This window comes from Aquaspirillum soli, assembly GCF_054781915.1.
This window is the reverse complement of record NZ_BAAGTM010000007.1, coordinates 56,289-113,959: the sequence shown is the minus strand read 5'-3', so window position 1 is coordinate 113,959 and position 57,671 is coordinate 56,289. Positions and strand designations below refer to the sequence as shown.

The 57,671-nt window shown below is 50.5% G+C and carries 44 protein-coding genes, 1 tRNA gene and 1 riboswitch (2 of these 46 cut by a window edge); of the genes, 24 read left to right on the top strand and 21 right to left on the bottom strand.

The features are described 5' to 3' along the window. Positions 1 to 793 carry the start of a TonB-dependent receptor domain-containing protein gene (locus ACYVJG_RS08425; RefSeq protein ID WP_460430667.1) on the bottom strand. Its footprint begins 1,097 nt before the window's first position, so 793 of the gene's 1,890 nt are visible here — the first part of the coding sequence; its start codon is at positions 791 to 793; the stop codon falls past the left edge of the window. 118 nt (positions 794 to 911) lie between these two features. Continuing rightward, positions 912 to 1,117: riboswitch (cobalamin riboswitch) on the bottom strand. A 65-nt stretch (positions 1,118 to 1,182) separates the two neighbouring features. Between ACYVJG_RS08425 and ACYVJG_RS08420 the strand changes: the two genes are divergently transcribed. From ACYVJG_RS08420 to ACYVJG_RS08370, 11 genes are all read left to right on the top strand, one after another. Beyond that, the gene (locus tag ACYVJG_RS08420; protein WP_460430666.1) at positions 1,183 to 1,632 is read left to right on the top strand and encodes an OsmC family protein; all 450 of its coding nucleotides are present in this window, start codon (positions 1,183 to 1,185) and stop codon (positions 1,630 to 1,632) included. Next, positions 1,629 to 3,476, top strand: coding sequence for a sensor histidine kinase (locus tag ACYVJG_RS08415; RefSeq protein ID WP_460430665.1), 1,848 nt, complete (start codon positions 1,629 to 1,631; stop codon positions 3,474 to 3,476). The genes ACYVJG_RS08420 and ACYVJG_RS08415 overlap by 4 nt, the downstream gene beginning before the upstream one ends. A 102-nt stretch (positions 3,477 to 3,578) precedes the next feature. Then, entirely contained in the window at positions 3,579 to 4,487 is a 909-nt protein-coding gene (cysD, locus tag ACYVJG_RS08410; protein WP_460430664.1) for a sulfate adenylyltransferase subunit CysD, read from the top strand. Further along, positions 4,487 to 5,902, top strand: a complete 1,416-nt coding sequence (gene cysN / locus ACYVJG_RS08405; protein WP_460430663.1) for a sulfate adenylyltransferase subunit CysN — start codon at positions 4,487 to 4,489, stop codon at positions 5,900 to 5,902. Before cysD ends, cysN begins: the two co-directional genes overlap by 1 nt. A 267-nt stretch (positions 5,903 to 6,169) precedes the next feature. Beyond that, on the top strand, positions 6,170 to 9,466 hold the full coding sequence (locus ACYVJG_RS08400; RefSeq protein WP_460430662.1) for a hypothetical protein: 3,297 nt from the start codon (positions 6,170 to 6,172) through the stop codon (positions 9,464 to 9,466). A 128-nt stretch (positions 9,467 to 9,594) separates the two neighbouring features. After that, positions 9,595 to 10,179 (top strand): aminodeoxychorismate/anthranilate synthase component II, encoded by a 585-nt coding sequence (locus ACYVJG_RS08395; RefSeq protein ID WP_460430661.1) that lies wholly within the window; start codon positions 9,595 to 9,597, stop codon positions 10,177 to 10,179. Further along, positions 10,176 to 11,213, top strand: coding sequence for an anthranilate phosphoribosyltransferase (gene trpD, locus ACYVJG_RS08390; RefSeq protein ID WP_460430660.1), 1,038 nt, complete (start codon positions 10,176 to 10,178; stop codon positions 11,211 to 11,213). The genes ACYVJG_RS08395 and trpD overlap by 4 nt, the downstream gene beginning before the upstream one ends. A gap of 12 nt (positions 11,214 to 11,225) precedes the next feature. Continuing rightward, complete coding sequence (locus ACYVJG_RS08385) at positions 11,226 to 12,599, top strand: phosphomannomutase/phosphoglucomutase (RefSeq protein WP_460430659.1); 1,374 nt, start codon at positions 11,226 to 11,228, stop codon at positions 12,597 to 12,599. Between the two features lie 21 nt (positions 12,600 to 12,620). Beyond that, positions 12,621 to 13,532, top strand: a complete 912-nt coding sequence (gene prmB, locus ACYVJG_RS08380; protein WP_460430658.1) for a 50S ribosomal protein L3 N(5)-glutamine methyltransferase — start codon at positions 12,621 to 12,623, stop codon at positions 13,530 to 13,532. 279 nt (positions 13,533 to 13,811) lie between these two features. Next, positions 13,812 to 16,931: an SNF2-related protein gene (locus tag ACYVJG_RS08375; RefSeq protein ID WP_460430657.1), complete on the top strand. Its 3,120-nt coding sequence runs from the start codon at positions 13,812 to 13,814 to the stop codon at positions 16,929 to 16,931. A 16-nt stretch (positions 16,932 to 16,947) separates the two neighbouring features. Beyond that, on the top strand, positions 16,948 to 18,675 hold the full coding sequence (locus ACYVJG_RS08370) for a hypothetical protein (protein WP_460430656.1): 1,728 nt from the start codon (positions 16,948 to 16,950) through the stop codon (positions 18,673 to 18,675). 357 nt (positions 18,676 to 19,032) lie between these two features. Here the strand turns inward: ACYVJG_RS08370 and ACYVJG_RS08365 are convergent. The 6 genes from ACYVJG_RS08365 to ACYVJG_RS08340 all read right to left on the bottom strand — a co-directional run bounded on the left by ACYVJG_RS08365 (position 19,033) and on the right by ACYVJG_RS08340 (position 24,988). Continuing rightward, positions 19,033 to 19,111 (bottom strand) — tRNA-Ile (locus ACYVJG_RS08365). 46 nt (positions 19,112 to 19,157) lie between these two features. Beyond that, the gene (gene rpoD / locus ACYVJG_RS08360; RefSeq protein WP_460430655.1) at positions 19,158 to 21,101 is read right to left on the bottom strand and encodes an RNA polymerase sigma factor RpoD; all 1,944 of its coding nucleotides are present in this window, start codon (positions 21,099 to 21,101) and stop codon (positions 19,158 to 19,160) included. 60 nt (positions 21,102 to 21,161) lie between these two features. Continuing rightward, positions 21,162 to 22,922, bottom strand: coding sequence for a DNA primase (gene dnaG / locus ACYVJG_RS08355; RefSeq protein ID WP_460430654.1), 1,761 nt, complete (start codon positions 22,920 to 22,922; stop codon positions 21,162 to 21,164). A 27-nt stretch (positions 22,923 to 22,949) separates the two neighbouring features. After that, a complete protein-coding gene (locus ACYVJG_RS08350; protein ID WP_460430653.1) occupies positions 22,950 to 23,396 on the bottom strand; it encodes a GatB/YqeY domain-containing protein in 447 nt (148 codons plus the stop codon). A gap of 102 nt (positions 23,397 to 23,498) precedes the next feature. Further along, the gene (gene rpsU, locus ACYVJG_RS08345) at positions 23,499 to 23,711 is read right to left on the bottom strand and encodes a 30S ribosomal protein S21 (protein ID WP_022654334.1); all 213 of its coding nucleotides are present in this window, start codon (positions 23,709 to 23,711) and stop codon (positions 23,499 to 23,501) included. 116 nt (positions 23,712 to 23,827) lie between these two features. Continuing rightward, positions 23,828 to 24,988 carry a methyl-accepting chemotaxis protein gene (locus ACYVJG_RS08340; protein WP_460430652.1) on the bottom strand — a complete coding sequence of 387 codons (1,161 nt, stop codon included), beginning with the start codon at positions 24,986 to 24,988 and terminating at the stop codon, positions 23,828 to 23,830. 33 nt (positions 24,989 to 25,021) lie between these two features. Here ACYVJG_RS08340 and ACYVJG_RS08335 point away from each other — a divergent pair, with 33 nt between their 5' ends. After that, entirely contained in the window at positions 25,022 to 25,870 is an 849-nt protein-coding gene (locus ACYVJG_RS08335) for a transporter (RefSeq protein ID WP_460430651.1), read from the top strand. Positions 25,871 to 25,930: 60 nt separating this feature from the next. Here ACYVJG_RS08335 and metH read toward each other — a convergent pair whose 3' ends face one another. Beyond that, on the bottom strand, positions 25,931 to 29,659 hold the full coding sequence (gene metH, locus ACYVJG_RS08330; RefSeq protein WP_460430650.1) for a methionine synthase: 3,729 nt from the start codon (positions 29,657 to 29,659) through the stop codon (positions 25,931 to 25,933). A gap of 158 nt (positions 29,660 to 29,817) precedes the next feature. Between metH and aroG the strand changes: the two genes are divergently transcribed. From aroG to ACYVJG_RS08300, 6 genes are all read left to right on the top strand, one after another. Continuing rightward, on the top strand, positions 29,818 to 30,897 hold the full coding sequence (gene aroG, locus ACYVJG_RS08325) for a 3-deoxy-7-phosphoheptulonate synthase AroG (protein ID WP_460430649.1): 1,080 nt from the start codon (positions 29,818 to 29,820) through the stop codon (positions 30,895 to 30,897). Between the two features lie 158 nt (positions 30,898 to 31,055). After that, complete coding sequence (gene gmk, locus ACYVJG_RS08320) at positions 31,056 to 31,679, top strand: guanylate kinase (protein WP_460430648.1); 624 nt, start codon at positions 31,056 to 31,058, stop codon at positions 31,677 to 31,679. A 47-nt stretch (positions 31,680 to 31,726) separates the two neighbouring features. Continuing rightward, entirely contained in the window at positions 31,727 to 31,930 is a 204-nt protein-coding gene (rpoZ, locus tag ACYVJG_RS08315) for a DNA-directed RNA polymerase subunit omega (protein WP_022654181.1), read from the top strand. Between the two features lie 82 nt (positions 31,931 to 32,012). Beyond that, a complete protein-coding gene (locus tag ACYVJG_RS08310; protein ID WP_460430680.1) occupies positions 32,013 to 34,130 on the top strand; it encodes a RelA/SpoT family protein in 2,118 nt (705 codons plus the stop codon). Positions 34,131 to 34,149: 19 nt separating this feature from the next. Further along, positions 34,150 to 34,353 (top strand): sulfur carrier protein ThiS, encoded by a 204-nt coding sequence (gene thiS / locus ACYVJG_RS08305; RefSeq protein ID WP_460430647.1) that lies wholly within the window; start codon positions 34,150 to 34,152, stop codon positions 34,351 to 34,353. Positions 34,354 to 34,421: 68 nt separating this feature from the next. Beyond that, positions 34,422 to 35,210 (top strand): thiazole synthase, encoded by a 789-nt coding sequence (locus tag ACYVJG_RS08300; protein ID WP_460430646.1) that lies wholly within the window; start codon positions 34,422 to 34,424, stop codon positions 35,208 to 35,210. 77 nt (positions 35,211 to 35,287) lie between these two features. Here the strand turns inward: ACYVJG_RS08300 and ACYVJG_RS08295 are convergent, their stop codons facing one another. The 3 genes from ACYVJG_RS08295 to ACYVJG_RS08285 form a co-directional block, all read right to left on the bottom strand. Next, positions 35,288 to 38,971 carry a SwmB domain-containing protein gene (locus tag ACYVJG_RS08295; RefSeq protein ID WP_460430645.1) on the bottom strand — a complete coding sequence of 1,228 codons (3,684 nt, stop codon included), beginning with the start codon at positions 38,969 to 38,971 and terminating at the stop codon, positions 35,288 to 35,290. 113 nt (positions 38,972 to 39,084) lie between these two features. Beyond that, positions 39,085 to 39,633, bottom strand: coding sequence for a response regulator transcription factor (locus ACYVJG_RS08290; protein WP_460430644.1), 549 nt, complete (start codon positions 39,631 to 39,633; stop codon positions 39,085 to 39,087). Further along, positions 39,626 to 40,873, bottom strand: coding sequence for an ATP-binding protein (locus ACYVJG_RS08285; RefSeq protein WP_460430643.1), 1,248 nt, complete (start codon positions 40,871 to 40,873; stop codon positions 39,626 to 39,628). Before ACYVJG_RS08285 ends, ACYVJG_RS08290 begins: the two co-directional genes overlap by 8 nt. 191 nt (positions 40,874 to 41,064) lie before the next feature. Here ACYVJG_RS08285 and ACYVJG_RS08280 point away from each other — a divergent pair, with 191 nt between their 5' ends. After that, on the top strand, positions 41,065 to 41,850 hold the full coding sequence (locus ACYVJG_RS08280; protein WP_460430642.1) for a TIGR00266 family protein: 786 nt from the start codon (positions 41,065 to 41,067) through the stop codon (positions 41,848 to 41,850). A gap of 8 nt (positions 41,851 to 41,858) precedes the next feature. Here ACYVJG_RS08280 and ACYVJG_RS08275 read toward each other — a convergent pair whose 3' ends face one another. Genes ACYVJG_RS08275 through cobT form a run of 3 tightly spaced genes read right to left on the bottom strand, consistent with a single transcriptional unit; the run spans position 41,859 to position 44,292 of the window. Further along, complete coding sequence (locus tag ACYVJG_RS08275) at positions 41,859 to 42,629, bottom strand: adenosylcobinamide-GDP ribazoletransferase (protein ID WP_460430641.1); 771 nt, start codon at positions 42,627 to 42,629, stop codon at positions 41,859 to 41,861. Next, positions 42,617 to 43,225, bottom strand: coding sequence for a histidine phosphatase family protein (locus ACYVJG_RS08270; RefSeq protein WP_460430640.1), 609 nt, complete (start codon positions 43,223 to 43,225; stop codon positions 42,617 to 42,619). Before ACYVJG_RS08270 ends, ACYVJG_RS08275 begins: the two co-directional genes overlap by 13 nt. Further along, the gene (gene cobT / locus ACYVJG_RS08265) at positions 43,222 to 44,292 is read right to left on the bottom strand and encodes a nicotinate-nucleotide--dimethylbenzimidazole phosphoribosyltransferase (protein WP_460430639.1); all 1,071 of its coding nucleotides are present in this window, start codon (positions 44,290 to 44,292) and stop codon (positions 43,222 to 43,224) included. The genes ACYVJG_RS08270 and cobT overlap by 4 nt, the downstream gene beginning before the upstream one ends. A gap of 226 nt (positions 44,293 to 44,518) precedes the next feature. On the opposite strand from cobT, the gene ACYVJG_RS08260 reads away from it, so the two are divergent. Further along, positions 44,519 to 44,683, top strand: a complete 165-nt coding sequence (locus ACYVJG_RS08260; protein WP_022654759.1) for a rubredoxin — start codon at positions 44,519 to 44,521, stop codon at positions 44,681 to 44,683. A 179-nt stretch (positions 44,684 to 44,862) separates the two neighbouring features. Further along, a complete protein-coding gene (locus ACYVJG_RS08255) occupies positions 44,863 to 45,426 on the top strand; it encodes a hypothetical protein (protein WP_460430638.1) in 564 nt (187 codons plus the stop codon). An 8-nt stretch (positions 45,427 to 45,434) separates the two neighbouring features. Here ACYVJG_RS08255 and ACYVJG_RS08250 read toward each other — a convergent pair whose 3' ends face one another. Further along, positions 45,435 to 46,148 carry a 16S rRNA (uracil(1498)-N(3))-methyltransferase gene (locus ACYVJG_RS08250; RefSeq protein ID WP_460430637.1) on the bottom strand — a complete coding sequence of 238 codons (714 nt, stop codon included), beginning with the start codon at positions 46,146 to 46,148 and terminating at the stop codon, positions 45,435 to 45,437. A gap of 115 nt (positions 46,149 to 46,263) precedes the next feature. On the opposite strand from ACYVJG_RS08250, the gene ACYVJG_RS08245 reads away from it, so the two are divergent. Together ACYVJG_RS08245 and ACYVJG_RS08240 are read left to right on the top strand one after the other, a co-directional pair. Next, positions 46,264 to 47,058 carry an inositol monophosphatase family protein gene (locus ACYVJG_RS08245; RefSeq protein ID WP_460430636.1) on the top strand — a complete coding sequence of 265 codons (795 nt, stop codon included), beginning with the start codon at positions 46,264 to 46,266 and terminating at the stop codon, positions 47,056 to 47,058. Between the two features lie 9 nt (positions 47,059 to 47,067). Continuing rightward, positions 47,068 to 49,215 (top strand): sensor domain-containing diguanylate cyclase, encoded by a 2,148-nt coding sequence (locus tag ACYVJG_RS08240; protein ID WP_460430635.1) that lies wholly within the window; start codon positions 47,068 to 47,070, stop codon positions 49,213 to 49,215. Here the strand turns inward: ACYVJG_RS08240 and ACYVJG_RS08235 are convergent. Further along, positions 49,178 to 50,068 (bottom strand): pseudouridine synthase, encoded by an 891-nt coding sequence (locus tag ACYVJG_RS08235; protein ID WP_460430634.1) that lies wholly within the window; start codon positions 50,066 to 50,068, stop codon positions 49,178 to 49,180. The genes ACYVJG_RS08240 and ACYVJG_RS08235 overlap by 38 nt on opposite strands. Continuing rightward, on the bottom strand, positions 50,050 to 50,247 hold the full coding sequence (locus ACYVJG_RS08230; protein ID WP_460430633.1) for a Lar family restriction alleviation protein: 198 nt from the start codon (positions 50,245 to 50,247) through the stop codon (positions 50,050 to 50,052). Before ACYVJG_RS08230 ends, ACYVJG_RS08235 begins: the two co-directional genes overlap by 19 nt. A 117-nt stretch (positions 50,248 to 50,364) precedes the next feature. Between ACYVJG_RS08230 and ACYVJG_RS08225 the strand changes: the two genes are divergently transcribed. Beyond that, entirely contained in the window at positions 50,365 to 51,813 is a 1,449-nt protein-coding gene (locus ACYVJG_RS08225) for a M48 family metalloprotease (RefSeq protein ID WP_460430632.1), read from the top strand. Between the two features lie 245 nt (positions 51,814 to 52,058). Here ACYVJG_RS08225 and ACYVJG_RS08220 read toward each other — a convergent pair whose 3' ends face one another. From ACYVJG_RS08220 to ACYVJG_RS08205, 4 genes are all read right to left on the bottom strand, one after another. Further along, positions 52,059 to 53,432 carry an HlyD family type I secretion periplasmic adaptor subunit gene (locus ACYVJG_RS08220; RefSeq protein WP_460430631.1) on the bottom strand — a complete coding sequence of 458 codons (1,374 nt, stop codon included), beginning with the start codon at positions 53,430 to 53,432 and terminating at the stop codon, positions 52,059 to 52,061. Positions 53,433 to 53,481: 49 nt separating this feature from the next. Next, positions 53,482 to 55,671, bottom strand: a complete 2,190-nt coding sequence (locus ACYVJG_RS08215) for a peptidase domain-containing ABC transporter (RefSeq protein ID WP_460430630.1) — start codon at positions 55,669 to 55,671, stop codon at positions 53,482 to 53,484. Next, positions 55,668 to 57,446 (bottom strand): peptidase domain-containing ABC transporter, encoded by a 1,779-nt coding sequence (locus ACYVJG_RS08210; RefSeq protein ID WP_460430629.1) that lies wholly within the window; start codon positions 57,444 to 57,446, stop codon positions 55,668 to 55,670. Before ACYVJG_RS08210 ends, ACYVJG_RS08215 begins: the two co-directional genes overlap by 4 nt. A 110-nt stretch (positions 57,447 to 57,556) precedes the next feature. Continuing rightward, on the bottom strand, positions 57,557 to 57,671 hold the 3' end of the coding sequence (locus ACYVJG_RS08205; RefSeq protein WP_460430628.1) for a glycosyltransferase family 2 protein. The gene runs 818 nt beyond the window's last position; only the last 115 of its 933 coding nucleotides appear in the window; its start codon lies off the right edge, out of view; it ends in the stop codon at positions 57,557 to 57,559.

Genomic DNA, 57,671 nt, shown 5'->3' with positions numbered 1-57,671 from the left:
CAAATTGGTTGCCGGTGGCGGCGTCGTATTGGGTGTTGCTATGAATTTGCAGCGCCCGCAGGCCAATTTCATGACCACCATCGAATTGATGTTGCAGTGCCAACGATAGGCTTTGGCTGCGGCTACCGTCTTTATCGGGGTGATGGCTATAGCTGTTGCTGCGCGTCGTGGCCGAGAAACCCTCTGTTTCGCGTTGTGCGAGTGTTAAGGCATAACGGGTACGTTCACCGATTGTGCCTGCTGCGGATAAACGGTAAACCTGTTGACCATCCGAGCCAAAACCAGCGCTGGCGCTTAAACCTTTGCCATGCTGTTTGGTGAAAATCTGAATCACACCGCCAATGGCATCTGCCCCATAAATCCCTGACACTGGGCCGCGCACAATCTCAATGCGTTCAATTTGTTCTGGCGGCAATAAGTGCAACGGTGAGCCACCTGTCACAGCAGAAGCAACGCGTACACCATCGACTAACACCACGGTTTGGTTGGTATTTGTCCCACGCAAAAACAGACTGGTTGGTTGACCCGCACCGCCATTGCTGGTTAATACCACACCCGTTTGCCGCGCCAAAATCTCGGGCAAGGTTTGACCTGCCGCTTGGCGCAAGGCGGTTTCATCAATCACCGTGACATCATTGACCACCTGATGCAGCGGGCTGGCGCTACGAGTCGGGGTAATCACGACCACCTCTAACGCTGGCGTATTGTCTTCTGCCGATGGGGTTTGGGCATAAGCATGAGAAACCGCCAAGACTGAGGCGGTGAGCGTAAAACAGGAAACAGCTTTGAACATGAAAAAACACTCTTTGGTGAAATCACAACGTAAGAGTGCGAAGACGATCAGCAAGATACATTGCCTAAGGCAGTGGCTCGCGTTTCGCGCCCCGCGAAACTCTGTGGCAAACCGTGTCACACCGACACGGGCTCAGGCCGGTCTCCGGGCTTGGTTATCTCGTCGCTTCCCTTCCCATTTCGGTTTGAAACAGTGGTATGAAGCGGCGGTGTCATTATTGACTCACCTTACCGTTGCGGGGGCAGCGTCGGTTTTGCACCGACTTCCCGTTTCACCTACTGATGTCGTTTTGACATAGCAGACACCTGAACGACAGCGATTATAGCGGTCAAAAGCGTGGCTTGCCTGTGTTAGCATCGACAGCGCTGGTCTTTTTAAGGAGAAATAGCATGTCAGGTGATAGCATTGTTCGTGTTCAATTACAACAGAATGAAGGTTTTGAATTTCAAATTCATTTTGCTGAGCATTTACCCGCTTTAATTGCAGATGAACCCCCGCCCTTAGGCAAAGGCAATGGCCCAACGCCTGCTCAATTATTGATTGCTGGTGTAGCTAATTGTCTGTCTGACAGTCTGACTTTTGCGCTTGGTAAATACAAACAGCAGGCCGGCCCTCTGCGTACCGAAGCCGAAGCCACCATTGGCCGTAACGAGGACAATCGCCTGCGGATTTTGGCGATTCGTGTGCAACTACATCTGGCCGTGGCAGCCAGTGAAGTGGAACACCTCGACCGTATCCTGAGTCAGTTTGAAGGGTTTTGCACCGTGTCAGAAAGTGTGCGGCAGGGGATTCCCGTGGATATCAGCGTCTTTGACAATACCGGAACTCAGCTAAAGTGAAACTCCCGTTGTTGCGCCACGTTATCTTGCCTACCTTAATCATTTTGCTGATGTTCGGGTTTGGCTATGGCGGCTATCGCATTAGTGAGCGCAGCGGGATTCAGGCGTTGACCGAGAATGGTGAACGCCAACTTGAATTACATGCCCGAGCAGTCGAAAGCGAGATCAATCGCTATACCTACCTACCCAGTTTGCTCGAATTGGAGTCGGGCGTCAGTGATTTATTGCTGCGACCGTCCACCGAACGCCAACGCCAAGTCAATCATTATTTGCAAGGGTTGAATGCGCGTAGCGGCAGCCGAGTGACCTATGTGTTAGACCTGACTGGGCGTGTGTTGGCCACCAGTAATTGGAAAGATGCCGACAGCTATCAAGGGGAAGATTTATCGTTTCGCGCCTATTACCAAGATGCGGTTGTCGGTAAACAAGGCCGCTTTTATGGTATCGGTAGCACCATCGGCGAACCGGGTTACTACCTTGCTCATGGTCTGCGCCATCAAGGTCGGATTATCGGTGTGGGTGTGGTCAAAATCCGTTTAGAGGCACTAGAGGCACGTTGGCAAAAAGCACGGCTGGAAGCCTTCGTTACTGATGAAAATGGCATTATTATTTTATCCAGTGACCCCAAACGCCGTCTCAAAGCGGTGTATCCACTTTCTGATGAAAAACGGGAAGCCTTGGTGCGCAGCTTGCAATATCACTGGTGGACATTCACTGAACTCAACCCTGTTGAGCGGCTTCCTCTCGGGCCTGGGGTTGAACGTATTACCTTGCAGCGCAGTGCTGATGCAGAACAAGGTGAGACCAATACTGTAAGCTATTTGGCACAAACCCGCCGTCTCAGCGATACGCCGTGGGACTTGACCGTGTTGTCGCCGTTAGATGAAGTGCAACGCAATGCGGTCAGCCACGGCATGTTAGCTGCTGTATTGTTTGCTTTTATTGCCTTTTTTATGATCGCGTGGAATGAGCGGCGTAAAGTGTTGGCCACGCGCTTAGCGGCACGCGAAGCCCTACAAGCGGCAAACAATGAACTCGAACGCAAAATTGCTGAACGCACTGCCGATTTAGTCGCTAGCAATGCCCGTTTACGTGAAGAAATTCATGAACGGCGCCAAACTGAACATAATTTACGGCGTACCCAAGATGAGCTGGTGCAAGCGGGTAAGTTGGCTGTGATTGGCCAAATGTCGACCAGCATTGCCCATGAACTGAATCAACCTCTTGCTGCTTTGCGGACGTTATCGGGTAATACGATTCGCTTTTTAGAACGCGGTGCCCTTGATACTGCCACTACCAATTTACATACAATTAACGAGCTGGTTGATCGGATGGGGCGCATCACTGCCAGCTTGCGCGCTTTTGCTCGTCGATCAGGGGATGAAGGTGAAGCCGAAGTGGAACAGGCGATTGATGCGGCATTGTTTTTGTTGCATCCGCGCTTCGCAAGGACGCCTGTTAATTTACAACGCGCTTGTCCCAATGCGCGGCTGGCGATTGATCAAACTCGTCTTGAGCAAATTTTGGTGAATTTAATGGTCAATGCGCTTGATGCAATGGCAGAGCAGCATGAACGTCAACTGTGGTTGGCGGGGGAGGGGGAGCGCGACCGTTATCGCCTGATCGTGCAAGACAACGGCCCCGGTATTGCACCAGAGTTGCGCCATCATTTGTTTGAACCCTTCTTTACGACCAAGCCCGGTGAACATGGTCTCGGTTTGGGTCTAACGCTATCAGCCAGTCTAGCCGCCGCCGCTAAAGGCAGCCTCACCGTTGAACATCCTGCCGAAGGTGGGACTCGATTTGTCTTATCGTTACCGGTGTTAGCGGATGAACACACTTAATGCTTTTTCGTCATAACATATAGCTAAAAATACCAAAACAGTTCTTTATAGCGGTGTATGCTGGCAGGACTTTTGATTTCCGTTTGCGGAGAAATCGCTTTCATGTCCTCACACCGTCGTACCCACCTCAAACAACTCGAAGCCGAATCCATTCACATCATCCGTGAAGTCGCTGCCGAGTTCTCCAATCCAGTCATGCTCTACTCCATCGGCAAAGACTCCTCAGTCATGCTACACCTAGCACGCAAAGCCTTTGCCCCTGCCAAACCACCGTTTCCATTACTCCATGTAGACACCACATGGAAATTCCGCGACATGATTACCTTCCGGAATCAAATGGCAAAACAAGCCGGCATGGAGCTCATTGTCCATACCAATCAAGAAGGGTTAGCCGCCAATATCAACCCCTTCGATCATGGCAGTGCCAAATACACTGACATCATGAAAACCGACGCCCTCAAACAAGCACTAGATCAATATGGTTTTGATGCTGCCTTTGGTGGTGCGCGACGTGACGAAGAAAAATCACGCGCAAAAGAACGTGTCTACTCCTTCCGAGATCGCTTTCACCGTTGGGATCCCAAAAACCAACGCCCCGAGCTATGGAACCTATATAACGGTCGCGTCAACCGTGGAGAATCCATTCGCGTCTTCCCACTTTCAAACTGGACCGAACTCGACATCTGGCAATACATCTGGTTAGAAAACATCCCGATTGTCCCACTCTACCTCTCAGCCCCTCGCCCCGTCGTAGAACGGGATGGCATGCTGATCATGGTCGATGACGAACGCCTTCCCCTACGCGAAGGCGAAACCCCACAAATGAAATCAGTGCGTTTCCGCACCTTAGGCTGCTACCCCCTGACAGGCGCTGTCGAATCCCAAGCCACCACCCTGCCAGACATCATCCAAGAAATGTTATTGACCACCACTTCCGAACGCTCTGGCCGCGCTATCGATCACGATCAAGCCGGCTCAATGGAAAAGAAAAAACGCGAGGGCTATTTCTGATGTCTCACACCACCAACACCAGCACCAACCTATTGCAATCCGACATCATTGCCTATCTACGCCGTCACGAAGAAAAAGACCTGCTGCGTTTTATCACCTGTGGCAGTGTCGATGACGGTAAATCAACCCTAATTGGCCGACTCCTATACGACACCAAAGGCATTTTTGAAGACCAATTAGCCGCCGTAACCCGCGATAGCCGTGTTCACGGCACCACCGGCGACACACCCGACCTAGCTCTATTAGTCGATGGCCTACAATCAGAACGCGAACAAGGCATCACCATTGATGTCGCCTACCGCTACTTCTCCACCGACCGCCGTAAATTTATCATTGCCGACACCCCCGGCCACGAACAATACACACGCAACATGGCAACCGGCGCCTCAACTGCCAGCCTCGCCATCATCCTGATTGATGCCCGCTATGGCGTACAAGTACAAACCCGCCGCCACAGCTTTATCTGTGCCCTATTAGGCATCCGCCATTTTGTGATCGCAGTCAACAAAATGGACCTAGTCCAATTCTCACAAGAACGCTTCGACCACATCACCCAAGACTACCTACATTTCGCAGACAAACTCGGCGTCCGTGACATCCGCTTTGTCCCCCTCTCCGCACTCACCGGCGATAACGTCGCCCGTCCCAGCGAACACACACCTTGGTACCAAGGCCTACCACTCCTAGAAATCTTAGAAACTCTCGAAATCGACCGTGACGACAACCTCACCGACCTACGTTTCCCCGTCCAATATGTCAACCGTCCACACCTCGATTTTCGCGGATACTGTGGCACCTTAGCCGCCGGCACCATTCGCCCCGGCCAAAAAATCAAAGTCCTACCCTCTGGCAAACTCGCCACTGTCAAATCCATCCTTACATGGGAAGGTGAACTCAACCTCGCAACCGCCGGTGACGCCATCACCCTCACCTTGCAAGAAGAAATCGACATCTCCCGTGGCGATATTCTCGTCGCTGCCGAACAACACACCCATCTCGGACGCGCTTTTGCCGCCGATCTCGTCTGGATGCACGACCAACCACTCGACATCGGTAAACGCTACGACTTCAAACTAGGTACCAGCTTTAGCGGTGGCCGTATCCGCGCCATCGACTACCAAATCGATGTCAACTCCCTAGAACAACACCCAGCCCAACAACTCCCATTAAACGGCATCGCTCGCGTCGAAATCGAACTCGATAACCCCCTCGCCTTCGACGAATACCAACTCTGCCAAGCCACTGGCAGTTTCGTCGTCATCGATCGCCTCTCCAACGTCACCATCGGCGCAGGCATGATTCGTCAACCCCTACTCGACTCCTCTCTCCCACTCCAACACACACACACCAACACCCCTTTCGAACAAGATTTGAAAGCTCTAATCCAAAAACACTTTCCCCATTGGTGGCCTTGATTGACTGGGGGGGAGGCGAAAAATAAGAATAAAACCTAGAAAGCGAGATTATTTGATCTCGCTTTCTTTTTTTTATGAAAAAAATCAGCAAGCTACCACTTTCTTAGTAAATGAAAAAATCCCACAAAAATGCTTATGTTGTGATGAAAATCAAAGCTATACTGTGCAATTAAATAATAAATTTAATTGAATTGGCCGATTTAAAAAAACCAATTCCGCCTAGCACACATCACAGTACATGCAGCAGTTTTAGAGGGAGCGCACCACATGGCAGAGCAAAACGACAATGCGTCACATGACCACCAACTCAACGAAGAGCTAACTACGCTTGCTCGTGATGTGGGCGTTACCAATTTGGCCGAAGACGATTCAACACAAAACTTGGATACCTCGGCCCGTGACGAAGGGTTAGACCAGATTTTGATGAGTAAGCGCCAGTTAGAATCCAGCATTGAAATGGCGCAACTGGCGACCGGCTACACACCATCAGATAACAAGGTCCTGTCAGAAACTGCTTCCGCTGAAGCTGGTGTAACCACAGGTATTCGTGCTCAGGCTTCAACCCGTGGCACGACTTCGGCTTCGACCACAAATACCGAAACAGCCACAGCAGAACACACTGAGAGTGCGCAAGCTGTCGAGGCCAACAATCCAATACAGAATGAAGGGTTAGCAGGTGAGGTTGGTGAGGGGAATTTAGCAGCGCCTGCAGCAGCGCCTGCAGCTGCGGCTGCGTTTTCTGCGGCGACGACCACGACACCAGAGGCACCAGCACCTGTCGAGAATGTTGAGGTAACGACAGATACGCCAGCAACAACGGAAGAAGCGGTAACAGAAGAAACAACGGAGAATAGTGAAACTCCAACGCCTTCCACGCCTGTAACAGAACCTACCCCTGCCCCGACACCTCAGCCAGTGCCAACGCCTGAGCCAGCACCAACACCTGAGCCAGCACCAACACCTGAGCCAGCACCAACACCTGAGCCAGCACCAACACCTGAGCCAGCACCAACACCTGAGCCAGCGCCAACGCCTGAGCCAGCGCCAACGCCTGAGCCAGCACCGACACCTGAGCCAGCACCGACACCTGAGCCAGCACCAACACCTGAGCCAGCACCAACACCTGAGCCAGCACCAACACCTGAGCCAGCACCGACACCTGAGCCAGCACCAACACCTGAGCCAGCGCCAACGCCTGAGCCAGCACCAACGCCTGAGCCAGCACCAACGCCTGAGCCAGCACCAACGCCTGAGCCAGCACCAACACCTGAGCCAGCGCCAACGCCTGAGCCAGCACCAACGCCTGAGCCAGCACCAACGCCTGAGCCAGCACCAACGCCTGAGCCAGCACCAACACCTGAGCCAGCACCGACACCTGATAAAGGCGGTCCGCAAGGTAATAACGGTCACGGCAACGGCGACCAGAATGCACCGGGCAATTCCGGTGGGAACAACAACGCTGAGAACAGTGGTAACTCCGGCCAAGGCAACAGCGGTGGCGGCAACGGTAACCAAGGCGGCAACGGTAACCAAGGCGGCAACGGCAACCAAGGCGGCAACGGCAACCAAGGTGACAACGGCAACCAAGGCGGCAATGGCAACCAAGGTGACAACGGCAACCAAGGCGGCAACGGCAACCAAGGCGGCAACGGTAACCAAGGTGACAATGGCAACCAAGGCGGCAACGGCAACCAAGGCGGCAACGGCAACCAAGGCGGCAACGGCAACCAAGGCGGCAACAGCAACCAAGGCGGCAACAGCAACCAAGGCGGCAACAGCAACCAAGGTGGCAATGGCAACCAAGGTGGCAACGGCGGCCCGCAAGGCAATAACGGTCACGGCAACGGCGACCAGAATGCACCGGGCAATTCCGGTGGGAACAACAACGCCGAGAACAGTAGTAACTCCGGCCAAGGCAACAGCGGTGGCGGCAACGGCAACCAAGGCAGCAACGGCGGCCCACAAGGTAACAACGGTTTTGGCAATGGTGACCAAACCGCCCCTGGTGGTTCTGGCCCCAATAACAATGCTGAGAACAGTACCGGCAGTAATACCGGTGGTGGTCAAGGTGGCAATGGCAACCAAGGCGGCAACGGCGGTCCGCAAGGTAATAACGGTCACGGCAACGGCGATCAGGATGCCCCTGGCAACTCACTCGATAACAACAACACCGAGAACAGCGAAAACTCTGGCGCTGGCAACAGCGGCGGCGGCAACGGTAACCAAGGCGGCAACAGCAACCAAGGTGGCAATGGCAACCAAGGCGGCAATGGCAACCAAGGCGGCAACGGCAACCAAGGTGGCAACGGCAACCAAGGTGGCAACGGCAACCCGCAAGGCAATAACGGCTTTGGCAATGGTGACCAAACCGCCCCTGGTGGTTCTGGCCCCAATAACAATGCTGAGAACAGCACCGGCAGTAATACCGGTGGTGGTCAAGGTGGCAACAGCAACCAAGGTGGCAACGGCGGTCCGCAAGGCAACAATGGTCACGGCAACGGCGATCAGGATGCCCCTGGCAACTCACTCGATAACAACAACGCTGAGAACAGCGAAAACTCTGGCGCTGGCAACAGCGGCGGCGGTGTAAGCACCGGCGGTTCCGGTGGCAACGGCGGCCCGCAAGGCAACAATGGTCACGGCAACGGCGATCAGGATGCCCCTGGCAACTCACTCGATAACAACAACGCCGAGAACAGCGAAAACTCTGGCGCTGGCAACAGCGGTGGCGGTGTAAGCACTGGCGGTTCCGGTGGTAACGGCGGCCCGCAAGGCAACAACGGTCATGGCAACGGCGATCAGGATGCCCCTGGCAACTCACTCGATAACAACAACGCCGAGAACAGCGAAAACTCTGGCGCTGGCAACAGCGGCGGCGGTGTAAGCACTGGCGGTTCCGGTGGTAACGGCGGCCCGCAAGGCAACAACGGTCATGGCAACGGCGATCAGGATGCCCCTGGCAACTCACTCGATAACAACAACGCCGAGAACAGCGAAAACTCTGGCGCTGGCAACAGCGGTGGCGGTGTAAGCACCGGCGGTTCCGGTGGTAACGGCGGCCCGCAAGGCAATAACGGTCACGGCAACGGCGATCAGGATGCCCCTGGCAACTCACTCGATAACAACAACGCCGAGAACAGCGAAAACTCTGGCGCTGGCAACAGCGGCGGCGGTGTAAGCACCGGCGGTTCCGGTGGTAACGGCGGCCCGCAAGGCAACAACGGTCATGGCAACGGCGATCAGGATGCCCCTGGCAACTCACTCGATAACAACAACGCCGAGAACAGCGAAAACTCTGGCGATGGCAACAGCGGTGGCAGTGGCCAATCTGATGGCAAGACCTTTGAAGAGCTCGTACAACAGGCAGGTGATGAAGCAGAGCATGCAGCCGATGTCACAGGTTTTAACCAAGCTGCCACCGGCTCAGCTACCACACAAGGCGGCAGCGGTGACGATCCTCCATCAAGTGGCGATCTTGGGTTGAGCGATCCTGTCTTTGGGGATGCCTCTGGATTCTCTCCCCAACAAGACGATACCCAGCAACCAGACATGCTCGTACTGTAAAACCATCAAGCCTGTTCCCTAAACCACGCGCCCCCTCCTCGGGGCGCGTTTTTTTGTTTATCCCCCGCCTAAACTACGCCAAAATAGCACCTGCTTCCCGATATCCTCTCTATACAGGAATCCACCTTATGCTGTTAATGATTGATAACTATGACTCTTTTACCTACAACATCGTGCAATACTTTGGCGAGTTGGGACAAGAAGTTCAGGTCTATCGCAACGATGAAATTACCCTCGACCAAATCGCTGCCCTCAAGCCGCAATACTTAGTCTTATCCCCCGGCCCTTGCACACCGAATGAAGCAGGCATTTCATTAGCTGCTATTGAACGGTTTGCTGGGGAGATTCCTATTCTCGGTGTGTGTTTAGGTCACCAATCCATTGGCCAAGCCTTTGGTGGAAAAATCATCCACGCCAAACAACTGATGCACGGCAAAACCTCTCCCGTACACCACCTTAACCAAGGTGTGTTTGAAGGATTGCCCAATCCGGTCACTTGCACGCGCTATCACTCTTTAGTCATTGAACGCGAGAGCCTACCCGATTGCCTTACCATTACCGCTTGGACCGATGATGGTGAAATCATGGGCGTTCGCCACAAAACGCTACCGATTGAGGGGGTACAGTTTCACCCTGAATCCATCCTGACCGAGCATGGCCACGCCATGTTGAATCACTTTTTGCGTGAATTTGCCGGAGTTGTTGCAGCATGATTACCCCCCACGCCGCCCTGAATCGTCTCATTGATGGTAACGAACTGTTTTATGATGAAATGCTGTCGCTGATGCGGCAGATTATGAGTGGCCAAGTGGCTGCGACCCAAATTGCCGCTATTTTGATCGGTTTGCGGGTTAAAGTAGAAAGCGTGTCGGAAATTGCCGCTGCAGCGACGGTGATGCGCGAATTTGCCACCCAAGTCCCGGTTGCCACCACCGAAGGATTAGTTGATACCTGCGGTACCGGTGGCGATGGTGCCCATACCTTTAATATCTCTACCACCGCTGCTTTTGTGGCGGCAGCAGCCGGCGCCAAAGTTGCAAAACATGGTGGGCGTTCGGTGTCGTCCAGCTCGGGGAGTGCCGATGTGCTCGAGGCGTTGGGGGTGGCGCTTAACCTCACCCCTGCGGCTGTAGGTCAGTGTATTGATCAATTAGGGGTAGGTTTTATGTTTGCCCCAAACCACCACACCGCGATGAAATATGTCGCCCCTGTGCGACGAGAACTGGGTGTGCGAACTCTGTTTAACATCCTCGGCCCGCTGACCAATCCTGCACACGCCCCCAATCAGGTGATGGGCGTATTCCATCCTGATTTAGTGGGGATTCAATGTCGGGTGCTAAAACAATTGGGCAGCCGCCATGTGTTGATTGTGCATGGCCGTGATGGTTTGGATGAAATCAGCTTGTGTGCTCCAACGCTGATTGCCGAGCTGAAAAACGGTGAGATTGAGCAATATGAATTTCACCCACAAAGCCTCGGGTTTGAATTGTGCTCGGCCCATGATTTACGCGCCGATAGTGCAGAACAATCGAAGGCAATGTTGTTGGCTGTGCTCGACAATCAAGCCGGCCCAGCGCGTGATATTGTGCTGCTCAATGCAGCGGCAGCCTTATATGTGTCTGGGGTTGCTACTTCCTTGGCTGACGGCGTAGCGCGTGCCCGAGACGTGTTAGCCTCTGGCGCCGCTAAACAACGGCTGCAAGCCTTGGTTGATCTATCCCAATCCCTCGCCCCTCGCCCAGCATAAGGAGTTAACCCAATGGCAGTTGTTGATCCCTCGATTTTCAAGGCCTACGATATTCGTGGCATTGTCGGTAGCACTGTCGATCAGACGGTAGCCAAACTGATCGGCCTCGCCATTGGCAGCGAAGCCCAAGCACGCGGTGTCAAAGCGGTGTGCATTGGCCGCGATGGTCGTCTTTCTGGACCCGATCTCGCCGAGGCCCTTGCAGCAGGGTTGCGCGCCACAGGGACGGATGTGATTGATTTGGGGCGTGTGGCGACCCCGATGTTGTATTTTGCTGCGCATGAGTTGGGGACACTCTCTGGTGTGATGGTGACCGGCAGTCATAATCCCCCCGATTACAACGGCTTTAAGATGATGTTGGCAGGGGACACGCTATCCGGTGAGCGCATTCAAGCCCTGTTAAAACGGATTCAAGCGGATGATTTTTGCCAAGGGAAAGGCCAATATCGTACGCACTCCATCAACGAAGCCTATCTCAACCGCATCACCCAAGACATCACCTTGGCCCGTCCCATGAATATCGTGGTCGATTGTGGCAACGGTGTAGCGGGGGCTTTTGCACCGGTGTTATACCGACGGATGGATTGCCGCGTACGCAGTTTGTTCTGCGATGTCGATGGCACGTTCCCGAATCATCACCCCGATCCCTCGCAGCCCAAAAACTTACAAGATCTGATCCACGCGCTGAAAACAACCGACGCTGAGTTAGGGTTAGCATTTGATGGTGATGGCGACCGACTCGGTGTCGTGACCAAAGAAGGACACATTATTTACCCAGACCGGCAACTGATGTTGTTCGCGGGTGATGTCCTGTCGCGCAACCCGGGTGCCAAAGTGATTTTTGACGTTAAATCAACCCGCAATCTGACACCGTGGATTCGTGAGTTGGGCGGTGAGCCGATCATGGCACGCACAGGTCATAGCTTTATCAAAGCCAAAATGAAAGAAACCGGTGCGCTGTTGGCCGGTGAGATGTCAGGGCATGTGTTCTTTAAAGAACGTTGGTACGGTTTTGATGATGGGATGTATGCCGGTGCCCGTTTACTAGAGATTTTGTCGCAGGTCGATGACCCCAGTGCCGTGTTAAACAATCTGCCGAATGCGGTCTCGACACCTGAATTAAACCTCAAAATGGCCGAGGGTGAACATCATGCTTTGATTGCGCGCTTACAGGCTAGCGCACAATTTCCGAGCGAATGTGAAGTGATTACCTTAGATGGCTTACGAGTGGAATACCCCTATGGCTTTGGTTTAATGCGCGCCTCAAATACCACACCCGTGGTTGTCTTGCGGTTTGAAGCAGAAACAGAAGCAGCGTTGCAGCGGATTCAGGCCGATTTTCGTCAAGTGCTTGCTGCTGAGACAGATGCAGCCTTGCCCTTTTAATTTTTGTATTTAGGACTTTTCATGTTCGATCAAGCTGCTAACGTCTTGCAAACCCCGCGTGATTTGCTGCGTTTTGCCATTAGCCGTTTTCAACAAGCGGCTTTGTTTTACGGCCACGGCACAGATAACGCATGGGATGAAGCCGCCTATCTGATCGCCCACACCTTGCATCTGCCCTTGGCACAGTTCGATGCTTTGCTCGATGCCCGTCTATTACATAGCGAAGTGGCTGATGTGTTGGACGTGTTAGAACGGCGTGTGCAACAGCGGGTGCCGGCGGCGTATTTAACCCATGAGGCGTGGTTAGGGCAATTTGATTTCTATGTGGATGAGCGAGTGATTGTGCCACGCTCGTTTATTGCCGAATTGCTGGCGAACGATGCCTTCGCTCCTTGGATCGAGTTTCCGGAACTGGTGCATCGGGCTGCTGATCTCTGCACAGGGTCGGGATGTTTGGCAATCTTGTTAGCCAATTACTACCCCGATGCCGAAATCGATGCGGTGGATTTATCCAGCGAGGCCTTAGAAGTCGCCGAGATCAATCGCAGTCGTTATGGGTTAGAAGAACAGCTACAACTGTGGCAAGGCGATTTATTCGCCCCCTTGGCCGGTCAGCGTTACGACTTGATCGTGTCAAATCCACCGTATGTCGATGCAGAATCGGTCGCTGCACTGCCACCAGAATATCTACATGAGCCTGAGTTGGCATTAGGCTCTGGTGATGATGGCCTCGACCTCACTCGCCGGTTATTGGCCCAAGCCGCCGATTATCTCAACCCGTTAGGGATTTTGGTGGTGGAAATCGGCCACAACCGCGACGCACTGGAAGAAGCCTTCCCAACGCTGCCGTTTATGTGGTTAGAAACGTCGGCGGGTGATGGGTTTGTCTTCCTGTTGACGAAGGAAGACTTAGAGCAAGGGTTAATGGTCTAATACCAAACACATCAATAGGGTATTTTTGGAAAAAAGCTACCACTAGAAATGGGAGAAAAAACTCACCTAGTACATCAAGAATAGTCTAAGGATTGACGAGTGAGGGGATCGAACCGAGTGGAATGTTGGTGACTTCCGAAGGTTCCGGTTCGACTGCATTCAATGCCTCGGAGATTAAAGCAACGATCCAGCGGTTGTTTTGAGTTTGACCAGGATTGGCTCATTGGATGGGCTTATGGGCGGATAAATTTGTAGCACTGCTGCTAAGGGGGATTTCGGATGGTGTGGGAGAAAGGTACGGAAGTTCGTCGCATCGACAACCCAGGAAAAACAGGGGTGACAACTGGCCAGGTACGCCAGCGAGGTGCAATCGCCTATCTGGGCGTACGGTGGCAGGACGGAACTCAGGATTACGTGGCAGAAGATCAGCTCGAAGAGTTGAATGTCATTGTTTCCAAAGATCGTTTTGAGCTTATCGAGCTCGGTAAATACGGTCGTTCTGCCGATTTGCGCCGTAGTTTGACTCACGTCCACCTCTCGGGACGTTTGGCAAACCTCGTTTACTCGATGGGTGTGACGAATACCGATTTCTATGCTCACCAATACAAGCCACTCCTGACTATGTTGGAGTCTCCAGCTGACGGCTTGTTGATTGCCGACGAAGTCGGTTTGGGCAAGACGATTGAAGCAGGGATCATCTGGACCGAACTACGGGCACGTGAGGACATGCGTCGCTTGCTGATCGTTTGCCCTGCGGTGTTGCGTGAGAAATGGCGTGATGAACTGAAGCTTCGCTTTGGTATTGATGCCTTCATCGTCGAAGCAAGCACGCTGGTAGATGAACTGGAGCATTCATCCAGCATGGGCGCTCCGAAAGCCTGGATAGCAAGCTACCAGACACTGCGGCCACCAAAGAGCTGGAGGCCAAGCGATACACCTCCGCCGAAGAAGGCTTCTGGCCGGGTGCGACTGGCCCATTTGCTCGATGAGCATGCCGAAGAAGAGCCACTGGTGGATCTCGTTGTTTTCGACGAAGCGCATTACATGCGCAACCCAGAGAGTTCGGTGCATCGTTTGGGTGAAATGCTGCAGAAGGTTTCGCAGCAGCGGGTACTTCTATCGGCGACCCCGATCAATCTACATAACGACGATCTGTTCCATCTACTGCAGTTGTGCGACCCGGAACACTTCCAGTACCCCTCGAGCTTCCAGGAGCTTCTAACGGCGAATCAGCCATTGGTTTCAGCCCGAGATGCAGCTCTCAATCCTTCCTCGAGCGCAGACGAGATTCTGACTTATGTGAAGGGGGCTGCTGAAACCAATTTGCTACGTAACTCTCGTCAATTGGCGGCGTTACTTGAGGCTCCTCCGACGGATAAGGATCTAGCCAGACCGGCGTTTCGAGCTGAGTTGGCGGCGAGTTTGGAACGGATAAATTTGCTGGGTCACGTCATTACCCGAACTCGAAAACGTGACGTTCAAATGGAGCGTCCTCGGCGAGAGGTGCACCCCGAAAAGGTGCCAATGACTAATGCGGAACGTGCTTTCTATGAGTACGTGACCGAAGTTACGCGTGACTATGCCTGGCGGCGAGGAATTTCCGATGGCTTTCTGCTGGCGACGCCTCAGCGGCAGGTGTGTAGCTGCCCAGCTGCGTTTGCTCGCGCCTGGTTGGGCGATGACGATTCGCTTGTCGAGGACATGGCAGAGCAGGTTGCCGAGGAGTATGAAGAGAATGACGATGAAGGCGAGTTCGACGATATCAGCGAGTCCCTCAAAGAGTTTTTGTTAGCGCATCGCCCTCGGAACCTGAATGCGGCCGAACTGGAGCAATCTGATTCGAAGTTGCTGCGTCTGGTGACCGTTCTCAAGGATTATTTCGCAGACAATCCGGACGAAAAAGTGATTTTGTTCACCTCGTTCCGCGTCACTGCAAAATATTTGAGTGAGCGCTTAAAGTTTCTCGGTATGCCGAGTCTTTTGTTGTGGGGAGGCATGTCTGAGTCCAAGCAGGACTTGATCAATGAATTTCGTGAGCGCTCGGATCTTAGAGTCCTGGTTGCAACTGAAGTGGCATCGGAAGGTGTCGACTTGCAGTTCAGCCGCTTGCTGATCAACTACGACTTGCCCTGGAATCCGATGCGAGTGGAGCAGCGTATTGGTCGTATTGATCGTTTAGGGCAAAAGGCACAAGTCATTCACATCTGGAATCTCTTCTATCAGGAGACCATCGATGAAAGAATTTTCGGCCGTTTGCTGACCCGCCTGAAAGTGTTCGAGCAAGCACTAGGCGAGCCGGAACCCATCATCGGAGAGACCATCAAGCGACTGGAATCCAAGTTGCTGACAAGCCGTCTGACGCCTGAGCAAGAGGATGCTGAAATTCAGCGCGCGGCCCAAGCGTTGGAAAACGTACGCCAACGTCAGGAAGAGTTGGAAAAGAACGCCTCGCAGATGATGGCGCACGGAGGCTTGGTTCTTGAGCGAATAGAAGCCGCTGATGAACTTTCACGCCGAGTGACTGAGCGCGATCTGATTATTTATGTTCAGGACTTCTTGAATCAGCACGTTGCTGGCCATCGTTTTCAGCATAGTGAAACTGACAATACTTTCTTGATTCAATTGCCCGCAAATGTGGCTGCAGACCTGGATGACTTCTGTCGTCGAAAGGGATTGATTGGACAGACATCATTGGGAAATGCGCTTCCCCGGCAATGTCGATTTGTAAATAAGCTGACGAGTGCCAGCAATAAGTCAGTTGAGAGCATTCATCAGTTTCATCCGATCATCCGTTATATCAGTCAGCGGTTGAATGAACTCGAAGAAGCTTTCTACCCCTTGGTCTCCGTCAAAGTATCTGCCAGCGAAACGAGCGTAGCGCCTGGAAATTACATGTTTGCGCTGCGACGTTGGACCTTCAGTGGCGTACGCGACGAGGAATGGTTGCAATCCGCAGTATGCGATTTGTCTGCACGCGTGCCATTGCCTGACGATCAAGCCGAAAGTCTCATCAATCAGGCTCGTACTTACGGGAGTGACTGGCTTGAGGCAGCAGTCAGCGTTTCGCCAGAGGTAGCGAGTGCATGCCTTGATGAGCTGGAAATTCATCTTGAAGAATCTTATCAGCGAGCCAAGAAACGCAAGCAAGATGAGAATGCGGACAGACTCATGTTCCAGTTGCATGGGATCGATCAGCACATGAGCCAGCGACTACAAACGCTTGAGGGTGTCCGTGCTCAGCATACCTTGCAGGGTCGTAGTGCGCTTGTAAAGGCAACCCAGGGGCGTATTGAAAAACTGCAGGCTCGCATGGGACTAAAACGAGAACAGATTCAGAGACAAGAGAGTCTCCAGCCAGACGATGCGCCAGTGTGCGTTGGTCTGATTCGCGTTGAATAATTCAGGGAGGGGATTTATGAGCGACTGGAAAAGCGCACTGAAGACACTAAAACGCGAAATGTTTGGTGTTAAAAGTGAAGTCGATTCGCCGGCGAAGAGACCAAAGAGCGACGCAAACTCTGTTGTAGCCAAGCCAAGACCTAATCCGATTGTTACTCGTTCTCCTTCTACTAAAGGCAGCACTTCAGATTCAGGACGCAGGCATCACAAATCGAATCAAGCATCGGCAAAGCCCAAAGTTCCGGTGCAGCCTGTGTCGCCCAAATCTATGGGTACTAGCGTCCCGCAACCTCTCAAGGTTCAGGATGCCGCTCAAGTTCAAGCGCCTTTGGCCCCACCTTCTCCACCAAAACCGAGGGAGGTGCCCAGTACATTCCAAATTCAGCAGAACTCGAATTTAACGAGGCAGGCAAATTTCAAAATTCCAGATGCCTGGGTTCGCAAAGGTAGTTGCACTCAATTGCCTCAACAAACGAAGTCCGCCGGGGCAATTGATGTGTTCATTGGGCTTGATTTTGGAACGTCATATACGAAAGCCGCGGTTGGGTTGAAGGATCAGATTTTCGTGGTTGACTGGTATGGAGTATCAGCAAGTGCTGATCGATATTTGCTTCCAAGCGAATACTCGATATTAGCCGACGGTTCATGCCAAATTGGGCAAGCTCCTGATGTATCTGTAGACCAAGTCCGCCAACGGCTAAAGCACCCCCTCATCGACCCAGCAGTTTCCTCAGCCTCTCTGGCAAACGCAGCTGTCTTTTTGGCTTTAGTCTTGCGTTATATCCGAGCGTGGGTGTTTTTTCATCATGGGGATAAGCTCGGTGGTAGTTCAATTCGCTGGATGCTGAACATTGGCGCACCTAGTAATGGGCTCGAAAATGATCGTCATCAACGTGCATATCTGAAGATGTGTTCCTCCGCGTGGTCGATGAGCATCTCTGAGTTAGAGCCATCTGCTGCCTGGGCCGTTGAGCTGATCAGAGGGTGGCAACCTGGCGACCTTCCCACGGATTTGATTGGCCTCGATGTCTTACCGGAGTTCGTCGCTCAAATAGCTGGATATGTTCAGTCAGCGCAACGTCAGCGTGGATTACATGCACTGGTTGATGTTGGAGGGGGAACCTTGGATGTCGTGACCTTCATCGTTCACGATAGAGACGGAGAGGACGTATTTCCGTTTCTGGTTCCCGAGATTAGAGCCCTAGGTACTCAGATGCTTAATCAGAACCGTCTTGTTGAGGCTCCAGAGCATGAAGACTCTAAGCTCCCTGATGAGTTGCAGCCGGTGTTGAGTGCTTCAGAGTATGCCAAATCCACTGGTTTGCTAGAGGATCACATCGCACTGCGGGACAACGTCTTTTGGAGAGAGGTGCATAGCACTGTTCATCGAGTCTTCCAGCATACAAAACGTAATCGATACCGTTTGTCTGAAGCTTGGACTAAAGGACTCCCTGTCTTTTTGACCGGAGGTGGAGGATCAGTTGAGGGATACCAAAAATCAGTTAAGTCTGGTGGCCTGAATTGTGCGCCGGTGATGAATCTGATGTTGCTCCCTAAGCATCCAAAACTCGCTGATTTTTCAGGAACGACGAGTGATTACCAACGAGTTTCAGTCGCCTGTGGACTTGCTCAAGATGCGTTCTCACTTGGTCAGCTTATTCCTGCAGGACAAGTTGAGAACGATAACAATCCGGTTCATTGTATTGCAGATCGTCCTGATCGGGACGAGCTATATGCACGATAACTGTAATGATCTAATACCCGTAGACACCTCGATAGGGCATGTTAGATCTTAACGATGGGGAAGAAATGAATTCAAAACGTAGTCAATATGATGCGAGCTTCAAGCTAACGGCGGAACAGTAACGAATCCGCCAACTGGAAGCTGAAAACCGTCAACTGAAATCGGATAATGAATTCTTAAAAAAGGCCTCCGCCTTCTTTGCCCGAGAGCTGAAACAGTTTATGAGCGGAACAGGGCAACAAAAAAACCGATCTTGGTGTCTGAAAAAAATTGGTCAGGACACAACAAAAAACCCAGCAGGCACAAGGCTTTTGCTGGGTTTTTTGTTCATGCTAGATCTAGCACTTTTTGTATCTGTGGTGGGCCCCCCGGGAGTCGAACCCGGCACCAACGGATTATGAGTCCGCTGCTCTAACCAAGCATGAGCTAGAGGCCCAAAAGTGGCGAAGAGTATAGCAGAAAACTTGCCACTTTTTTAGTGCTTACTGGGTTGGCATGCTGCCGCCGGGTTCAGAATCGAGGAAGCTACGCAACCGTTCCGAGCGGGTAGGATGACGGAGTTTGCGCAAGGCTTTTGCCTCAATCTGACGGATACGTTCCCGTGTCACATCAAACTGTTTCCCCACTTCTTCCAAGGTATGATCGGTATTCATCTCGATACCAAAACGCATCCGCAAGACTTTCGCCTCGCGTGGCGTCAAGGTGTCCAACACTTCGCGGGTTGCCTCGCGTAAACCAGAATACATCGCCGCATCGGCTGGTGCCATGGTGGCAGCATCCTCGATAAAATCGCCCAAGTGCGAATCATCGTCATCACCAATCGGGGTTTCCATCGAGATGGGCTCTTTGGAAATCTTCATGATTTTGCGGATTTTATCTTCTGGCATGTCCATCTCTTTAGCCAACATCGCCGGATCGGGTTCTTGACCGGTCTGTTGCAAGATTTGGCGGCTGATACGATTCATCTTGTTGATGGTTTCGATCATATGCACAGGGATACGGATGGTGCGTGCTTGGTCGGCAATCGAGCGGGTGATCGCTTGGCGAATCCACCATGTGGCGTAAGTCGAGAATTTATAGCCACGGCGATATTCAAACTTGTCCACCGCTTTCATCAAACCGATATTGCCTTCTTGAATCAAGTCCAAGAATTGCAAACCACGGTTGGTGTATTTCTTGGCAATCGAAATCACCAAACGCAAGTTAGCCTCGATCATCTCGCGTTTAGCACGGCGTGCTTTTGCCTCGCCGGTGGACATCTGGCGATTGATTTCTTTCAATTCCTTAATCGGAATCATGGCTTTATTTTGCAGCTCGGCCAGCTTAAATTGCTTTTCAATCACCGCATGTTGATAGCGATTGAGGGTGGGCACAAAAGGCTTACCTGTCGAGATCATGTCTTCGACCCACTTCGGATTGCTTTCATTGCCGGGGAAGGTGGCAAGGAATAGCTCACGCGGCATCTTGACTTTATTCACACAAATATCTTGGATGTCGCGTTCTAAAGCCCGAATTTCATCCACGCTGCTGCGTAAGTTTTCACAGAGCTGTTCAACCTGTTTCACCGCAAAGCGCACAGTCATAAACTGATTGCTGATTTCTTGCTGCACATCCAAATAGGCTTTGCTATGAATGCCATGTTGACGCAATGCTGCCAACAGTTGGTCGTACAATGCACGAATGGTCGTGAAGTGCTCAATCGTTTGTTGCTTCAGCTCTTCCAAATTGGCATTGCTCACTGCTGCAGCATTGCCTTCTTCGTCTTCATCTTCCTCGTCGACGGCTAATTCATCCGCCTCAGGGTCGGCTTCCGGCGGTTCGGTAAATTCGCTCTCTTCGTTGACTTCGGCGTTAGGGTCGACAAAACCGTCAACCACTTCATCCACACGCAATTCGTCACGTTCAATACGATTGACCAACTCGAGCACTTGGGCGAGGGTGCCCGGACATGCCGAGATCGCCATAATCATGTGCTTGAGGCCTTCCTCAATCCGTTTGGCGATTTCAATTTCGCCCTCGCGGGTGAGCAACTCCACCGTACCCATTTCACGCATATACATACGCACAGGGTCGGTGGTGCGGCCAAATTCAGCGTCAACGGTCGAGAGGGCCGCTTCGGCTTCTTCAACGGCATCTTCATCTGCCACGGCGGGGGTGGCGTCAGACATCAAGAGCTGTTCGGCATCGGGGGCTTCATCACAGACTTGAATGCCTAAGCCAGCAATCATGCTGACAATGTTTTCGATTTGTTCTGCATCAGACACATCGTCTGGCAGGTGGTCATTGATTTCGGAATAGGTGAGATAACCCCGCTCTTTACCAAGCGCAATCAGTTGCCGTAGGCGTTTGCGCTGTTCGTCGGCTGTTTCGGGGTTAACCGGCGAATTGAGGTCGAGATCCTTGTCATTGCTAGGAATGGCCGCCATTTTTCATCCTGCCCAAATTAGGCTGAAAAAACATCAGATTATATCACAACGCTTGTCGCATCAGCGCTTACCCTGCACTTCGATGCTCAACCGTACCATTTCATACTGTTCTTCACGGCTTAAACCGCTCTCGCGATCTTTCCGTTTCAGGTGTTCTAAACGTTGTTGCGCCGAGCGTGATAACAGCGCAGTAATCGCAGCATCAAACTCAGATTCCAACTCATGTTGTTCGGGGTCGCTTTCTGGCCGTAAAGTATGTAACACCGCCAATACCGGCTGGGCCAAAGGATGTTGTTGTAAGCCTTGGATCAGCTGCCCAGTCGTAGTGCAATGGGGCAAACTTTGGATCAGTGTGGATAAGGCAATACATTGTTGAACATCCTCGGTGGCCTCTTGCCATGCCAATTCTTCCACGGGCACTCTATGAGCTAATGTGGGATACAACACCAGCCAACGCAATACCCGCTGAGGTAAAGAATAGGTAATTTGGGGGGCAGGCTGCGCGCTAAACTGTCCTTTTCGTCCGACCCAAGGTCGTTTGATCCCCAAAAGCCGTTCTAATTCCGCCACCGGCATACCAATTTGCTCGGCAAAACGTTGTCGCAATAAAGTTGCCAATGCCGGCGCGGCAATGGCTTTTAATAGCGGCATCGCTTGCTGTACCAAGGCGGCACGCCCTTCTTCACTGCGGTGTTCACTTTGCTGTTGTAACAACGCTTGCAATAAATAGGCCGACAACGGGACCGCCTGTTGCTGCAAATAGGCTTCAAATCCTGCTTGTCCATGTGCTCTGACATAGCTGTCAGGGTCATGTTCAGCGGGCAAGAACAGAAACGACACCCGTTTGCCATCGCGTAATTGCGATAGGCTACTTTCTAAGGCTCGCCAAGCGGCTTTTTTACCGGCAGCATCGCCATCAAAGCAAAAAACAATATGGTCGGTTTGTCTGAGTAAACTATGGATATGATGTGGGGTGGTCGAAGTGCCTAATGTGGCAACCACATAGTCAATCCCATGCTGCGCCAACATCACCACATCCATATAACCTTCAACAACTAACACACAGTTATGCTCACGAATCGCTTGTCTTGCCTCAAACAATCCATATAGCTCACGCCCCTTCTCAAATAAAGGCGTTTCTGGTGAATTGAGGTATTTGGGTTCTCCTTGGCCTAGTACACGCCCACCAAACGCAATGATTTGCCCCTTACGATTGCGAATTGGGAACATAATCCGCTCGCGGAAACGGTCGTAGCGGCTACCATCCTCACGTTTTACCAACAAACCTGCCTCGACCAGCTGGGGATTGAGATAGTCTTCAAAGACACCTTGCAACGCATTCCAGCCACTTGGGGCATAGCCAATGGCAAAGCGGGCGGCAGTTTCTCCTGTGAGCCCCCGTCGTTTTAAGTAATCAATCGCAGTCGGACTGTGTTTGAGTTGATACTTGTAAAAACGTGCCGCTTGTAAGAGGCAATCTTGCAGGCTGTATTGACGCGCGACAGCGGCGTGTTGTGCCGGTGTGCTCTCGGGTTGTGGCACTGCCATACCCACTTGTTCGGCCAAAGCATGGACGGCATCAACAAACCCCATGCCGTGATGCTCCATCAAAAAAGTCAGTGCATTGCCATGCGCACCACAGCCAAAGCAGTGGTAGAACTGTTTTTGTGGGCTGACCGAAAACGAAGGTGATTTTTCACGATGAAATGGACAACAGGCCACGTAATTTTGGCCTGCTTTTTTTAGAGGGACTTGTCGATCAATCACCTCGACAATATCCACACGATCCAATAAACGGTCGATGAAATCCTGTGGAATCATCGCCACACCTGCCGTTGAGAGAATCGCTTACTGTGCAAGACGATTTTTAATCCGGGCTGACACCTGCGCCATGTCTGCGCGGCCCATCACTTGAGGACGCACTAAACCAACCACTTTACCCATTGCTGCCGCACCGCTGGCACCACTGTCGGTGATCGCTTGCTCGATCAGTGCATCAATTTCTGCCTCGGTTAACGGGGTGGGCATGTACTGCGTGAGGACATCAATTTCGGCTTGCTCTTTGGCAGCCAAATCCGCACGACCCGCTGCTTCGTATTGGCTGAGCGAATCGCGGCGTTGTTTTAACATCTTGTCGATGACTGCCGTGATGGCTGCATCGTCAAGTTCGATACGCTCATCGACTTCTTTTTGTTTCATTGCCGCCAATAACAAGCGAATCGCTGACAATCGTTGGCTATCACGCGCTTTCATCGCAGCTTTCATATCGTCATTGATTTGGCGTTTTAAGCTCATGGGGCGCTCCTTGGCGTAAAAAGAGGGAGAAATGGCAGTATCTAAAAACAGCGAAACCGCAGGGCAAGCCTGCGGTTTCCATCCGAGTCAAACGAGCCGAGATTAGTACAGCTTAGGCGGCAAAGTTTGGCTGCGCAGACGTTTGTAATGACGTTTCACGGCAGCTGCTTTTTTGCGCTTACGCTCTGTGGTCGGTTTTTCGTAGAACTCGCGAGCGCGCAGTTCGGTCAACAGACCAGTTTTTTCGATTGATCGTTTGAAACGACGCATCGCGACTTCAAACGGCTCATTCTCTTTCACGCGGATGTTGGGCATGAAATGCACCTGTCCTTTGCGGTAGGGTTGACAAAAATAGTTGAGCCGTTGATTTTAAGTCAGTTATGCCCCTCTCGGCAACCGCAAACCCCTGTTTTTGCTTCAAGCGCAACACTTTAGGCCACACGGAAGCGGGCGGCGGTTTGTAATAAGCCCTCGGATAATTCGCGAAGTCCCTCGGCTGTTTGCACACCATGATCAATTAGATTTTGGTGTGACAACACCGAAGCCGACAGCGACTCGGCCTTTTGTGCCAGTTGTTGCACTGCCATGTGTTGTTCATTTAATGCACTCGCCATCTCAGCGATTTGTTGCTCTGTGGTGTGTGCGGCTTGGTGTGTGTTGCGCAGAATGCTTCCGACTGCCTCGATATGTTGCCGGCCAGAGGACAAGTGTTCAGAGCCTTCTTGAACATGATTTTGCATAGCATAGGATTGATCAACCAACCGGCGGGTAATGTCGTCGATTTGTCCGGCCGAGATGGCCGATTTTTCCGCCAGCTTACGCACCTCATCCGCCACTACCGCAAAACCGCGCCCCATTTCACCAGCGCGAGCTGCTTCAATCGCTGCATTTAACGCTAATAGATTGGTTTGGTCGGCAATATCGCGCACTTCCGAAGTCATGCGGGTAATCGCTGCCATGTCTTGGCCGAGTTGGCTGGTGGCACGGCTTAATTCACCGCTGAGGCTGGAGTGGGCTAAGTCAATATCTTGTTGCAGGGTACTCAATGCCCCCACCCCCGCATCAGCCCCTGCACGGCTGTCCGTCGCCACGGCGCGTAAGTGTTCAATTTGGCTGGCAAGATGTTGAATACTGACGCTAATTTCTTCTAACGCGGCTGAAGAGGATTGTACCGCTTGCCCCTGTTGCACAGTGATTTCGTGAATGGTAGTCGATTGCTTAGCGACTTCTCCTGCGCGCTGATTGACCTCATAGCTGTTTTGATTGACTGCTGAGACGGCCTCGCGAATATGACGAATCAAGCTGTTAAAGGCCTTGGCCATATTCCCCAGTTCATCTTGATGTGCCAACTGTGCTTCAACCGTTAAATCACGCTCACGTTCCGCCGTGTGCATCACGCTTTCCAGCGTTTTGATGGGGCGTACAATCTGGTTTTTAATCCACAATGTCAGCAAGCCCATCACCAATGCAACACCAATAATTTGCGCTAAGAGAATTTGGGCATCGGCAATAAATTGTGCGTTTAAGTCCTCGAAATATAAACCCGAGGCTACAATCCAACCCCACGGCGCAAATCCTGCGGCATAGGCCACTTTTGGAATCGGCTCGGTCTTTCCTGGCTGTTTATGTCGAAATCGTTGTCAGCAGCCATCGCCGTGCTGTTCGTTGCTCCGCTTGCCCAAGCCGCTATCAACGATGTCTATCCGGCCGATTACTATCCCCTTGATCCTGGCACTAAGTTATTCACGTTGTACAGTGCCGATCGCGATGTGCAATTACCTCACAACAATACGCTACACATGCAAACCCTTGCCATGCGTGGTTCGTATATGACCGAACTGTGGGGAAAAACCGCTAATGTCATGGTGGTATTACCATGGGTGAAGTCGTCGCTAGAACTGGCCAATGGTGTCGAATATCAACAAAACAGCGCCATAGCCGACCTGCGCCTAGGTGCCACCATTTGGCCAATCAATGACAAAATTGCGGAACGTTATTTAGGTCTCACAGCAACCATCATTCCGCCTACGGGCAGTTACGACAAACATCGGCTGTTAAACGCGGGTGAAAATCGTTGGCGTGCTTTACTTACTCTCGGCTGGCAACAGACCTTGGCACCAAAATGGGTATTTGAGTTATCACAGGAACTGGCATGGTATGGTGATAACACTCACCACAGCAGCGGCTTGCGTTATCAACAAGCCGCCACCTATGCGGCCACCAGCTATCTGCGTTATCGCGCTCATGCAGATTGGCATGTTCATCTTGGTGGACAAATTAACCGAGGCGGGCGGATCAGCCTAGGTGGGCAACGCCAGACCCAAACCAGCTTTCAAGATCGGGTGACAGTCGGTGTGACTTGGATTGATCCTTTAAAACAACAATGGATCTTACGTGTGGGACGCGATGTAAACAATAAAAACAACAGCAAAACCGATCACGAAATCGCTTTGCGGTTTTTGAAAGCATTTTAATATACTTTAAGCACAAAGATGCTTAACCCATCTCCAGCCTAGAAAAGGCTGGAGATGAATTCAAACGGTATAACCCAAATTCGGCGCCAAATCCCGTTCTGCTTGTGCCATGCTTACGCCACGCCGTTGCGCATAGCTTTCCACCTGATCTTTACTGATTTTGCCAACCCCAAAGTAGCGGCTATCAGGGTGGCTAAAATAGAACCCCGACACCGCCGCCGTTGGCAACATGGCATATCCCTCGGTGAGGCTCATCCCAATTGCTGGGGCGTCAAGTAAGTCAAACAACTCACGTTTAACCGTATGGTCAGGGCAGGCAGGATAGCCGGGGGCAGGACGGATACCTTGATATTTCTCATCAATCAGCGCCTCATTATCCAAAGCTTCACTGGTGGCATAGCCCCAGAACTCGGTACGTACACGGTGGTGCATCAATTCAGCAAAAGCCTCGGCAAAGCGGTCGGCCAATGCCTTTAACAGGATGGCGGAGTAGTCATCGTTATCTGCCTCGAACTGTGCCACATGGGCATCAATGCCCAATCCGGCAGTGACGGCAAACACCCCGATATAGTCATTCACCCCACTGTCTTTCGGTGCAATAAAGTCAGCTAATGCCCAGTCGGGGGTTTCCTTCCCCGCTTTATCGGTTTTTACCAACTGTTGTCGCAGCCCCACCCACGTCATCAAACGCTGTGACGGTGCTTCAGGCGAGTAGATTTCGATATCGTCATGGTTGACGCTATTGGCAGGGAATAAGCCGATTACAGCACTGGCTTGAATCCAATTCTCGGCAATGATGCGCGCTAACATGACCTGTGCGTCTGCCCACAAAGCCCGTGCTGATTCACCCACCACCTCATCTTGTAAAATCGCTGGATAACGTCCGTATAACTCCCAGCTTTGGAAGAAGGGCGTCCAGTCGATATAGCGCGCAATCTCGGCCAAGTCATATTGCTCAAACCGACGTACGCCTAACCATGTTGGCACCGGTGGCGTGTATTGCGTCCAATCAATGCGGTGGCGGTGTTGTCGGGCCTCGGCAATCGGCAACAGTTTTGCATCACCACGGCCCTCAAAAATGGCGCGAGCCTTGGCATAATCTTCTGCAACTTCCTGCACAAACGGATCGCGCAGCGTATCGGATAATAAATTGGAACAGACGCCAACTGCGCGGCTGGCGTCGGGGACATACACCACGGGCCCTTGATAATGCGGGGCAATTTTCACTGCAGTGTGAACACGGCTGGTGGTTGCGCCACCAATCAATAAAGGAATATCAAACCCCTGCCGTTGCATCTCTTTGGCGACATGGCTCATTTCTTCCAAACTCGGGGTAATCAAACCCGACAAACCGATAATATCGGCTTTGTGTTCACGGGCAGCATCTAAGATCGTTTGGCAGGGCACCATCACCCCCAAGTCAATCACCTTATAGTTATTACAACGCAACACCACACCAACGATATTCTTACCAATATCGTGCACATCACCTTTTACCGTGGCCATGATAATGGTGCCTTTGGCTGGGGCATCTTGTAGCCCCATCCGGATTTTTTCCTCTTCAATGAAAGGCTCAAGGTAAGCCACAGCGGCTTTCATCACCCGGGCTGACTTCACCACTTGCGGCAAAAACATCTTGCCGGCACCAAACAAATCCCCCACCACATTCATGCCATCCATCAACGGGCCTTCAATGACATGAATTGGGCGAGCACTCTTGGCGCGAACTTCCTCGGTATCTTGCTCAATGTAGGTGGTGATGCCTTTAACCAGCGCGTGTTCTAATCGCTTTTCAACGGGCCATTCTCGCCACGCTAAATCCTCACCCACCTTCCCAGCAACTGCATCACCCTTAAATTTTTCTGCCAACGTAATGAGATTCTCGGTGGCATCTGAACCATCGGCAGGGGATTGCATTAACACCACATCTTCAATACGGGCGCGTAATTCTGCATCCACCTCGTCATAGACTTCCAACGCGCCGGCATTGACAATACCCATGGTCATGCCGCGTTTGATGGCGTGATACAGAAAGACCGCGTGAATTGCCTCGCGGACTTTATTATTGCCACGGAAGCTAAACGAGACATTGGACACCCCACCCGAGATTTTTGCGTGGGGTAGATGGTCTTTAATCCAGCCGGTGGCCTCGATAAAGTCCAAACCATAGCGGGCGTGTTCGTCGATACCGGTGGCGACGGCAAAGACGTTCGGATCAAAAATAATGTCTTCGGGTGGAAAGCCGATTTCATCCACCAAAATGCGGTAACTCTTTTCGCAAATCTCAACTTTACGGGCGTAGGTATCGGCTTGGCCCTTTTCATCGAACGCCATCACAATCACCGCTGCCCCATAGCGGCGAATCAAGGTCGCTTGTTCAACAAATTTGTCTTTGCCTTCTTTCAAAGAAATGGAATTGACGATCCCTTTACCTTGAATACATTTCAGACCGGCTTCGATGACCTCCCACTTCGAGGAGTCAATCATAATCGGTACGCGGGCGATGTCCGGCTCAGCGGCAATCAAGTTCAGAAAGCGCACCATCGCCGCATGGGCATCAAGCATCCCTTCATCCATATTGATGTCGATGATTTGGGCACCGTTTTCGACTTGTTGCCGTGCGACATCTAAGGCGGTGGCGTAGTCGCCATTTAAAATCAGTTTGGCAAAGGCGCGGCTACCAGTCACATTCGTCCGCTCGCCAACGTTGACGAATAAATCACGGTCACCAATGTTGAAAGGCTCTAACCCGCTTAGACGGCATTTCTTTTCTAAAACCGGCAAAGGGCGTGGGGCAAGATCTTTGACTGCCTGATAGATCGCAGCAATATGCTCGGGAGTGGTGCCACAACAACCGCCGACAATATTCACCAAACCCGACTCTGCCCACTCGCGCACCTGTGGCGCCATTGCCTCGGGGGTGAGATCGTAGCCACCAAACGCATTCGGTAAACCGGCATTGGCATGTACCGAGACATACGTGGCCGACACCCGCGCCATTTCTTCAACATACGGGCGCAATAAATCGGGGCCTAAAGCACAGTTCAAACCAAAGCTAATTGCATCAGCATGTTGCAAACTGTTGTAAAACGCTTCGGTCGTTTGTCCGGTTAGGGTACGGCCAGACTGGTCGGTGATGGTGCCGGAAATCATCATCGGCAACCGTTCACATTCGGGGTGTTGATCAAAATATTGATGAATCGCAAACACCGCTGCTTTGGCATTGAGGGTATCAAAAATGGTTTCGACCAACAGAATATCGGCGCCCCCTTTGACCAAACCATCGATAGCCTCGGTATAGCTGCTGACCAGTTGATCAAAATTGACATTACGATAGCCCGGGTCGTTGACATCTGGGCTGATAGAACAGGTGCGGTTGGTGGGCCCTAACACCCCAGCACAAAAACGGGGTTTGGTCGGCTGTTGTGCGGTCTTTGCTACACACAACGCTTTTACCAGTTTGGCCGCTTCGTAGTTCATCTCCCACACCAAACTTTCCATCTCATAATCGGCCATAGCGATTGAGGTGGCGTTGAAGGTATTGGTCTCGATGATGTCAGCACCGGCATCAAGATACGCCTGATGAATCCCGCCAATGATGTCAGGGCGAGTGAGCACTAACAAATCATTGTTACCCTTCACATCACAATGCCAATCTTTAAACCGCTCTCCGCGATAATCTGCTTCTTCTAAGTGATGACGTTGGATCATCGTGCCCATACCACCATCAAGAATGAGGATGTGGTGTGCTAACAGCTGAGTCAGAGTGGCGAGACGTGAGGGGGGCATGCGAGCTTCCTTGCGACAGTCGAAGAAAAGTGATGATTTTAACCCGATTGTGGCAAAAGCTCTTTTTTAAGCGAATTGCACCAGAAATCGTTGCGTATGGGTTTACGTCAGCGCGCAATCCGCGCTAGTCTTGTTGCTTTGCAAAACTCTCAAAGAGCATGATGATGCAGCGCCAGACTGATGATGTAAGAATCCGCGAGATTAAAGAACTTCTTCCTCCGATTGCCCATATCTACGAACTGCCAATCACCGATTCGGCCGCTGAATTGGTGTACGCCACTCGGACGGATATTGCTCGTTTATTGCGTGGCGAAGATGACCGTTTGTTGGTGGTGATTGGGCCTTGCTCTATTCACGATCCTAACGCCGCCTTGGAATATGCAAGCCGTTTGGCTGAATTGCGTGAACAGCATCAAAACGAATTATTGGTGGTGATGCGGGTGTATTTTGAAAAACCGCGTACCACTGTCGGTTGGAAAGGGTTGATCAACGACCCCCATCTTGATGAGTCTTACGACATCAATGCCGGTTTACGCATGGCGCGCCGTTTGTTGTTGGAGTTGAACAACCGTGGTATCCCTGCCGCAACCGAATACCTCGATATGATCACGCCACAATATATTGCTGATCTGATTTCTTGGGGCGCGATTGGTGCACGTACAACTGAATCGCAGGTCCACCGTGAGTTGGCGTCTGGTTTGTCCTGTCCTGTTGGCTTCAAGAATGGCACTGATGGCAATTTACGCATTGCCGTGGATGCGATTCGCTCGGCCAGTCAGCCACACCATTTCTTATCCGTTACCAAATCTGGCCATTCCGCTATCGTGGGCACCGGCGGCAACCCCGATTGCCATGTGATTTTGCGTGGTGGTAAAGAGCCAAACTATTCAGCCGAACATGTACGCGCTGCGGCAGCTGAATTGGCTGCTGTTGGTCTGCCACAAAAACTGATGGTCGATTTTAGTCATGCCAACAGCCGTAAGGATTACAAACGGCAAATGGAAGTAGCACAAGATGTCGCAGCACAGTTAGCCGCCGGCGATCAGCATATTTTTGGTGTGATGGTTGAAAGTCATCTCAACGAAGGCCGTCAAGATTTGAAAGCAGGTTGTGATCCAAAAACCCTGAAATACGGTCAATCCATCACCGATGCCTGCATCGGTTGGGCGGATACGGTGGATTTATTGACTATACTGGCCGACGGTGTCCGTGGCCGCCGGCAACAATCAGCTGTTTAATCGCTGCCTGCTCTCTCCCCCTCGGTATGAGGGGGATGCACTCTCTTTAAGTTGTGGTTAACTTGTATTAACAATATGTTACCGTGGCAAGTTTCACGGGATCGCCGGTTTATGCTACGCTGCAACATTGGCGTGATACGCGCACGGATGTTGAGAACATGAATTCAACTGGCAATATTTTTGTGGTCACTGCGCCATCCGGTGCAGGTAAGACTACCCTCGTAGCGGCCTTACTGGCGGCAGACAAACAAATCCAACTGTCGGTTTCCTATACCACCCGCGCGCCACGTGATGGCGAAATTCCGGGTGTGCACTATCATTTTGTCGATCGCACTAGCTTCGACCAGCTGAAAGCCCGTGGGGATTTTCTGGAATGGGCCGAAGTCTATGGCAATGGATATGCGACATCTGAGCGTTGGATTCGCGAACAACTGAGCACAGGTCGCGATATTCTGTTAGAAATCGATTGGCAAGGCGCGCAACAAGTTCGCAAAGTCTTTCCTGAAGCGGTTGGCATTTTCATCCTTCCCCCTTCAGTCGAGACATTAGAAGAACGTTTGCGTCGGCGTGGAAAAGATTCTGAAGAAGTGATTCAGCATCGTATGGCGATTGTTCGGTCAGAAATCGACCATGTTGCCGAGTTTGATTACATCATCATTAACGAAGAACTCGACCACGCAGTACACGATCTTGTCAGCATTGTGCGTGCCGAGCGAGTGCGTACTAAAAAACAGCTACAAAAGCGCGCCACACAAATTGCTTCCATGCAAAGCAACGGCTAACTTGGCCGTGGCCACCCTAAGCCCCTATTGATCTGGAGAAGACTCTCATGGCACGAATTTCTGTTGACGAATGCTTAGCCCGCATCGAAAACCGCTTTGAACTCACCCTCGCCGCCACTTGGCGTGCCCGCCAATTAGCCAACGGTGCCACACCGTTAGTTGAGTCGGGTCGGGATAAACCCACTGTTACCGCCCTGCGCGAAATCGCAGCCGGTCAGGTGGGACGTGAACTGCTAGACCGACGCGCGTAAGCGTATCGGCGCACCATAAGGGGGAAATACCGTGGCCCATTCTGAATCCTCAACCGAAGTGCCCTGCATCGACTATGCGGCGATGGTCGAGGCAGCCGTTCAAGATTTGATGGAAGCAGCCTCCACCTATCTTCCCCCCGACGACTTAACCTTCTTACACGAAGCGTTTGTTTTTAGTCATAAAGCGCATGATGGACAAACCCGCAAAAGCGGTGAACCCTACATTACGCATCCGATTGCGGTTGCTCGTATTCTGACCGAGTGGAAGTTGGATGTTCAAGGTTTGGCAGCTGCGCTGCTGCATGATGTCATGGAAGACACTGGGGTAGCCAAAATCACCCTAGCTGAGCACTTTAGTGAAACTGTTGCCGATTTAGTCGATGGACTCTCCAAGCTTGAACGCTTGGAATACCAAACCAAAGAAAGTGCACAGGCAGAAAACTTCCGTAAGATGGTGTTGGCAATGGCGCAAGATATCCGCGTCATTATCGTGAAATTGGCCGACCGCTTGCACAATATGCGTACGTTAGATGCCATGCGCCTCGACAAACGACAGCGCATCTCGCAAGAAACGCTGGATATTTACGCCCCGATTGCCAATCGAATTGGTCTCAATAAAGTCTATCGCGAACTACAAGATCTCTCGTTTAAACACACTTATCCCAATCGCTATCAAGTCTTAGCCAAAGCAGTGAAAGCCGCCCGAGGCAATCGCCGTGAATTAGTTGGCAAAATTTTAGTCAGTATTGAACAACGTCTTGCCGAAGCGCGGTTACCAGCGGTTATTAAAGGTCGTGAAAAAAATCTCTACAGTATTTATAAAAAGATGGTGGAAAAACACCTGTCTTTTTCGGAAGTGCTCGACATCTACGCTTTTCGCGTCGTCGTAGACGATACCCCGAGCTGTTATCTTGCCCTCGGCGTACTACACGCACTATTTAAACCCATCCCTGGTAAATTCAAAGACTATATTGCCATTCCCAAGGGCAATGGCTACCAATCGCTACATACCACTTTGTTCGGTCCTTACGGAACCCCGATTGAAATTCAAATCCGTACCCATGAAATGCACCGTATTGCCGAAACCGGCGTAGCCAGCCATTGGATGTATAAATCGGGTAATGCCTCCATCGACCAAGCACAGCAACGCACCCATCAGTGGTTACAAGATATCCTCGACATTCAAGCCGAATCGGGCGATGCCATTGAATTTCTGGAACATATCAAAGTCGATTTATTCCCTGATGAGGTCTATGTTTTCACCCCCAAAGGTAAAATTATGGTGTTGCCGAAAGGCTCAACACCGGTTGATTTTGCCTATGCCGTTCATACCGATGTTGGCCATCGCTGTATTGCAGCTAAGGTGAATCACACCTTAGTCCCTCTGCGTACCAAGCTGAAAAACGGTGATCAAATCGAAATTGTGACTGCCGCACATGCTCATCCCAATCCTTCATGGTTGGGATTTGTTGCCAGTGGTCGTGCCCGCAGTCATATTCGTAATTTCCTCAAGGGGATGCACCGTGGGGAAGCGGTGGAGCTGGGAAGCCGCATGTTGCGACAATCGCTACATGCTTTATCAGGTAAACACTTTATTGTGCCCGAGCCCGTTTGGCAGGAATACCTACGCGAGCACACCGAGCACAATAACGATTTTGAAGATGTCTTGGCGGATATTGGCACAGGTAAATTGTTACCGGTGGTGGTGGCCAGCCGTTTATTAGAATTAGCAGGTGAAACTTCCGGCGAGCCGTTGCGTGTCGGGCCGATTGCGATTCGTGGTAATGAAGGCGCCTCTTTGCAATTCTCGCCATGTTGTAACCCCATTCCCGGCGATCGGATTGTTGGTGTGGTCAACAAGGGACAAGGTTTGTTGATCCATCGCCATGATTGCACCAATATCCAAAAATTCGACCCTGAAAAGTTGCTCGATATGGAATGGGAATTGGCACAACCCAAACTATTTGGTGTGCCAGTCAGTGTGTTAGCAAAAAGCGAGCGTGGGGCTTTGGCGGCGGTGGCAGCAGCCATTACCGAATCGTCCGCCAATATCGAAAGCGTGGATATGCAGGATGCCCATAGTGGAGAAGGGTATGTGCAAATCCGCTTCCGCTTACAAGTTGAAGGCTTGGCCCATCTTGGTGAGGTAATTGCCAATATTCAACGTCAGGCTGCCGTGGTGCGGGCAGCACGATTATGATTCTTTAAGAGGAATGACTGTGATTGACGTCATTATCAATGGACAACCCCATCAATTTCCTATCGGTACCGTATTGGAAGCCGCTTTAAGCCAGTGGGTAAAACCCGGACAACGGATCGCTGTTGAGCGCAACGGCGATATTGTTCCGCGCAGTCAACATGCCCATACCGAATTGCAACACGGCGATCAGCTTGAGATTGTGGTTGCCGTCGGCGGTGGCTAGTTGTCCTGATTAAACTGCAGTAAGGTGGCGAGCCACCACTCACCGGACTTTAGAATAGAGACATGACTATGGCAGATTGTTTAAGAATAGCAGGGCAAGAATATCAATCACGTTTATTAGTTGGGACGGGGAAATATAAAGATTTTGCAGAAACAGCAGCGGCGTTAGAGGCCTCTGGTACCGAGATTGTGACGGTTGCCATCCGGCGGGTAAATTTGGGCCAAAATCCAGACGAACCGAACCTGCTCGATGCACTGCCGCCCAACCGCTATACGCTGTTGCCCAATACGGCAGGTTGTTATAGCGCAGAAGAAGCAATCCGTACCCTGCGCCTTGCGCGGGAGTTGTTAGATGGTCATAAGCTCGTGAAGTTGGAAGTGTTGGGCGATGCTAACACCCTGTTTCCGAATGTCTTAGAAACATTAAAAGCAGCCGAGGTGTTGGTAAAAGAGGGTTTTGATGTGATGGTTTATACCTCGGATGACCCTATTGTTGCCCGCCAGCTGGAAGAGATTGGCTGTTGTGCCATTATGCCGTTAGCGTCGTTAATTGGCTCGGGCATGGGGATTCTTAACCCGTGGAATCTACAGTTGATTATCGAACAAAGCAAAGTCCCTGTTTTGGTTGATGCCGGTGTTGGCACTGCCAGCGATGCGGCTATTGCGATGGAACTTGGTTGTGACGGAATTTTGATGAATACCGCCATCGCTGGGGCACAACGTCCTATTCAAATGGCTCGTGCGATGAAACTAGCTGTTGAAGCAGGGCGTGAGGCATTTTTAGCTGGCCGAGTGCCGAAAAAACTCTACCACGGCAGCCCAAGCTCTCCCATCAGTGGGGTGATTGGGAAGAATTAGTCACGGTTTAAATTAAAAAAGCCGCACAAAAAAAGCCAACCTAGATGGGTTGGCTTTTTTGTTAGAGAGGTTTGATATTACGCGATAATAACGAAGTCGCTGGCAGTTAATAGTGGTTTGTCACTAAACATGCCAATTAATATGGATGCTATCGTTCCATTGCCATCTTCATCATATTGGAGCGTTCCTGTAGATTGATCATATTTTAATCGCGTTGTACCTGATTCTGTTCCAACTGATAAATCTACAAACTCAGCTGCCGTCAGTGTGCCAACAGCGCCAAGTTTGGTAAAAATGGTTTTAGAGAGATGAAATTTATCACCAGTAGTATATCCAGAGATTGTATCGGCATCGGTGGTCGTTTTAGGGAGATAATCAAACACAAAAATATCATCTCCACTTCCGCCATTTAAGGTATCTGCACCAGCTCCACCAGTTAAAATATCATTTCCATCACCCCCACTTAAACTGTCATTCCCTAATCCTCCAGTTAAAGTATCATTACCACTGGTTCCAATATGGGTTGTACCAGTTAATGAAAATGAATCAAGAATAAGTTTTGAGTAATCTTTTAAATCTATTAATGAAGAAATGTTACCGTCGCTATCTTTTAGTGCATCTTTTTTAATTTGTAAGAAGATATTATTATCAGCAATAAAAAATGATGGTATCGTATCAAAAACAATTACTAAATTGTTCGAGTTGTCTATATAGATGTTGTCTAACGGTGTTAATGAATTGATGAAGGTGCTTCCCTTATCATTACTTAGCACAATTTTTGATTTGAGATCAGATAAATCATCTTTTGTACTAAATATTGGCTCATTAAACTTAATGACTAGCTGTTTTTTGCCTAAATCAAAAGAAACGGGCTCACTTGTTACTGGAGAAGGTGGAGTAATGGTTGCAAGATCGCGAGGGATAGTCTCAAGGTCATTAACCTGTCCATTACTATCTTTCACTGTACCTTTACCGATAGATAGATTCACCTTCGTGTCTACAATAGATATTGCGCTACTTGGAATTTCAATATGTACTTGACCTGAACTATCAGTATAGATAGAACTACCTGCTATATCAGTCAGAGACTTCGTTGTACCTGCATTTGAAAGTGATATTAAAGATTTAGCCACTAGCGGCGTAACAGCAAGAGAAATATTTTTATCAAAAGTTATCAAGAAATGATATATATTGCTATCATTACTTAATGTAGTTGTTTTTATGGATGGAATTTGATTAAGGACTATAGGATATGAACCGCCATCAGTTAAAGATGGATTTCCTAGCCAATTTTTGGTGAATCCGGTAGTGACTTTTATTTGATCATCAATCTTACTACCACTATTTGTAAACTCCGTATGGGTCTCTATATTATCCGCTTTAGAGTTTGTTAATCTAATCACTAACTCACCATTGACAATATTCGCATCTTGAATTTCGTTGATAGAAAAAAAGAAGTCATAGGTCGAACTTCCATCGCTGTTAACATCCCATTTGATTTTATTCCAGTCTAGTAACCCTTTAACAGAGTCTGTTGGATTTTGCGTCCGATCTAGCAAATCATAAAAATTTGTTCCGCTGAGGATGATTTCATTTGTAGCTTTATCATATTTGGCCCCTGTAATTGTTGTAATTGGTATTGCAGACTTGTTTTTAACTACTTGTGAACTAAAACTTGCCGCATCGTAACCTGTCACGTCCTGTATTGCCTTGTTTTTTAAAGTATTATCTATCGTATTATTGGTGTATGATACTGTAATTGCATCTGATATTAAAATGTTTGAAGAAAGACTCAGCTCTAGAGCAGTATTTAAACTGCTCGAGATAGATGGAGTAACAGTTTGAGGGGTACCATTTACTAATATCTGAAACATACCAGCATCTGGCAATGGTGTTGTTGCTAGTGGTTTGTTGTAGTTTAAAATAATCTTTTTACCGGCAGGATCTGTTTCTGCTGAAATTAAACTCAATGTATTAGCACTGGTAGAAGACAGGGTGGAAAAGTTTTTTACTAGGGTTGGTGCATTGATTGAAGCGGCATCTATTCCAGCTCCATTTTGAATCGCTTGATTACTTAAACTGTTATCCACCGTCGGTGCTATATAGCTCAGCCTTACAATATCCGTATTAGTAATTGTATTTGCAAGCACTAATTCAACTGTTTTACCAGAACTAGAAACTATATCAACCGAGTTAGAAGCGCTATTTACACTCACACTAAAATTACTTTTGTTTGCTGAAATCGGTGAAAGTGTTTGGTCATAGTTCAGAATGATTTTTTTGCCATCACTGCTCACATACATATCTAACAAAACAGGTGGGGTCGTAGATGTTGTAGGTGGAGTTGGAGATGTGGTACTAGACCCAAAAGGAACCCCAGGTAACACGTCTTTTGGTGTGGCTGCACCAATTTTAGTTGTTAATCCCGTTCCACTAAAACCAGTTGGATCAAAACTAGCAGTGGTGTTAATTGCTTTTGGAATATCATACTGTGCAATAACATGCAACTTACCAAGATCAAGTACGGTAGTGGCTGCTGCCGCCTTACCATTCACATCCGCTACCACCCCAGCCAGTTTCTCTGCTTGGGCAAACAAACCACTGCTACCGATTTTATTCGCTGCATTCTGAAAAATCGTTTTAACCGTTTTGGCATCATCTAGTTTAACCGCTGGACTACTAGCCAATTCATCTGCAACACTAGAAACAATTGCATCAAAAGCAGAGGCTTTAGTTTTCCCCTCTTTCGTTAGCATCACCATTGCATTGGTTAACACACCTGCCACCTGCTGAGAAATAGATTGCACTTGCAAAGCAGTGGCTTTAGATGAAGGTGTTGACAGACTATCAGCTAAAACAGGGAGAGGATCGTAGGTCAACAAATTCACAAAAGGAACGGCTAAACCCGTTTGCACAAGGCTTTTAGCTGATGCGACTGAATGACCTTTATCCACCAACGCATCGACTAAAGTGGTTAAAGGGGTGATGACTGTTGAACCCACTGGTGCAGATAACGTCCCTAGGAATGCCTGACCGGTCATAATATCTGTCCCACCGGTCGCAATCATATTCTTACCCATAGCCATTTTGGATAAGTTCAAATTTCCACCGGAGTCGGTTTTTGTAAACCATTCACCATTGTCTTGAAATTTATCTCTATCAAAGTCCACAAAAGTGGTTGCACCTGATAAATAACCGTCAATGGCTTTAACATACAAACCTGATGAATTGAGATGAGTTGCTATGAGACCCAATGCCTCTTTGGCTTGATTCAATGTACTGACATTTTTATCAATAGAATCAATTTGTGTTTTTACTGCTTGATGAATTGCTGCACCATTCAACAGCTCATTTTTATTAGCCGTTGCTATTAATTCAATAAATTCTTGAGCCGCTTCGGCACGATTTTGTAAGGCTTTGCCATTATCAGAAGTTGATAAAACATAATTTGCAAATAAGTTTCCCCAGCCCGATTTTCCGTCTGCACTAATAAAATCATTGATTAGTTTTTTTGCTTCAGAGGTATCAATTCTTTGCCCAGTACCGTTTGCAATCACATCTTGCACAGCCGTGATTACACCATATTGCACAGCATAACTCGCCATGTGCCCATCAATCGCCCGAATCAAACTCGCATAATCATTGCCACTTGGTCCTAATAAACCAGCCAGATTATTTAACTCTACTCTACTGGCAGCGGTACCTGTTGCTAGCACAAACACTTTTTGCAAAAGAACATCGAGGGGATTAAAAGAGGCCATGAGCGGGGCTCCACAGAGAAGGCTTGGTCAGAATGTCTGCAGTATATCACCACTCCGATTGTTGAAAACCTAGGTTATATCGAAATGTAATAATTTGGTCATGGTGGGAAAAATCAGCGCGAGACGGGTTTTTTCGCCAACATCCGCTGTAAGGTACGGCGGTGCATATTGAGGGCGCGGGCGGTGGCGGAGATATTGCCATCATGCTCCGCTAACACCCGTTGAATATGTTCCCACGCTAAACGGCGGACGGACATTGGTGCTTCAGGCGCGGCTTGTTCTGGATTGGGTTCGGGATCGTCTAAGGCATGCAAAATATCGTCAGCACTCGCCGGTTTGGCCAAATAATTGTCAGCACCTAATTTGATTGCATCAACAGCAGTGGCAATGCTGGCAAAACCTGTTAAGACTAAAATTTTGCTTTCGGGTAATGCTTCACGCAGGCGCGGTAATAGACGTAGCCCACTGTCACCAGCCAAATTTAAGTCTAGTACCACCCGTTCTGGCAGGTGTGGTGGTGGCAAATCCAGCCATGTTTCTACTGCGCTGGCACTGTGTAAACGCTCCACCGGCCAACCACGTCGTGCCAAAGCACGAACCATCAAATGACCAAAACTTTCGTCATCGTCAATCAGCAGCAAATAGGTTTGATGTTCAGACATGTTGACTTCCTTCTTGTACTGGCCACGGTAGCTTTACCGTTGCTAACACGCCTCCACCCTGACGATTCACCAAACTGACTTCTCCACCAAGACGTTCAAAACTGGCATGCGCCAAAAATACGCCAATTCCCATGCCGTCAGGTTTATTCGAACGCATTGGCTGTCCTAATTGGTTGAGCTGTTCTTCACTGAGGCTAGGGCCTCGGTTCGCAATTGTGACCTCTAACCAGTTAGGTTGCCATTCAGCGGTCAATGTCACGGTTTCTGATGAGGCATCCACAGCGTTATTGAGCAGATTCAGTAACGCGGGGGCAAACGTCGGGTCGAGGTGTCCTGTGGGGGCAGTGTCGAGTCGCAGTGTGGTCGTAATATGGGCATGTGGCCGCAGACTTGCCCAATGTTCTAAGATTCTGCCAAATTGTGTTGCTAAAGACTCTATGATGGGTGGTTGGCCGTTGACCTGCTCTGCCAATCGCATCAAAACCCGTTTACACGTATTAACTTGTTCTGAGGCCAAAGCCAAGTCTTGCTCTAACAAGGGATACTGTCCTGCATAATCCAGCTGCATTTCATCTAACAACAAGCGCAAAGTAGAAAGAGGGGTACCGAGTTCATGAGCAGTGCCAGCGGCTAACGTACCAATGGCGAGTAACCGTTCATCGCGCAACTGTGCCTCACGCATGGCAGCAATTTGCTGTTCCCGTTGCCGTAGTTGTGTTGCCATTCGTAGTAAGAGCGCGGTGATTAAAATCGCTGCGAGGCCAAATGTGGCCCACATTCCCAGAAGATGAATCCGGAACACAAATAATGGATCACCTGGGATGCCAGGTAATGGGAGGTAAAACCACATTAAGAAGCTATAGACCGCCACCGCCCACGCCACAATCAACCATGCCAACAGAGGCGGTAACAACACAGCGGCAATCGCCACAATCAACAAATAAAGCGTCACCACCGGATTACCGGCACCACCAGTAAAGAACAATAAAATGCCTAAAGCGCCGACATCCAAGCACAGTTGAAATGCCAACTCAAAGGCATCATGATGTAATCCTGCTTGGGTTGTTCGCCATGATAGATAGACATTGAGCGCAGTCAGGCCACTTAAACACAACACCAACGGGACGACAGGTAGTTCAATCCCCAAGCCACCGAGCGCAATCGCTAAGCCTAGCGCTGCTACAATAATAAAACCCCACCGTAGCCGAACCAGTTGTGCGAGCTGTGCCGAGAAATGCATGGTGAAACCATCTGCAGAGGAAAAAGAGGCAGTGTAACACTGAAAAAAAAGCGCAGGATGGAGCCACCAATCCTGCGTAACCTTGGAACAACAATGTGAGAAAAAGTATAACGTACTCTGTTATACCTATCCTGCGGCACATTGACGCATCGCATTAAACAGCACATCAAAACCATCGGGAGCTTCTGAATATGAGTATGGACGTCATTGACTTTGAGATTTACGGCGATGATATGCAATTCGTCGAAATTGAGCTCGACCCGAACGAGGCAGCGGTGGGGGAAGCCGGTAGCATGATGTATATGGAAGACCATATTCGGATGGATACCATTTTTGGCGACGGTTCAGCCCAGCAATCTGGTGTATTTGGTAAGTTGCTTGGTGCAGGAAAACGGTTGCTGACGGGTGAAAGTCTGTTTACCACTGTTTTTATCAATGAAGGTAACCAAAAACGTAAAGTGGCTTTTGCTGCATCCTATCCAGGCAAAATTATCCCCGTGCATCTGTTAGAGCTGGGTGGGATGTTGTATGCACAAAAAGACAGTTTTTTATGTGCGGCTAAAGGCGTCAGTTTGGGCATCGCATTTCAGAAAAAACTCGGTGCCGGCTTGTTTGGTGGCGAAGGCTTTGTGATGCAAAAACTCGAAGGTGATGGTTATGTGTTTATTCACGCAGGTGGAACACTGTTAGAACGTCAACTCGCGCCCGGTGAAAAAATCCGCGTCGATACGGGTTGTGTGGTGGCGTATCAGCCAACGGTAGATATGGATATTCAATTTGTCGGCGGGGTGAAAAGTGCGCTCTTTGGTGGTGAAGGGCTATTCTTTGCCACACTCACCGGCCCTGGGCATGTGTGGTTACAATCGTTACCCCTGTCACGCCTTGCTGACCGTATTGTCGCAAGCGCGCCTAGCCTTGGTGGTAAGCAACAAGGCGAAGGCTCGGTATTAGGTGGCATGGGAACAGGACGTTCTTAAACCACACGCTAACCGATCAGGCGTGTGGCGACCGTTGGGCCGACACATGCCAGCGTTAACAAGCCAATTTCCACAATTTCAATGCCAGCGCCAAGGCAATCACCACTGACACCGCCTAGCCGCCGCCATAAAAATTGACGCCATCGCCATCCTAATAATGGTGCCAGACATAACCACGGGTTAATCCATGCCGAGGCCAGCCATAACAGTGCAGTGCTGCCATAGATTGCTGCGCGGTCGAGTTGCCAACGAAAAGGATCCACACTGCTGTCTTGACTCAAAGCCGGTAGGCTGTGTGACCAATAGACCGTAAACAAACGCGCCCAAGCAGGGATCAAACACAGCGTACCAGCAAATAACAGCTTTTCCTCCGGTGCGCTCGGTACCTGTTGTACCCATAGCCATAACAGACTCCATTTGCTCAACACCGCCAACACCAACGCTAATACACCAAAGCTGCCGAGGTGAGGGTCTTTTAAGACCGCAAGAAAACGCTGTGGATCGCGATGGGCGGCACCAAGACCATCGGCTAAATCAGCCAAACCATCTAAATGCAAACCACCGGTGACCCATACCCATACGACGACTCCCACCAGTGCGGCAAAAACAGGATCAACATAGCTGGCTGCGACAGTGGTGACGGCCAATATTCCACCTATCATCAACCCAACCACAGCGAACCACTTGGCCGATTCAGCCAACCAAGCGGGGTCAAAATGCGTCAATTGTGGCGTTGGTAAACGGGTGAGAAATTGAATCGCCAATATCAAACCACGCATGGCGGTTCCAATCGCGTGAGATAGGCGGGTAAATCGGTTGGGGACGCTGATTGCAACATCAGTTGCACCATTCCCCCCCGCGCAATCGCAATCTGTTTTGCTTGCTGGCGCGAGATCTGTAGCAGTGTGGCAAGGGCACAATGAATCACCCCTGCATGAGTGAGTAACACACGGTGAGGGCCCTTTGTTTGTGCCAACCAATTGAATAAGGCCCGCTCAACCCGTTGCTGCATCGCGGTCAGTGTTTCGCCTCCTGTTGGCGGCAAAGGTTGATGAAGCTGTGCCACCCAATCAATGGGTAATTGGTCGATGGGGGTATTTTCCCAACAGCCAAAATCCATCTCGGCAAACCCAAGGTCAATGGTCGTATCTGATAGCGGTAAGGGGTGTAATTCGGTCAAGATGGCCCGACAGCGTTGTAGTGGTGAACAGGCCAATGCAGAGACCGGCGCTAATTGTTGCAAGCGTTGCCACATTGCTAGGCTTTGTTGCCAACCTAGCGTGGTTAACGGTAAATCGGTCTGCCCTACTAGCCGATTGCCGTTGGCAATCTCACCATGTCGCCAAAGGGTCAGGGTAAAACTGTTATCGCTCATGATTGAGGAATCGCAGCTTCGTCAAAAGTCGCCATTTGTTTGTGTAGTTGAATCGCTAAGTTGAGCATTGGAACACAGATTGCTGCGCCGCTTCCCTCACCTAAACGCAATCCCAAATCTAATAAAGGTTCTAAATTCAGAAAGCTCAGTGCAAGCTGATGGCCTTGTTCTTGTGAACGATGACTGGCAAGCAGCCAATGTTGAATATTCGGCTCCATAGCATGGGCAACAATCGCCGCAGCTGTGGCAATAAAACCATCTAATAACACCGGCGTTTTCGCTTGTGCTGCCCCAAGATAAAATCCCGTCATGGCGGCAATCTCTAGCCCACCAAGTTCTGCTAAAACAGCCAGTGGAGATAAGGGCGGACGTTGTGCCAGCCGTGTTAAGGCATCATGCACTACCTGTTGTTTATGCAGCCAAGTGGTTTCATCAATCCCTGTTCCGCGACCGACTACCTCGGCGGGAGAATGACCCGTAAAATAACAAATCAAGGCAGCTGAGGCGCAAGTGTTAGCAATCCCCATTTCCCCTGCAATCAATAGATTGGCGCCACCATCAATTTGTCGATTTGCTGCTTCTTGTCCCAAATGAATAGCGGCCAAGGCTTCATTGACACTCATCGCCGCTTGGTGGCGTAAATTGGCCGTACCATGACGAATACGGGCATGAATAAGCTGGTGCTGACAGACGGCTGGCAGTGGAATCGGGTGTGCTACACCGACATCAATCACCTGTAACGGCGCGTGGAGCTGTCGAGCGAGCACATTGATTGCTGCACCACCGCTGAGAAAATTACTGACCATCAAAGCCGTGACTTCGGCAGGATAGGCCGACACGCCTTCGGCACTGACGCCATGATCAGCAGCAAAAACGGTGATTGCTGGTTGTAATGCCTCAGGGCACACTTGACCTTGCCAACCGGCAAAGCGAATCGCAATATTCTCTAACCGCCCCAAACTACCGTGTGGTTTGGTGAGTTGATTTTGTCTAGCCTCGGCAGCGTGTTGTGCAGCAAGATCGGGCAGACAAATAGGGGGCGCGTAGGGTGAATAATGCGACATCATTGGCAGTTGTAGCCTGTCCTATTGACCATATCCTATGAGCAATGGAGCAGTGCAGCATGAAAAAATGCTATTTTCGCTGCAGTTGTAACAGAAACACAAGAAATCTCGCGCAAAACCTTGCCAGACTGTTTTAAGGATAGCGTTTAAGAAAGGAGAAATGGGCATTAGGGTGTTTTCCACACCAAGCTATCCCACTCTGTGAAAACAGAGTTGCCCGAGTTGTCAGATGAAAACATATATGTGTTTGATTTGTGCTTTTATTTATGATGAAGAAAAAGGTCGTCCCGAAGACGGTCTTCCCCCCGGTACACGCTGGGAAGATGTGCCGATGAATTGGACCTGCCCTGACTGTGGGGCACGGAAAGATGATTTTGAGATGGTGCAAATCTAAGCCGATAGAGCAAACTACAGCCCTTCGTCCATGTTGGATTTAACGACAGATTCACTGTTTGGCATGGGGAGGGCTGTTGCAATGCTGCCCTGTGGTGTCTCTGTATCACTCTCTGCGCCAGATTTGGCCGCTTTTGCCTTCTCTGCTACCATCCCGCTTGCTTTTTGTGATGATGTGCTATGCCTAAATACGCCAAAATTTCCCGTTCTCTGCCCATTACCTTTGCCAATGGTAATGCCGTGCGACAATTCGCTAAACACTGTGTGCGTTGTCGCCAATTGGTCTCTGGTGAGCATATGTATGGTGTGATGACTTTGGTTCAGGACAGAATTGTCCTTGCGGCAGAAGCACAATGCCCACATTGTCAGGCCAAATTTCCGGTCACGTGTGTGATTACCGACGATAAAAAAGTCCATCGTGTCGTGTTACCGATGACCATTTTGCGCTGGTGGTTAGCCTCGAGCCAAGCTGGTCGTCCCCGCCCTACGCCAACACGAGCGGAAGATTGGGAATACCCGACTCCCGTGGCCCCTACCCCCACTCCGCGTGTTGTCCGCCACACCCAACCCGACCAACGCTCGGAAGAGAGCATTGGTCGTTTTCAAGATGTTGCAATTCCCGCGTGGGTACAAGTTAACGGTATCCGCTATGTGTTTGCGCGGCCCGTGGTGGATAACGCCTCGCTATCACTGGCACCCCATGAATTGTTAATTGATGGCTGCCTAATCTTTACGCCCGAATAATGCTTCGCTTAGAAATCTCCCCAACAGGCTTGCATGGCGGAGATGGTCGCTAAAGCAGCGGTTTCTGTCCGCAAGATGCGAGGCCCAAGTCGTAACGCTTGCCACCCCATCGCGAGGCATTGTTGTTCCTCTGCGGCAGAAAATCCCCCCTCGGGCCCAACCAACAACACAATTTCACTGGGTGGCTGAACAATATCGCGTAGGGCGTGCTGTCCCAATGGTGAGAGCAAAAAGTGCTGGCCGGCACCATTGACCGTCAATTCGTGTAAGTGGCGGGGTGGATGAATAATTGGCACCGTATTGCGGCCACACTGCTCACAGGCGGCAATCGCAACCCCTTCCCAATGGGCGCGTTTTTTCTGTTCACGTTCCCCTTGTAGGCGAGCTGCGCGTTCGCTGTGAATCGGGGTGAAGCTGGCAATCCCCAACTCGATGCCTTTTTGTAAGGTGAAATCCATGCGCTCGGCACTGGAAATGGCCTGCAATAAATGGATGGTTAAGGACGATTCGCGGCTGATGGCTTGGCGTTGCTGCGTTGTGACCCACACCTGCCGCTTTTCTAGGCGCACAATCTCGGCCACCACCTCCCCCCCCCGTCCATCAAATAAAACGATGGTTTCACCAAGACGTAAGCGCAACACCTGAATGTGGCGCACGATGGCTTCGGGGAGGGAAACAAGTTGTTGTTCTGGAATCAGATCAGGAAGGAAAAATCGCGCCATTGTCTTGAAAGTCGTATTCGGAGAGGGTATTTTCTGTTGTCTGGTATTTTTTCTCCACCCCAATTTTCTTTACATGCTGCAGTGCGATCCGCTGTAGCGTGCGTCAGGAAGCCTCATGCAGGTTGTCGATCAGGTCATCCAAGCACTACGCACCATTGCACAAACCGAGGTGATGCCTCGTTTTTTGCGGGTGCATTCCACACGCAAACACGATGGTTCGCAGCTCACCGAAGCCGATTTGGCAACGCAAGCTGCTTTGGCACGTGATTTACCCAAAATTTTGCCCTATCCGGTTCTTGGTGAAGAAATGACCACCCAAGAACAAGAAGCCCTGTGGGCACAACATGCCCAAACCGGTCTGTGGGTGGTCGATCCCATCGATGGCACCACCAATTTTGTGCATGGTCTCCCCTATTTCGCGATTTCGGTGGCTTTGGTACAACAAGGCCGCAGTATATTAGGGGTGATTTATAACCCTGCCAGCAATGAAATGTTTTATGCCCGCAAAGGGGATGGCGCTTATCTCAATGGGACACCCCTGCCGCTGAAAGCCTCGCCGGCGGTGTTGTCTGACACCATCGCTTCAGTCGAGGTGAAATATCTGCGTAGCGGTAAGCTCTCGACCCGTTTGGCTTCATTGGCCCCTTGTGGCAGCCAACGCAATTTGGGCGCTTCTACGCTAGATTGGTGTTATGTCGCAGCCGGCCGGTTTGATCTCTACCTTCACGGTGGACAACGGCTATGGGATTACGCCGCAGGCTGTGTCATCTTGGAAGAAGCCGGTGGCAAGATGTGTACGTTAGAACACGATGAATATTGGGATGGTGCCCTGTGGCAACGCTCGGTTGTCGCTGCTTTAGATGCCAATTTATTTGAACAATGGCGAAAGTGGGTACGAGCGAATCGCTAAGAGAACATCATGGATGCCGATCTGCTATGGTCTTTGTTATGTCCCGCCTGTCAACAGCGCCTGCAATATGGCAGTGCTGATGCCACTTTACCGATGATTCACCCCACCCGCCCCGCAGAAGGGGCGGCGTTGGATGTCTTGTCGTTGTTGGCAGAAGGTGCCCCTTTACCATTGATTTTAGAGACCATCGTTCTCGGGATCGAACAAGCCAACCGTGATGTGTGGTGCAGTATTTTGCTGCTGGATGAAGAGGGCAAGCGATTGCGCCACGGGGCCGCACCGAGTTTGCCGACTTTTTATAATCAAGCGATTGACGGCATTGAAATCGGACTCGGTATCGGAGCCTGTGGTGAGGCAGCCTATACTGGGCAGCGTGTGATTGTAGAATCTGTCCATGAGCATCCCAATTGGCATGGCTACACCACATTGGCCGAACAAGCAGGGTTGGCCTCCTGTTGGTCTGAACCGATTATCTCAAGCACAGGCCAAATTCTTGGCACCTTTGCCCTCTATCATCCTTTTCCCGCGACACCAACCGCCGCTGATATTGGTTTGATTCAGCAGGCGGCTAAATTGGCCGAAATTGCTATCGAGCGTTTTCAGGCTTTAGAAGCCCTACGCATTAGCGAAGAACGCCACCGGCTGTTAGCCGATCACGCCCAAGATGTGATTTGGATTATGGATTTGAAGGGGCGTTTTACCTATGTCAGCCCCTCGGTGGAGCGTTTACGCGGTTACACCGTGGCCGAGGTCATGGGGCAAACCTTTGACGAGCGCTTAGCCCCTGCTTCTCGTGCTTTGGCACAAGCTCACCTCAATCATGCACTATCAGAGGTCGCACAAGGGCGACCGTTCCCAGCACAATCGGCTGAATATGAACAACTGTGTAAAGACGGTTCAACTGTTTGGGTTGAGGTCAGTACCTCGGGAATTTATGGCAGCAAAGGGCAGTTTATTGGTGTGCTTGGTGTATCGCGTAATATTTCCGAGCGTAAAAAACAAGAAGCCTATCTATTAGCACTCAATCGTTTTCACCAAGCAGCGGGTGAATTGGCGTTGCTCACGGCACAACTGCGGATTGATGATGTTGACAGTGGTTTGTTGGGCTGTTTAGAAATTCTCGGCCGTTTTTTACGCGCAACACGCGCCTATATTTTCTCGAACGATTTCACCGCCTGTACGTGGTCAAACACCCATGAATGGTGTTTACCGGAGGTGTTACCACAGCAAGAGGAGCTACAAGGGGTGCCGTTTGAGGTGTTTCCCGGCTTGATTGATATTTTCTTGCAGGGAGAGCCGCTGGTAGTGCCAACGTTGGACAATCTGCCGCCTGCCATGCAAGGCTCGGGGCGCGAGATTTTAGCCAGCCAAGGCATTTTATCGTTGATTATGCACCCGATGCGGGTGGATGGCCGCTTAATTGGTTTTGTCGGCTTTGATGATACCGAGCAAGAACGGCAATTCAGCGAAACTGAGCAGGCTTTTTTGCGCCTTGCTGCCGATAATTTCGCCGCCACCCTCGCCCGTCACCAACAATATCTGCAAGAACAAGCGGCACGACGTCAGCTCGAAGCGGTTAATCAGCAATTACAACAGGCCTTAGCACAACGCGAACATATCCAACAGCGGATGCAATATTTGGCACAGCACGATGCCCTAACTGGTTTGCCAAATCGCACTTTATTTGCCGAATCGCTGCAATATGAGTTGGATGCGGGTCAGCCTTGTGTCTTGATGTTTCTCGATCTTGATCACTTTAAGCCGGTTAACGATACCTATGGTCATGCCATCGGTGATGTCTTGTTGCAACAAGCCGCAGCGCGGATGCAAGCTTGTTTACGGCTCGGCGATATGGTGGCACGGATTGGGGGGGATGAGTTTGTGGTGTTATTGCCGCATACCCAGCAAACCGAATTGGCGACACAGATGGCTGAACAGATTTGCCAACAGTTGGTACAACCGTTTGTGATCGATGATCATACGCTACGCATTTCCTGTAGCATCGGTATCGCCCTCTCGCCCGAACATGGCACCACTGAAATCGAACTCTCAAAACAGGCTGATGCTGCGATGTATCACGCTAAGCGGTCGGGGCGAGGTCGTTGGCAACTCTATTCCCCTACACTGGCGGCAACAGCAATGTCTGTTGACTACTAAAACACCGAGCTTCATTGGTATACGGGTCGATAAAACGGATTTCCTTGGCTAATAGTTGCAACGGTTGGCTAAAGTCATCGCTCACCGTTGGGCGAAGCGTGGGATACCAACGGTCGTGGCGAATCGGTATCCCTAATTGCGCCATGTGCAGGCGCAGTTGGTGTTTTTTTCCGGTTAAGGGTTGCAACTGATAACGCGCCCACTGATCGTTATGTGCCAATATCGCCATCGCCGTTTCACTGTTGATTTCACCCGCTACCTCTTCCATTAAAAAAGAATCAGCGCGCTCTTGTAGATGGCTGCGGTAGTGACGTGGGAAAGGCAACTCTGGCCGAAATCGAGCGATGGCATGGTAAGTTTTTTGTACTTGCCGCAGTCGAAATAACGCTTGATAGGCATCACGACAGCGCGGGTCGATACATAACAACATCACACCAGCCGTTTCACGGTCTAAGCGATGTAAGGCACTGAGATTAGGCAAGTTTAAGCGGTGTTGCAGACGATAGAGCAAGGTTTCGCGCTGGTGTTGCCCAGCAGGCATACAGGCTAAGAAATGCGGTTTATCGACCACCAACAAGCGTTCATCACGGTATAACACCTGCTCACAAAACGGCACTGGTGTTTCTTGTACTTCCTCTCGTTGATAAAACAACGCCAACCCGGGACGATAGGGCATATCAGGATGACAAGGACGTTGTTCACTATCCCAGACTCGCCCCTCAGCAAAACGCCCTAACCACACTTCACGGCTGACATGGCGAAATCGACTCAGCAAAAAACTGAGTAAGTCTGGCCAGTGGCCAGCAGGTAACACTAGGCGATGTACCATCGGGTTTAGCGACTGCGATTCCATAACAAAATGGCCTCTTTGCGGTTATCCGCTTGGGCACCAATGGTGCTGCAATTTCCCTGCTTGGGATAACGGGAACATTGCACCCAAAAGCGGCGTGATCCAGCTTTCACCACTTCAGCAGGAGAGCCACATTTTTGGCAGGGTTTAGGGATGGTAGGTTCGGGCGTAGCAGAGGTCATGATTATTTCTCAACGAAAAATGGCAATATGCCCCAATCCGGCAAGCAAGACAAACCATGATGGAACTTGCTGCCTAATTGGGTTTCTGAAGATGGATATTGTGGTGGAAGGTTTGATATGTCGGTGATTGCGCGTTATCTGCTGCTTGCCTGTCTGTGTGGCAACATGCTCCCCGTGTCTGCACACACTGCAGCCTTGCCCGATTTAGGTGATTCGGCACGGGCAGGATTCTCGGTACAACAAGAACGGGCGATTGGACGACAAGCGATTGCCAAGATGTATGAAGTGGGTGCCTTGGTGGATGATGTGGATGGCCAACAGTACCTGCAACAGTTGGGACAACGATTATTGCAGCACAGCCCGATGTCTGAGCACAGTTATCGTTTTTTATTGATTGACGACAACAGTATCAATGCTTTTGCAATGCCGGGAGGCGTGATTGGGATTCATAGCGGTCTGCTGTTTGCTGCCGAGAATGAATCGGAATTGGCCTCGGTATTAGCCCACGAAATGGCGCATGTTTCACAACGCCATATTGCGCGCATGGTCGAGCAACAAGGCAACAACTCATTATTGATGTTTGGCACGTTGTTAGCCGCCATTTTGGCCGCCAGTGTGTCAGGTAATCATCAAGTTGCCGCTGCGGCTGCTAATGTTGGCCCCGGTTTAGCAATTCAAAACCAGTTAGCCTACAGCCGTGACTTTGAACGTGAAGCCGACCGTCTTGGCATGGAGATTTTACTCAAAGCAGGGTTTAATCCGCAGGGCATGAGTGACTTTTTTCGCCGCCTACACCAATCCACGCGCCTCAATGATAACAATGCCCTTGCTTTCTTACGCACTCATCCGATGAGCAGCGAACGTCTGACCGAAAGCGAAAACCGCGCCGCCAATCTGCCAAGCAAAATGGTAGCCGACTCGCTGGATTTTTTGCTGTTGCGGGAACGGTTGCGGGTGAAACAACACGGCACGCTGGCTGCGATTGGGTTTTATGAAGAGGCACTCAAACAGGGACGGTTTCGCTCGGAGGCTGTCACGCAATATGGCTTGGCTTATGCCCAAGCACAAGCCAAACAATGGTCAGCGGCACAGCTAAGTTTGCAGCGTAGTGAAAAACTGGGGCAGCCACATCCGGCGCTCACTCAACTGGCGGCGACCATTCAATTAGGGCAACAGAACACACCGACCGCACTTGCCATCTTCCAACAGGGCCGGCAACGTTGGCCAGCACACCTTGGATTGATCTATGGCGAGATTGATACCGCTTTGTTGGTCAAAGACCGCCCTCGTGCGCAGTCGTTGTTAGAAGCGGCATTAAAACGCTGGCCAGAAGATCCTGCCCTGTGGCAAAAACAAGCCAAGCTATACGCCGATCGTGAACCGTTGCGTTATCACTATGCCCTAGGCAATGGCTATTTCTACCAACACCGTTTTGGCCCAGCGTTAGAACAATATCAACTCGCCCATCACAGCCAAGGTGAGGATTTTTACCTACGCTCGGTCTTAGACGTCCGTATGCGCGAAGCACAACAACGCTTGCAAGAGGAAAAAAATGCGAAGTCGTGATAAATCGGTCAATACCGTACGCTTGAGTGGTCTAACACACAGCCAAAAAAAATCCCCCGCAGGATAACCATGTGGGGGAAAACACGAGGAAGAAACATCAAAACACGTCACGCTGTGGGCACAGCCAGTATTAGGGCAACAGCAGTAACCAGTTCAGAAAACATTCTATGCCTCGCTTAAGCTGAAAGCTAATCATAAAATCTGATACCCGGTTATCAGGTTTATCTATGTTTCTTCCTAGTGCGTTAACGTTCAGAAAAAGCCTGTTGTGCAATCAATTGCACAGGGCGGAACAGATATTGCAACAGAGTTTTTGAGCCGGTTGTGACATCGGCCTGCACGGTCATACCTGGCGCAATGGTATGGGCAGGATCGACCCCCACATAGGTTTTTTCCAGCTTGACCTGAATTTTGAAGTACGGGTTGTTACGTTCATCCATAAAGCTGCCCGGCAAAATATGTGACACCTTGCCCTCAATACCACCAAACCGCGAGAAATCATAAGAGCTGACTTTAATCGTCACGGGATCATTCACACTAATTGCGCCAATATCACGTGGTTGAATCCGTGCTGTCACATACAAATTGCTGTCAGTTGGCATGATTTGCATGATTTCCGCACCGGGGGCAATCACACCCCCGACGGTATCAATCATCACCGTTTTCACAATCCCCGACACTGGCGACACAATTTCTGAGCGGTCAACACGATCCTGCTGTTTGTTTTTCACTTCCAACAACTGTGCCAACTCCACCGTGGTGGCGTTGATTTGTGCTAACAACTCGCGGCGGCGGTCGGCTTCCATCTCAGCCAAACGCTCTTGTGCCTCGGAGCGACCCAATTGGGCACGGTGAATTTCATTATTCAGGCGGTTGAGGTCGGTACGGGTGTCGTTTAATCGCCGCTCGGCATCTAACGATTGCAAACGCGGGGCATAGCCTTGTTCACTCAGCGAACGACGGGAATCGTATTCCTGACTGAGTAATTGCCGTGAGCGTTCAAGGTCACGGACTTGTTGTGACAAGGTACGCACCTCGGCATCGCGTTGTCGATATTGTTCTTCCAACACATCACGTTGTTGTGCCCGCGCATTGACTTGACCTTCCCACAGGCCGTACTGCGCTTCTTTCATCAGCTCGGGCGCATCAGGAATTTGTGAAAAATCCGGTTTACGTCCATCCAGCACCGCCTGCATTCGTTCTAAATCCAAACGCAAACCCAACTCGCGCATCCGTGTTTGTTCACGGTCGGCCTCAACAGATTTTTTTTGTAAACGGGCCAATGTTTGCCCTTTTTTCACAACTTCACCGGGCTGGACTTTGATTTCTTCCAAAATCCCCCCTTCTAGGTGTTGGATACGCTGCATTGATAAATGTGACATCACCTCACCAGGAGCATGGGTGACTTCATCCATTTCTGCCACGGATGCCCAAGCAACAAAAATCAACACCAAGGCAAACGCAACGAAGATAGTTTTTAACACTGCCGCAGGGGCAATGATTTCTTCTAATAACAGCGAATGTGCTAACAAACGTTGTTGCTTAAACGTCGCTCGTCGACGTTCAAAGCCGGACATTAAACCGTCCCAACGCTTACCTAGCCAAGAAAATAGAGCCATTGTTGCCATCCATCACAAGCAAAAGGTTAATCAACAAGTCGGCAGTGGATTACAAGAACCCCGGAGGCAACTTCGGTAATACCAATTCTGGTTTATCGTTCAACACCAATTGACCGGCTTGTAATACCAGCAAACGGTCAGCAGAACGCATGTGGGCTGGGCGGTGGGTGACCATAAACACCGTGGTTTTACCGCGTAGCTCATCCAGCGTTTGCATCAGTGTGGTTTCGCGCTCCGAGTCCAAACTGTCAATCGCCTCGTCAAACAGCAAAATGCCGGGTTTGCGCAGATACGCCGAGGCAATGGCTAAACCCGCATGTAGCACGGCTGGTAACTGTGCCGAGCGTTGATCACCTACACGATGGTGATAGCCTTCGGGTAGTTGTTCGATCAGCTCGTGTACCCCTGCTTTGCGAGCCGCCTCTTGTAGATCAGACATTGAGGCGGTGGGGTCGGCAAGGCGTAAGTTTTGCGCGATGGTGCCGTAGAACAGCGAAAAATCCTGTGGCACATAGCCGATGGCTTTGCGTAAATTGATCGGGTCGCGTTGCCGCAAATCGATATCGTCAATGCGAATGGTCCCCGCCTGAGGTTGGTAAATCCCCAAAATGGTTTTGAGCAAGGTTGATTTCCCTGCCCCGTTCGGGCCAATCACCGCGATACGCTCACCCGGTTTAATATCAAAACTGACCCCCAATAACACCGGATCAAGGTCGTTGGCGTAACGCATACTGACCCGTGAGAAAGCGACACGGCCTTGTAACTGTGGCACCGTATTGCCATCGTTGCGGTCGGGTTGTTCTTCAATCCGCGCTTGCATAAGTTGGTTGACTTGGCGGGTACCCGTACGAATCTGCTCCAATCGATTCAGAATGGTGAAACCAGATTGTAACGGTGTCAGCACGCGCCAAGTGAGGGTCATAATGGCGATTAAGGCCCCTACCGTTACTGTGCCATTCATAATCCCCAGTGCACCCATGCCAATGGTAATCACCCCCGCCGTGACCATAATGCCGTAGCCTAAGGTGCTGATGATGGCATTTAACAAGGCAGACTTATAACCTGCCATCGCGGCTGCGCCCGACAATTCGCGGTAGCGATTCAGCCACACGTCGGTGATACTCAACGTCCGCAAGGCGCGCATTTTGGTGATGGTTTCAATGGCAAACTCTTGCCGTTGTGAGGTCAATTTGCTGGATAACGCGGTGTTGCGGCTAATCATCGGTGCCATCAACAGCGCAATCAGCACATACAGCACGGCAGCAATCAAGGGCACGACGGCCAACCAACCACCAAGCAAAGCCAGCGTGATGATGAAGATGATCGAGAACGGCAAATCCAACATCGTCATGGCGGTATGGCCAGAAAAGGTATCGCGCACAAACTCGGCATTCCGCAGGCGCATAATCTGCGCCCCCAACTTACTACGTTCAGTGGCCAATAACGGTAGCTTCATCATTTGGTTCATCATCGAACCACTGACCAATAAATTCAGCCGCACCCCGATATGTGCCAGCATGTGGCCGCGCCGTTCACGCAACCACACTTCGGCACACACGGCCAAAATTGCCCCCGACAGCAGAGCCAGTAGGGAAAGGTACGATTTCGACGGAATAATTCGGTCGTAAATCGTCATGGTGAACAGCGGTGGCACAATCGCCAGCATGTAAATAAAGAAGGTGTAAATGGCCACCTGTGCTAACACCGGACGGAAACGCGCCAAGACCAAAGACAACCATTGACCACTGGCAGCCGCATCAGCTAATTCTTGGTGGTTTTCACGGGAGGAAAAGAAATACACCATTCCACCATACCGGCGTGGGTCGATGTCAATTTCTCGCCCTTGTGCCACATCATGGACACGCCATAGACCGGGGAGGGTCGTTTTTCCAGATAATAAAACGAACACCTCACCGTTGATGCCCTCAAATAAACAGGGCAATAAACGATGGTCAACATCAGCTAAACGATTGACTTCAAGGCGGGTACTGACATAACCCAGCAGCGCCATCACATTACAGAGGCGATCAAATGTCAGCCGATCGGCAAAGTGAGGTAAGGCCTCGGCGACAGCACGGGCTTCGCCTTGCCAACCGAGGGCATCAAGCAAAACAGGCAAGCTCAGGGCAACTTCATCGACCTTGCCCAATTGATCCAAGGCAGTACGAATTGCATCGTGGCGCGCTTGGATTTCATGCTCCTTAGACGGAGGCAGGGTTAAAACAACGGAAGACGTCATGGTGTGGTTTGCTTAACTGGTGCGGCGGCAGCCGCAGGTGCATTAGGCAATGGGGGTAAGGTGAAAGGATGCAGCCGTCCCCCTTTGAGTTCAAATGTGCGATCGGCGACGCGCAAGAGTGAAGGACGTAATGACACCATAATGAGCGTGACATGGCCTTTTAGCTCAATCATCAGGTCACGCACCATCGCATCACCCGTCCCATCCAGCGCGGTATTGGCTGCATCAAACAGCAAAATTTTTGGGCGATCAACCAATGCCCGCGCTACCGCAATGCGCTGTACCACCCCGTTGGGTAATACCATCGATGATCCGGGGCCAATACGGGTTTGATAGCCCTTGGCGAATCGACTCACCACCGCATCTAATCCGACCCGTTTAGCTAATTGCAGTGCAAATTCTTTGTGCTCTTTATCGCGGAAGAGGGTGATGTTTTCTAAAATTGTTCCTTCAAACACCACAGCGCGTTGTGGCAAAAAGGCAATCCGACCGCGCAAATCAATGGGGGAAAATTGTTCTGGGCACACACCATCTACGAATACCTTACCTGTACTTGGTGTTAACAAACCATACATCAGCGCCAACAGCGTGGTTTTTCCTTCCCCCGCCTCGCCACGAATGCCGATGGCTTCACCCGCATGCACTTGTAAGTTGACTTCCTGCACAATCCACGGCTCTTTTTCACCAAAGCGGAAACTCAGATTTTCTACGCTCAGTTGGCCGCTCGGTGCGGGAATTTCTTCATTCTCTTGTGTTGTTTGGTGTGCATAGGCAACAGGTAACTCAAAAGTATGTCCTGCTTTTTCACGGTAGATATGAGAACGTTGTAACTGGACCCACATCCCCATTGCCCGTTGTAACGGCTGTAAACCACGGTTGGTCAACAGGCTACAGGCAGCCAAGGTACCGATACTGATTGAGCCATTCATCACGCCAATACTGCCACCTGCAGCGACGAGAATCATGGACGATGTGCTAAAGGCTGCAGATACAGTGGAAGCACGTACACTGAGTAAGCTTGACTGGTAGTCATACATACAGTTGGTTTCTGACAGGCGTTCGTAGCGCCGCATCATAATATCTTCCAACCCTTGAGCCTTAATGGCTGATAAACCCGATAGCAGTTCCAAGATAAAGTTGTAGCGGCGTTCTTGTGCAAGCGCGCTGTCTTCTAATGTTTTACGCAACAGACGGCGTTGAATTAACGCTGCCAATAAGACCAAACTAAACAATCCGACTGGAATTAAAGCCAGCCAACCGGCAAGGTAGATAATCATGCCAACAAAGATCAACACAAACGGCAAATCGGCCAACACCACAGCGACCTGACCAGAGAAAAAATCTTTCAGAGAACCAATACTCTGTAAGTTTTCGAGATGACTACCAGCGCCGGTTTTTTCAAACGCTCGCATATCCGAGTTAAGCAAGTGTTCTGTTGCGCTACATGAGAGCACATGTTCGTACTTGGCACCGGTCCATGCGGTCAGTGCCGAACGCGCTAATGTCAGAATGCTTTCAGCAATTAAGGCCGCTCCCACACCCAAGGCCAGCATCAACAAAGTCCCTGTTGATTGGTTTGGAATAATGCGGTCATACAGTTGCAAAATCGCTAACGGTAGGGCTAAAGACAAGATATTGAGCGACAGCGAAGCGAGGAGAGTGTGTCTATTCTCTCGCAGCAAAAAGCGCACCGCGATTCGATCTGCCAATAACAGGTGAATTGCAGTGTTTTTTATGCTTTTGTTTTGTTCGGTATCGAATTTTTTTTGGCTCATACCAAATGAATTTTTCAAAAAGAAAACAATATTGGCCAACAGATTGTTGGCCTTGCGGCCATTATGACACAGCTGATTAGACTATATGGTCAAAATGGTAGTTTGACTGACTACCAGAATCGTCGGTGCATTGACAATCTTTGACACAGCGATCGAGGAAGACGTTGATAAGATTGTCCAAGGCGGTAGCCAATATATTTCAACACCGTTCGCGCAGCAGCTTCA

What these genes read in the sequence shown, in the direction of transcription:
- ACYVJG_RS08420 (WP_460430666.1), top strand. Translation starts at nt 1,183, where the DNA reads ATGTCAGGTGATAGCATTGTTCGTGTTCAATTACAACAGAATGAAGGT.
- cysD (WP_460430664.1), top strand. Translation starts at nt 3,579, where the DNA reads ATGTCCTCACACCGTCGTACCCACCTCAAACAACTCGAAGCCGAATCC.
- cysN (WP_460430663.1), top strand. Translation starts at nt 4,487, where the DNA reads ATGTCTCACACCACCAACACCAGCACCAACCTATTGCAATCCGACATC.
- ACYVJG_RS08400 (WP_460430662.1), top strand. Translation starts at nt 6,170, where the DNA reads ATGGCAGAGCAAAACGACAATGCGTCACATGACCACCAACTCAACGAA.
- ACYVJG_RS08395 (WP_460430661.1), top strand. Translation starts at nt 9,595, where the DNA reads ATGCTGTTAATGATTGATAACTATGACTCTTTTACCTACAACATCGTG.
- trpD (WP_460430660.1), top strand. Translation starts at nt 10,176, where the DNA reads ATGATTACCCCCCACGCCGCCCTGAATCGTCTCATTGATGGTAACGAA.
- ACYVJG_RS08385 (WP_460430659.1), top strand. Translation starts at nt 11,226, where the DNA reads ATGGCAGTTGTTGATCCCTCGATTTTCAAGGCCTACGATATTCGTGGC.
- prmB (WP_460430658.1), top strand. Translation starts at nt 12,621, where the DNA reads ATGTTCGATCAAGCTGCTAACGTCTTGCAAACCCCGCGTGATTTGCTG.
- ACYVJG_RS08375 (WP_460430657.1), top strand. Translation starts at nt 13,812, where the DNA reads ATGGTGTGGGAGAAAGGTACGGAAGTTCGTCGCATCGACAACCCAGGA.
- ACYVJG_RS08370 (WP_460430656.1), top strand. Translation starts at nt 16,948, where the DNA reads ATGAGCGACTGGAAAAGCGCACTGAAGACACTAAAACGCGAAATGTTT.
- rpoD (WP_460430655.1), bottom strand. Translation starts at nt 21,101, where the DNA reads ATGGCGGCCATTCCTAGCAATGACAAGGATCTCGACCTCAATTCGCCG.
- dnaG (WP_460430654.1), bottom strand. Translation starts at nt 22,922, where the DNA reads ATGATTCCACAGGATTTCATCGACCGTTTATTGGATCGTGTGGATATT.
- ACYVJG_RS08350 (WP_460430653.1), bottom strand. Translation starts at nt 23,396, where the DNA reads ATGAGCTTAAAACGCCAAATCAATGACGATATGAAAGCTGCGATGAAA.
- rpsU (WP_022654334.1), bottom strand. Translation starts at nt 23,711, where the DNA reads ATGCCCAACATCCGCGTGAAAGAGAATGAGCCGTTTGAAGTCGCGATG.
- ACYVJG_RS08335 (WP_460430651.1), top strand. Translation starts at nt 25,022, where the DNA reads ATGTCGAAATCGTTGTCAGCAGCCATCGCCGTGCTGTTCGTTGCTCCG.
- metH (WP_460430650.1), bottom strand. Translation starts at nt 29,659, where the DNA reads ATGCCCCCCTCACGTCTCGCCACTCTGACTCAGCTGTTAGCACACCAC.
- aroG (WP_460430649.1), top strand. Translation starts at nt 29,818, where the DNA reads ATGATGATGCAGCGCCAGACTGATGATGTAAGAATCCGCGAGATTAAA.
- gmk (WP_460430648.1), top strand. Translation starts at nt 31,056, where the DNA reads ATGAATTCAACTGGCAATATTTTTGTGGTCACTGCGCCATCCGGTGCA.
- rpoZ (WP_022654181.1), top strand. Translation starts at nt 31,727, where the DNA reads ATGGCACGAATTTCTGTTGACGAATGCTTAGCCCGCATCGAAAACCGC.
- ACYVJG_RS08310 (WP_460430680.1), top strand. Translation starts at nt 32,013, where the DNA reads ATGGTCGAGGCAGCCGTTCAAGATTTGATGGAAGCAGCCTCCACCTAT.
- ACYVJG_RS08300 (WP_460430646.1), top strand. Translation starts at nt 34,422, where the DNA reads ATGGCAGATTGTTTAAGAATAGCAGGGCAAGAATATCAATCACGTTTA.
- ACYVJG_RS08295 (WP_460430645.1), bottom strand. Translation starts at nt 38,971, where the DNA reads ATGGCCTCTTTTAATCCCCTCGATGTTCTTTTGCAAAAAGTGTTTGTG.
- ACYVJG_RS08290 (WP_460430644.1), bottom strand. Translation starts at nt 39,633, where the DNA reads ATGTCTGAACATCAAACCTATTTGCTGCTGATTGACGATGACGAAAGT.
- ACYVJG_RS08285 (WP_460430643.1), bottom strand. Translation starts at nt 40,873, where the DNA reads ATGCATTTCTCGGCACAGCTCGCACAACTGGTTCGGCTACGGTGGGGT.
- ACYVJG_RS08280 (WP_460430642.1), top strand. Translation starts at nt 41,065, where the DNA reads ATGAGTATGGACGTCATTGACTTTGAGATTTACGGCGATGATATGCAA.
- ACYVJG_RS08275 (WP_460430641.1), bottom strand. Translation starts at nt 42,629, where the DNA reads ATGCGTGGTTTGATATTGGCGATTCAATTTCTCACCCGTTTACCAACG.
- ACYVJG_RS08270 (WP_460430640.1), bottom strand. Translation starts at nt 43,225, where the DNA reads ATGAGCGATAACAGTTTTACCCTGACCCTTTGGCGACATGGTGAGATT.
- cobT (WP_460430639.1), bottom strand. Translation starts at nt 44,292, where the DNA reads ATGATGTCGCATTATTCACCCTACGCGCCCCCTATTTGTCTGCCCGAT.
- ACYVJG_RS08260 (WP_022654759.1), top strand. Translation starts at nt 44,519, where the DNA reads ATGAAAACATATATGTGTTTGATTTGTGCTTTTATTTATGATGAAGAA.
- ACYVJG_RS08255 (WP_460430638.1), top strand. Translation starts at nt 44,863, where the DNA reads ATGCCTAAATACGCCAAAATTTCCCGTTCTCTGCCCATTACCTTTGCC.
- ACYVJG_RS08250 (WP_460430637.1), bottom strand. Translation starts at nt 46,148, where the DNA reads ATGGCGCGATTTTTCCTTCCTGATCTGATTCCAGAACAACAACTTGTT.
- ACYVJG_RS08245 (WP_460430636.1), top strand. Translation starts at nt 46,264, where the DNA reads ATGCAGGTTGTCGATCAGGTCATCCAAGCACTACGCACCATTGCACAA.
- ACYVJG_RS08240 (WP_460430635.1), top strand. Translation starts at nt 47,068, where the DNA reads ATGGATGCCGATCTGCTATGGTCTTTGTTATGTCCCGCCTGTCAACAG.
- ACYVJG_RS08235 (WP_460430634.1), bottom strand. Translation starts at nt 50,068, where the DNA reads ATGGAATCGCAGTCGCTAAACCCGATGGTACATCGCCTAGTGTTACCT.
- ACYVJG_RS08230 (WP_460430633.1), bottom strand. Translation starts at nt 50,247, where the DNA reads ATGACCTCTGCTACGCCCGAACCTACCATCCCTAAACCCTGCCAAAAA.
- ACYVJG_RS08225 (WP_460430632.1), top strand. Translation starts at nt 50,365, where the DNA reads ATGTCGGTGATTGCGCGTTATCTGCTGCTTGCCTGTCTGTGTGGCAAC.
- ACYVJG_RS08220 (WP_460430631.1), bottom strand. Translation starts at nt 53,432, where the DNA reads ATGGCTCTATTTTCTTGGCTAGGTAAGCGTTGGGACGGTTTAATGTCC.
- ACYVJG_RS08215 (WP_460430630.1), bottom strand. Translation starts at nt 55,671, where the DNA reads ATGACGTCTTCCGTTGTTTTAACCCTGCCTCCGTCTAAGGAGCATGAA.
- ACYVJG_RS08210 (WP_460430629.1), bottom strand. Translation starts at nt 57,446, where the DNA reads ATGAGCCAAAAAAAATTCGATACCGAACAAAACAAAAGCATAAAAAAC.